Source organism: Pullulanibacillus camelliae (assembly GCF_014642655.1).
Lineage (GTDB): Bacteria > Bacillota > Bacilli > Bacillales > Sporolactobacillaceae > Pullulanibacillus > Pullulanibacillus camelliae.
In genome coordinates, this window is the sequence record NZ_BMIR01000015.1 from 1 (window position 1) to 57342 (window position 57342).

General features: G+C 41.1%; 59 protein-coding genes, 1 tRNA gene, 2 CRISPR repeat arrays and 2 riboswitches. Of the genes, 47 read left to right on the plus strand and 13 right to left on the minus strand.

The annotated features are described in order from the left end of the window. Positions 1–374: 374 nt before the first annotated feature. The 3 genes from IEW82_RS14130 (at position 375) to IEW82_RS14140 (ending at position 5031) form a co-directional block, all read left to right on the plus strand. Positions 375–1688, plus strand: a complete 1314-nt coding sequence (locus IEW82_RS14130) for a LysM peptidoglycan-binding domain-containing protein (RefSeq protein WP_188695614.1) — start codon at positions 375–377, stop codon at positions 1686–1688. A gap of 384 nt (positions 1689–2072) precedes the next feature. Beyond that, on the plus strand, positions 2073–2651 hold the full coding sequence (locus tag IEW82_RS14135) for a TetR/AcrR family transcriptional regulator (RefSeq protein ID WP_188695881.1): 579 nt from the start codon (positions 2073–2075) through the stop codon (positions 2649–2651). Between the two features lie 76 nt (positions 2652–2727). Beyond that, positions 2728–5031: a YhgE/Pip domain-containing protein gene (locus tag IEW82_RS14140; RefSeq protein WP_188695617.1), complete on the plus strand. Its 2304-nt coding sequence runs from the start codon at positions 2728–2730 to the stop codon at positions 5029–5031. A 42-nt stretch (positions 5032–5073) separates the two neighbouring features. Here the strand turns inward: IEW82_RS14140 and IEW82_RS14145 are convergent, their stop codons facing one another. Continuing rightward, positions 5074–5403 (minus strand): spore coat protein, encoded by a 330-nt coding sequence (locus IEW82_RS14145; RefSeq protein ID WP_373285724.1) that lies wholly within the window; start codon positions 5401–5403, stop codon positions 5074–5076. After that, the gene (locus IEW82_RS14150; RefSeq protein ID WP_188695621.1) at positions 5403–5696 is read right to left on the minus strand and encodes a hypothetical protein; all 294 of its coding nucleotides are present in this window, start codon (positions 5694–5696) and stop codon (positions 5403–5405) included. The genes IEW82_RS14145 and IEW82_RS14150 overlap by 1 nt, the downstream gene beginning before the upstream one ends. A 234-nt stretch (positions 5697–5930) precedes the next feature. Here IEW82_RS14150 and IEW82_RS14155 point away from each other — a divergent pair, with 234 nt between their 5' ends. From IEW82_RS14155 to yunB, 23 genes are all read left to right on the plus strand, one after another. Next, on the plus strand, positions 5931–8360 hold the full coding sequence (locus IEW82_RS14155) for a 3-hydroxyacyl-CoA dehydrogenase/enoyl-CoA hydratase family protein (RefSeq protein ID WP_188695624.1): 2430 nt from the start codon (positions 5931–5933) through the stop codon (positions 8358–8360). Between the two features lie 15 nt (positions 8361–8375). Beyond that, a complete protein-coding gene (locus tag IEW82_RS14160; RefSeq protein WP_188695627.1) occupies positions 8376–9548 on the plus strand; it encodes an acetyl-CoA C-acetyltransferase in 1173 nt (390 codons plus the stop codon). A 36-nt stretch (positions 9549–9584) separates the two neighbouring features. Beyond that, positions 9585–11366 carry an acyl-CoA dehydrogenase FadE gene (locus tag IEW82_RS14165; protein WP_188695631.1) on the plus strand — a complete coding sequence of 594 codons (1782 nt, stop codon included), beginning with the start codon at positions 9585–9587 and terminating at the stop codon, positions 11364–11366. A gap of 817 nt (positions 11367–12183) precedes the next feature. After that, a CRISPR array of direct repeats spans positions 12184–12615; the repeat unit is 32 nt; unit sequence GTCGCACTCTTCATGAGTGCGTGGATTGAAAT. 846 nt (positions 12616–13461) lie between these two features. Further along, entirely contained in the window at positions 13462–13737 is a 276-nt protein-coding gene (locus tag IEW82_RS14170; protein ID WP_188695634.1) for a hypothetical protein, read from the plus strand. 28 nt (positions 13738–13765) lie between these two features. Then, entirely contained in the window at positions 13766–14125 is a 360-nt protein-coding gene (locus IEW82_RS14175) for an arsenate reductase family protein (RefSeq protein WP_188695637.1), read from the plus strand. 68 nt (positions 14126–14193) lie between these two features. Then, complete coding sequence (gene gcvH, locus IEW82_RS14180) at positions 14194–14580, plus strand: glycine cleavage system protein GcvH (RefSeq protein WP_188695641.1); 387 nt, start codon at positions 14194–14196, stop codon at positions 14578–14580. Between the two features lie 479 nt (positions 14581–15059). Further along, a complete protein-coding gene (locus IEW82_RS14185) occupies positions 15060–15371 on the plus strand; it encodes a thioredoxin family protein (RefSeq protein WP_188695643.1) in 312 nt (103 codons plus the stop codon). A 192-nt stretch (positions 15372–15563) separates the two neighbouring features. Next, positions 15564–16298, plus strand: coding sequence for an RNA polymerase sigma-I factor (sigI, locus tag IEW82_RS14190; RefSeq protein WP_188695888.1), 735 nt, complete (start codon positions 15564–15566; stop codon positions 16296–16298). A 105-nt stretch (positions 16299–16403) separates the two neighbouring features. Further along, on the plus strand, positions 16404–17240 hold the full coding sequence (locus IEW82_RS14195; protein WP_188695646.1) for an anti-sigma factor domain-containing protein: 837 nt from the start codon (positions 16404–16406) through the stop codon (positions 17238–17240). A gap of 263 nt (positions 17241–17503) precedes the next feature. Then, positions 17504–17854: an SCP2 sterol-binding domain-containing protein gene (locus tag IEW82_RS14200; protein WP_188695650.1), complete on the plus strand. Its 351-nt coding sequence runs from the start codon at positions 17504–17506 to the stop codon at positions 17852–17854. Positions 17855–17939: 85 nt separating this feature from the next. Further along, positions 17940–18045: riboswitch (SAM riboswitch) on the plus strand. Between the two features lie 70 nt (positions 18046–18115). Beyond that, positions 18116–18228: riboswitch (SAM riboswitch) on the plus strand. A gap of 272 nt (positions 18229–18500) precedes the next feature. After that, positions 18501–19799, plus strand: a complete 1299-nt coding sequence (locus IEW82_RS14205) for an O-acetylhomoserine aminocarboxypropyltransferase/cysteine synthase family protein (protein ID WP_188695653.1) — start codon at positions 18501–18503, stop codon at positions 19797–19799. Between the two features lie 35 nt (positions 19800–19834). Then, positions 19835–20851 carry a homoserine dehydrogenase gene (locus IEW82_RS14210; RefSeq protein WP_188695655.1) on the plus strand — a complete coding sequence of 339 codons (1017 nt, stop codon included), beginning with the start codon at positions 19835–19837 and terminating at the stop codon, positions 20849–20851. A 276-nt stretch (positions 20852–21127) separates the two neighbouring features. After that, the gene (locus IEW82_RS14215; RefSeq protein WP_188695660.1) at positions 21128–21502 is read left to right on the plus strand and encodes a carboxymuconolactone decarboxylase family protein; all 375 of its coding nucleotides are present in this window, start codon (positions 21128–21130) and stop codon (positions 21500–21502) included. 235 nt (positions 21503–21737) lie between these two features. Then, positions 21738–21878: a YuzK family famiily protein gene (locus IEW82_RS20565; protein WP_505891273.1), complete on the plus strand. Its 141-nt coding sequence runs from the start codon at positions 21738–21740 to the stop codon at positions 21876–21878. A 1090-nt stretch (positions 21879–22968) separates the two neighbouring features. Continuing rightward, on the plus strand, positions 22969–23754 hold the full coding sequence (gene sufC, locus IEW82_RS14220; protein WP_188695663.1) for a Fe-S cluster assembly ATPase SufC: 786 nt from the start codon (positions 22969–22971) through the stop codon (positions 23752–23754). Between the two features lie 13 nt (positions 23755–23767). Beyond that, the gene (gene sufD / locus IEW82_RS14225) at positions 23768–25078 is read left to right on the plus strand and encodes a Fe-S cluster assembly protein SufD (protein ID WP_188695666.1); all 1311 of its coding nucleotides are present in this window, start codon (positions 23768–23770) and stop codon (positions 25076–25078) included. Beyond that, entirely contained in the window at positions 25078–26298 is a 1221-nt protein-coding gene (locus IEW82_RS14230) for a cysteine desulfurase (protein WP_188695669.1), read from the plus strand. Before sufD ends, IEW82_RS14230 begins: the two co-directional genes overlap by 1 nt. Further along, complete coding sequence (gene sufU, locus IEW82_RS14235; protein WP_188695672.1) at positions 26288–26737, plus strand: Fe-S cluster assembly sulfur transfer protein SufU; 450 nt, start codon at positions 26288–26290, stop codon at positions 26735–26737. The genes IEW82_RS14230 and sufU overlap by 11 nt, the downstream gene beginning before the upstream one ends. An 82-nt stretch (positions 26738–26819) precedes the next feature. Beyond that, positions 26820–28217 carry a Fe-S cluster assembly protein SufB gene (gene sufB, locus IEW82_RS14240; protein WP_188695674.1) on the plus strand — a complete coding sequence of 466 codons (1398 nt, stop codon included), beginning with the start codon at positions 26820–26822 and terminating at the stop codon, positions 28215–28217. Between the two features lie 358 nt (positions 28218–28575). After that, the gene (locus tag IEW82_RS14245) at positions 28576–28830 is read left to right on the plus strand and encodes a transcriptional regulator SplA domain-containing protein (protein ID WP_188695677.1); all 255 of its coding nucleotides are present in this window, start codon (positions 28576–28578) and stop codon (positions 28828–28830) included. Further along, entirely contained in the window at positions 28823–29851 is a 1029-nt protein-coding gene (gene splB, locus IEW82_RS14250) for a spore photoproduct lyase (protein ID WP_188695680.1), read from the plus strand. Before IEW82_RS14245 ends, splB begins: the two co-directional genes overlap by 8 nt. A gap of 54 nt (positions 29852–29905) precedes the next feature. Then, entirely contained in the window at positions 29906–30211 is a 306-nt protein-coding gene (locus tag IEW82_RS14255) for a YunC family protein (protein WP_188695683.1), read from the plus strand. Positions 30212–30448: 237 nt separating this feature from the next. After that, the gene (gene yunB, locus IEW82_RS14260) at positions 30449–31264 is read left to right on the plus strand and encodes a sporulation protein YunB (RefSeq protein WP_188695688.1); all 816 of its coding nucleotides are present in this window, start codon (positions 30449–30451) and stop codon (positions 31262–31264) included. A 37-nt stretch (positions 31265–31301) separates the two neighbouring features. Here the strand turns inward: yunB and IEW82_RS14265 are convergent, their stop codons facing one another. Both IEW82_RS14265 and IEW82_RS14270 read right to left on the minus strand, forming a co-directional pair. Beyond that, the gene (locus IEW82_RS14265) at positions 31302–32234 is read right to left on the minus strand and encodes a M23 family metallopeptidase (RefSeq protein WP_188695891.1); all 933 of its coding nucleotides are present in this window, start codon (positions 32232–32234) and stop codon (positions 31302–31304) included. An 80-nt stretch (positions 32235–32314) separates the two neighbouring features. Next, on the minus strand, positions 32315–32980 hold the full coding sequence (locus IEW82_RS14270; protein ID WP_188695692.1) for a YhcN/YlaJ family sporulation lipoprotein: 666 nt from the start codon (positions 32978–32980) through the stop codon (positions 32315–32317). A gap of 144 nt (positions 32981–33124) precedes the next feature. Here IEW82_RS14270 and IEW82_RS14275 point away from each other — a divergent pair, with 144 nt between their 5' ends. Next, entirely contained in the window at positions 33125–33436 is a 312-nt protein-coding gene (locus IEW82_RS14275) for a YutD family protein (protein ID WP_188695696.1), read from the plus strand. A gap of 18 nt (positions 33437–33454) precedes the next feature. On the opposite strand, the gene IEW82_RS14280 is transcribed toward IEW82_RS14275, so the two are convergent. Further along, positions 33455–33772, minus strand: coding sequence for a cytosolic protein (locus IEW82_RS14280; RefSeq protein WP_373285727.1), 318 nt, complete (start codon positions 33770–33772; stop codon positions 33455–33457). 189 nt (positions 33773–33961) lie between these two features. Here IEW82_RS14280 and IEW82_RS14285 point away from each other — a divergent pair, with 189 nt between their 5' ends. Then, the gene (locus tag IEW82_RS14285) at positions 33962–34411 is read left to right on the plus strand and encodes a DUF86 domain-containing protein (RefSeq protein ID WP_188695703.1); all 450 of its coding nucleotides are present in this window, start codon (positions 33962–33964) and stop codon (positions 34409–34411) included. 129 nt (positions 34412–34540) lie between these two features. Continuing rightward, positions 34541–35308 (plus strand): 5' nucleotidase NucF, encoded by a 768-nt coding sequence (gene nucF / locus IEW82_RS14290; protein ID WP_188695706.1) that lies wholly within the window; start codon positions 34541–34543, stop codon positions 35306–35308. A 7-nt stretch (positions 35309–35315) separates the two neighbouring features. Here the strand turns inward: nucF and IEW82_RS14295 are convergent, their stop codons facing one another. Then, the gene (locus IEW82_RS14295; RefSeq protein WP_373285725.1) at positions 35316–35795 is read right to left on the minus strand and encodes a phosphatidylglycerophosphatase A family protein; all 480 of its coding nucleotides are present in this window, start codon (positions 35793–35795) and stop codon (positions 35316–35318) included. 108 nt (positions 35796–35903) lie between these two features. Here IEW82_RS14295 and IEW82_RS14300 point away from each other — a divergent pair, with 108 nt between their 5' ends. After that, positions 35904–36875 (plus strand): YutH/CotS family kinase-like spore coat protein, encoded by a 972-nt coding sequence (locus IEW82_RS14300; RefSeq protein ID WP_188695709.1) that lies wholly within the window; start codon positions 35904–35906, stop codon positions 36873–36875. A gap of 435 nt (positions 36876–37310) precedes the next feature. On the opposite strand, the gene IEW82_RS14305 is transcribed toward IEW82_RS14300, so the two are convergent. Next, positions 37311–37535 carry a NifU family protein gene (locus IEW82_RS14305; protein WP_188695713.1) on the minus strand — a complete coding sequence of 75 codons (225 nt, stop codon included), beginning with the start codon at positions 37533–37535 and terminating at the stop codon, positions 37311–37313. Between the two features lie 230 nt (positions 37536–37765). Between IEW82_RS14305 and IEW82_RS14310 the strand changes: the two genes are divergently transcribed. The 5 genes from IEW82_RS14310 (at position 37766) to IEW82_RS14330 (ending at position 40246) form a co-directional block, all read left to right on the plus strand. Continuing rightward, positions 37766–38077, plus strand: a complete 312-nt coding sequence (locus tag IEW82_RS14310) for a YuzD family protein (protein ID WP_188695716.1) — start codon at positions 37766–37768, stop codon at positions 38075–38077. Positions 38078–38166: 89 nt separating this feature from the next. After that, on the plus strand, positions 38167–38403 hold the full coding sequence (locus IEW82_RS14315; protein ID WP_188695719.1) for a YuzB family protein: 237 nt from the start codon (positions 38167–38169) through the stop codon (positions 38401–38403). Between the two features lie 189 nt (positions 38404–38592). Next, on the plus strand, positions 38593–38823 hold the full coding sequence (locus IEW82_RS14320; protein ID WP_188695722.1) for a hypothetical protein: 231 nt from the start codon (positions 38593–38595) through the stop codon (positions 38821–38823). Positions 38824–38876: 53 nt separating this feature from the next. Further along, positions 38877–39713, plus strand: a complete 837-nt coding sequence (gene dapF / locus IEW82_RS14325; protein WP_188695896.1) for a diaminopimelate epimerase — start codon at positions 38877–38879, stop codon at positions 39711–39713. Positions 39714–39889: 176 nt separating this feature from the next. Continuing rightward, complete coding sequence (locus IEW82_RS14330; protein WP_188695726.1) at positions 39890–40246, plus strand: HesB/IscA family protein; 357 nt, start codon at positions 39890–39892, stop codon at positions 40244–40246. A 614-nt stretch (positions 40247–40860) separates the two neighbouring features. Here IEW82_RS14330 and IEW82_RS14335 read toward each other — a convergent pair. Then, complete coding sequence (locus tag IEW82_RS14335) at positions 40861–41247, minus strand: hypothetical protein (protein ID WP_188695731.1); 387 nt, start codon at positions 41245–41247, stop codon at positions 40861–40863. 239 nt (positions 41248–41486) lie between these two features. Here IEW82_RS14335 and IEW82_RS14340 point away from each other — a divergent pair, with 239 nt between their 5' ends. From IEW82_RS14340 to IEW82_RS14350, 3 genes are all read left to right on the plus strand, one after another. Further along, a complete protein-coding gene (locus IEW82_RS14340) occupies positions 41487–42716 on the plus strand; it encodes an NAD(P)/FAD-dependent oxidoreductase (protein WP_188695734.1) in 1230 nt (409 codons plus the stop codon). A 227-nt stretch (positions 42717–42943) separates the two neighbouring features. Beyond that, a complete protein-coding gene (locus IEW82_RS14345) occupies positions 42944–43075 on the plus strand; it encodes a YuiA family protein (protein ID WP_188695737.1) in 132 nt (43 codons plus the stop codon). 117 nt (positions 43076–43192) lie between these two features. After that, a complete protein-coding gene (locus IEW82_RS14350) occupies positions 43193–43516 on the plus strand; it encodes a YuiB family protein (RefSeq protein WP_229672625.1) in 324 nt (107 codons plus the stop codon). 392 nt (positions 43517–43908) lie between these two features. On the opposite strand, the gene IEW82_RS14355 is transcribed toward IEW82_RS14350, so the two are convergent. Then, on the minus strand, positions 43909–44274 hold the full coding sequence (locus IEW82_RS14355) for a helix-turn-helix domain-containing protein (protein WP_188695740.1): 366 nt from the start codon (positions 44272–44274) through the stop codon (positions 43909–43911). Between the two features lie 160 nt (positions 44275–44434). On the opposite strand from IEW82_RS14355, the gene IEW82_RS14360 reads away from it, so the two are divergent. The 3 genes from IEW82_RS14360 to yugI all read left to right on the plus strand — a co-directional run bounded on the left by IEW82_RS14360 (position 44435) and on the right by yugI (position 47399). After that, on the plus strand, positions 44435–44644 hold the full coding sequence (locus IEW82_RS14360; RefSeq protein WP_373285726.1) for a helix-turn-helix domain-containing protein: 210 nt from the start codon (positions 44435–44437) through the stop codon (positions 44642–44644). A gap of 382 nt (positions 44645–45026) precedes the next feature. Next, entirely contained in the window at positions 45027–46910 is a 1884-nt protein-coding gene (gene asnB / locus IEW82_RS14365; protein ID WP_188695743.1) for an asparagine synthase (glutamine-hydrolyzing), read from the plus strand. Positions 46911–46994: 84 nt separating this feature from the next. Next, complete coding sequence (gene yugI / locus IEW82_RS14370) at positions 46995–47399, plus strand: S1 domain-containing post-transcriptional regulator GSP13 (RefSeq protein WP_188695746.1); 405 nt, start codon at positions 46995–46997, stop codon at positions 47397–47399. Positions 47400–47459: 60 nt separating this feature from the next. On the opposite strand, the gene IEW82_RS14375 is transcribed toward yugI, so the two are convergent. After that, positions 47460–47690 carry a DUF378 domain-containing protein gene (locus IEW82_RS14375; protein ID WP_188695750.1) on the minus strand — a complete coding sequence of 77 codons (231 nt, stop codon included), beginning with the start codon at positions 47688–47690 and terminating at the stop codon, positions 47460–47462. A 205-nt stretch (positions 47691–47895) separates the two neighbouring features. Between IEW82_RS14375 and IEW82_RS14380 the strand changes: the two genes are divergently transcribed. The 4 genes from IEW82_RS14380 to fumC all read left to right on the plus strand — a co-directional run bounded on the left by IEW82_RS14380 (position 47896) and on the right by fumC (position 53974). After that, a complete protein-coding gene (locus IEW82_RS14380; protein WP_188695753.1) occupies positions 47896–49059 on the plus strand; it encodes an iron-containing alcohol dehydrogenase in 1164 nt (387 codons plus the stop codon). 197 nt (positions 49060–49256) lie between these two features. Continuing rightward, entirely contained in the window at positions 49257–50609 is a 1353-nt protein-coding gene (locus IEW82_RS14385) for a glucose-6-phosphate isomerase (protein ID WP_188695755.1), read from the plus strand. 947 nt (positions 50610–51556) lie between these two features. Then, a CRISPR array of direct repeats spans positions 51557–51920; the repeat unit is 32 nt; unit sequence GTCGCACTCTTCGTGAGTGCGTGGATTGAAAT. A 173-nt stretch (positions 51921–52093) separates the two neighbouring features. Continuing rightward, complete coding sequence (locus tag IEW82_RS14390) at positions 52094–52486, plus strand: YggT family protein (protein ID WP_188695757.1); 393 nt, start codon at positions 52094–52096, stop codon at positions 52484–52486. Positions 52487–52585: 99 nt separating this feature from the next. Continuing rightward, positions 52586–53974 (plus strand): class II fumarate hydratase, encoded by a 1389-nt coding sequence (gene fumC / locus IEW82_RS14395; protein ID WP_188695760.1) that lies wholly within the window; start codon positions 52586–52588, stop codon positions 53972–53974. A gap of 120 nt (positions 53975–54094) precedes the next feature. Here fumC and IEW82_RS14400 read toward each other — a convergent pair whose 3' ends face one another. Further along, positions 54095–54424, minus strand: a complete 330-nt coding sequence (locus IEW82_RS14400) for an antibiotic biosynthesis monooxygenase family protein (RefSeq protein ID WP_188695764.1) — start codon at positions 54422–54424, stop codon at positions 54095–54097. Positions 54425–54572: 148 nt separating this feature from the next. Between IEW82_RS14400 and IEW82_RS14405 the strand changes: the two genes are divergently transcribed. Beyond that, positions 54573–54824: a hypothetical protein gene (locus IEW82_RS14405; protein WP_188695767.1), complete on the plus strand. Its 252-nt coding sequence runs from the start codon at positions 54573–54575 to the stop codon at positions 54822–54824. Positions 54825–55050: 226 nt separating this feature from the next. Next, positions 55051–55123, plus strand: a tRNA-Ala gene (locus IEW82_RS14410). A 284-nt stretch (positions 55124–55407) separates the two neighbouring features. Here IEW82_RS14410 and IEW82_RS14415 read toward each other — a convergent pair. Then, positions 55408–56673 carry a neutral/alkaline non-lysosomal ceramidase N-terminal domain-containing protein gene (locus tag IEW82_RS14415; protein WP_188695908.1) on the minus strand — a complete coding sequence of 422 codons (1266 nt, stop codon included), beginning with the start codon at positions 56671–56673 and terminating at the stop codon, positions 55408–55410. A 444-nt stretch (positions 56674–57117) separates the two neighbouring features. Further along, positions 57118–57237 carry a ChaB family protein gene (locus IEW82_RS14420; protein WP_188695770.1) on the minus strand — a complete coding sequence of 40 codons (120 nt, stop codon included), beginning with the start codon at positions 57235–57237 and terminating at the stop codon, positions 57118–57120. Positions 57238–57342: the final 105 nt, after the last annotated feature.

Consider the following 57342-nt stretch of genomic DNA (forward strand, 5'->3'; position numbering starts at 1 on the left):
CATCGTTTCAACTCCTTGTTGGGTTTTGTTTGGTCACTTACCTATTCGGAGTTGCCGATGGCTTTTCCTCTTTTCTATTTTTGCGAACTTAATTATACGTGATCTAAAATTTGTATAAAAGTGTTAACTTCGACGAAATCGTGTCGATAAATTAGAAAATGGCGTTAAAGGTTATGCGGCATAGCCTTTATCTTTGGTGAATGTCAGGCGAATGCTGTTGAGAGATGGAATATTGACAATGCTGTTCTCGAATTTAGTATTCTATGGTAAACTAATTGTAGTTACTAAAAGTGAGTTCCTGACAAAGTGTTCGCTTTTTCTACTAAATAGGTACTATATTTAAAAATTTAATAGATGATGGGGAGGTCTATTAAGTGAAAAAATTAATTCCTTTTGCTGTTGCAGGAGGTATTGTTTTAAGTGCAAATGGAGTGGCGTTGGCAAGTACCGGTGACGATGTAATACAACACGGCAATCAATATCTTGGGACACATTATACATATGGCGCAGCGATTGGTGATACTTCGCAATTTGATTGCTCTTCTTTTACTGCTACTGTCTACAAAGAGCTTGGTATTAATTTACCACGGACGTCGATAGAGCAATCGACTGTTGGAACGCCAGTAAGTCGCAGCAATTTACAAAAGGGAGATCTGGTTTTCTTTGATACCGATTTAAATGGTGTCATTGATCACGTTGGTATTTATGCCGGCAATAATCAAATGATCAGCGCTCTTGTAGATGATGGCATTACATACTCTAATATTAACTCATGGTATTGGGATCCGACTTATGTTACTGCGCGGAGAGTGTTGTCGGGGAATAATGGCTCAAGTGCAGTAGAGGTTTCGACAGGGAAAGCGAGCCAAAACCAATCGTCATCCTCTTCTTCGACATCATACACTGTTAAATCTGGAGATTCATTATGGTTAATTAGCCAAAAAGTGAATCTATCAGTTGCTAAGCTCAAAAGCTTAAATCATCTTAATTCTGATGTTATTTATCCAGGTCAAAAGCTTGTGCTTTCAGGATCATCTACTTCTTCATCAACGGCTAGTTCGAGTAAGACGACAACTGTATCATCTTCCAAATCAAATCAGTCTTCTTCTACATATACTGTGAAATCGGGAGATAGCCTGTGGGCCATTGCAGTGAAGTATGATGTGAGTGTTTCAGAAATTAAGGATTGGAACAATTTGTCTTCTGATCTTATTCATCCTGGCCAGAAATTGAATGTGAAGCCTGTACAGCTTTCTGAAAAGGTAAGCACGAGTAAGTCAAGTACAAAAACAAGTAAATCTAGTACGACAACGAGTAAGTCGAGTGCATCTGCTAAAACAAGCAATGGTACTTATGTCGTGAAGAAGAATGATACACTTTGGGATATTGCAACGCATTATAAAGTCACTGTAGATGATATTAAAACGTATAATAAGCTATCATCTTATATCATTTTCCCAGGACAAAAATTGAAAATACCAACAGTTGGTTCTTCAAAAGTGAGTGGACAATCCATGCCTAAAGCGACAGCTGTAAAGCAGCCAACTGGAAAGTATACGGTCAAAAGCGGCGATACCCTTTCGGAAATTGCCTTACTAAATGATACAAATGTAAAGAAGATCATGAAAACAAACGATCTATCTTCCACATTGATTTTTCCTGGACAAGTCTTAGTTATTCCTAAATAATTTATCAATTGAAGCTAGTTTTTATGAGAATGCCATCAAAGGGGCGCCCTTTGATGGCATTCTTTTTTTTAAGCTGACGCTGCCTTTTGGGATAAAATCTTATTCCGTGTTTTAATAAGGACCGGGCATGCTCTTCGCCCGGTTTTTCTGAAGTGGAATCCTTTATAAGAAAGAGATTTTTGAATGTTCAATTCTTCTTAAAAGGCATTTGCTGTGTTTTAATGGAGAGACTGATAATGTATTGGAGAAGGCTAGCTAGGGCTGTCAGAAGGAGCGGAGGATCTCATACCCTATTTTCTTGCCTTTATTTATGGATTGTGTTAAATTGAATTCATATAAAATGACCGTTTTGTTCATTTGGTCAAAAAAGAGGAGGAAACTTGTATCGACAAACGTCAACGTATATTAGAAGCTGCTGAACGCTCCTTTGGTTTATTTGGCTATAAGGCGACGACGATGGATCAAGTTGCCAAACTCGCGGGTGTTGCCAAAGGAACGATCTATACTTTTTTTAAAAATAAAGAAGAGTTATTTAACGAAATCATTGATGGACTGATTACTTCTATGAGAAAGCGGGCGGAAATGGCAATTCATGAGGAGGATTCCTTTTTTGATAATCTTCATCGAGCTCTTTATGATATTTTAGATTTCCGCAGGGAGCATCAATTGACTTTGAAGCTGTCTCAGGAGTTCAGAGAGATTGGTACCAATAATGCTAAGGCAGCACTTGAGCGCTTAGAAAATATGATTGTTAAGTTCATCGAAAGGCACTTACAGATAGCCGTGGATAAGGGAGAGATTGTTCAGGTCGATCCGCACTTGACCGCCTTTATTATGTTGCAACTCTACATTGCCTTGATTTATAAATGGGAAGAGCGAGAACAGCCATTGAGTAGAGAAGAGATTGCTCAATTGTTTCAACGTTATTTAGTTCTTGGATTAGAACCACGTGCTGCTGGTTAAACAGCAGCTTTTTCTAAGCACAAAAATGACTATATGACTAATTCGGTCATAAAATGTTAAAGATAGGGTGACATCTATGTTTCAAACCTTTTTTTCAGAGTGGGCGAGTTTTCTAAGAGATAAGAAGCACATTATTTTTATTGTTGCTATAGCGTGTGTTCCAATTATATACAGTGGTATGTTCATTTGGTCCTTTTGGTCACCATATGACCATACTGAGCATTTACCCGTGGCGGTAGTTAATGAGGATACAGGAGCTAATCTAGCAGGAAAGCAAGTTAATATTGGTGGAGATCTCGTTAAGGCATTACATCATAATAAAAGCTTTGATTGGCATTTTGTTTCTAAGAAAAAGGCAAGTCAAGCCATGAAGCAAAATCAATACTATATGACAATTACGATTCCAAAGGATTTCTCACATCAAGCGACGACGGTTCTTGATAAGAATCCACAACGCCCAGTGTTTGAATACCAATTGAATAGTGGTTATAACTATATTGGCTCACAGATTTCGAATTCTGGCGCGCAGACATTGGAAGAAAAATTAAAAAAGCAGTTAACCAAAACGTATACAGAGAATATGTTTTCACAAATCAATAAGCTGGCCGATGGCTTAAAGCAAGCGAGTCATGGTGCCGGTGCTTTAGATGCCGGTGCTTCAAAGGAATTAAAAGGTCTGCAGACATTAAAAGCCAACTTAAAAACAATCAACACGGCTGGTGTGGCGTTGCAACAGGGAGCTGCGCAGCTTACTTCTGGCTCCAATGACCTAGAATCGGGATTATCCTCTGTGAAAGCAGGGACTGATCAGCTTTATCAAACGACCAAAAGCAGCACATCCCAGGTCAATGCCCTGGCCAATGGCGCAAAGACATTGGCAGCAAAAACGACGGAGTTAAATCAGGGAGTAAGTGCACTTTCAAGTGGCAATCAATCGATGATCGATCAATTAAGCGGTCAAAACTTAGCACAAGGCTTACAAGATTTCTCTGCAAGCATGGCTAAAGAATACCAGGGGCTTGCTTCTTTAAATGAGCAGGTTAAGCCCTTGACCAACGCACAAACAGAGGTGGAGCAATTAGAAGCTTATATCTCTCAGTCAGAAAGTATTCTTAGTGATCTTCAAAAATTTAATCCAAATGAAGGGCAGCTTACCGAGAATCAAAAAGCCATCATGGCTTCCATAGATAAAAAATTAAGTGCGCTGTCCATCCCACAGGGGCAATCCATGGCGTGGCTCTCACAGCTCGAGTCGTTGCCTAAGGCTGTACAACAATTGACAGATGGACAAAAACAATTAAATGATGGATTCGGACAATTAACTCAGAATTTGCAAGCTTTAACCAGTGGATTAACTACATTGCAAAAACATCTGCAACAATTACCAAGTGCTACAGGCGCATTAGCTGATGGAGCTGATCAACTGTCCGAGCATACACAGCAGTTGGATGAACAATGGGGAACACTTGTACAAAATATTGGTAAGATTAATGCAGCGCAAACCGATCTTCTTAAAGGCAGTCGGGATTTGCACAGTCATCTTGTTGAATTGCAGAATGGCTTAGCAAAGGTAAGTCATGGTCAAGGGCAATTGGCGAATGGGACCTCTGCATTGGCGGATGGGATGCAAAGCCTACAAAACGGATCACAGACGCTGTCCAATCGGTTGAATGATGCTTATCATCAAACAGACAATGCTAATTTAAATGGTAAACATGCGGATGTTCTATCTAATCCGATAAAAACAAAAAAATCAGATGGTGGCATTGAAAAATACGGTGAAGGCTTCACACCCTACTTTCTGTCGCTCGGCTTGTTTGTAGGTGCTCTGTTGTTAACCGTGATTTATGATGTGAAGACCCCCGCCATACGTCCTAAGAATGGGTTTGCTTGGGGAATGGGTAAATATTTATTTATGGCAGCAGTTGGCGTCATTCAGGCCATCATTGCTGATCTGATTATTTTGTTTGCCATTGGACTTACGGTGCCGAATATTTGGACATTTATTGGGTTTAGTATATTAACGAGCCTGTGCTTCATGGCTTGTATTCAATTTTTCACAACCGCTTTTGGCGACCCAGGACGCTTTATGGTCATCATTATGTTGGTTTTACAGTTGACGACAACCGGTGGAACCTACCCTATCGAACTCTTGCCACCAGTCTTGTACCAATTTCACCACGTGTTGCCGATGAATTACAGCTTGTATGGGTTCAGAAATATCATTAAGGGAGGTCAATCTGATCTGCTCATGCACAATAGTCTAGCCCTTGTGATCTTTGGCGTTCTGTTTCTGGCAGCAACAGTCATTTACCTTATGATTCATCATAATCGCCAAGTGAAACGAACGTCTGCAACGGAAAATAGTGTGTCAGCATAGTGTAACAACCGAGCGGTTTGCTTCCGCTCGGTTGTTTTGATGTTACTGGATGTGATTGGTAGGAAATTGATTGGTTGCATATTGAGAAAATTGTTGATAGGTTTGCTGGATGGTTTGTGGTGATTCAGCATCAACACTATACCAACCTTTTCTGAACATGAGATCGTATATATCACGTTGGCATTTTTCAGTTTCATTAAAGATTGTCATGAGATCTTGATAAAGGGCCTGATGACTCATTTCGTGCAATGCAACAGAATAGGAAGAGGTGAGATACTTTTCTGTTGTTAAGCAGTCATTAATAAAATCGCGATCATTCATCTCAGGGGTTTTCGGCACATTGGTTGAAGGGTTTTGAATCTTATTCGCCATTATTGCATGCCTCCTGTGGTTGAAGGGTTTTGTGTGGTTTGTAAATGCTGTTGCATATGGTTAAGAAGCATTTGATAGTGGCGTTGATGCATCGTTTCCATTTGATGGATCGCGTTTTTGATTTCTGGGTCTTGGACTTGTTGCTCAAAGAAATGCGCTTTTTTTACAGCCAGTAAGTTCCATGACAGCATGTCTTGAAGGTATAAATGGTCTTTTGTTGAAATGACAAAAGGCGGTTGCTGCATGTATTGCTGTTGATTTTGGGCTTGTTGTCCAGCCTGCTGTTGGGTCATTGGTGTGCCTCCCAGTGATTTATTTTTTCTCGTATGAGTAGATCTCATGACTCATATAATTAAGAGGGGTGAGATGTTTTAATCCGCCAACGCAAATGAGCCAAAAAATTTAGGGTTCGGGCTCATCTCTTAATGTGTTCGCTTTTGCTTTCTCCTATGCAAGAGGAAGGAAAAAGAAACAGGGAAGATGATTGCGAATAGTAACAACATATAGTATACTGTGATCAGATAGAAATGAATGAATATTCATTCAAATTTATTTTGAGGAGGCTACGGCAGGTGAAGCGTATTCGTAAAGCCGCGGTTATCGGCTCGGGTGTTATGGGGTCCTCGATTGCGGCGCATCTCGCAAATGTAGGGATACCTACACTGTTATTGGATGTTGTACCAAAGGAATTAACACCTGAGGAACAGGCAAATGGCTTGACGCTAGAAGATGCCGCGGTTCGTAATCGTATAGTTCATAAAGCCTTAAAACAGCTTCTGAAGCAAAAACCAGCACCACTTACTTTAAAGGAGAATATTGATCGCATCCAAGTTGGCAATTTGGAGGATCATTTGGCAGAATTATCATCAGTGGATTGGATTATTGAAGTGGTTGTGGAAAATTTAGCAATTAAACAGCAGGTTCTCGAAACTGTTGATCACTATCGTAGCTCTGGAACCATTGTCAGTTCAAATACATCGGGTATCTCCATTCATGCAATGGCAGAGGGACGAAGTGCAGATTTCTGTACACATTTTTTAGGCACTCATTTTTTTAACCCGCCTCGCTATCTTAAGCTGTTGGAAATCATTCCAACAACAGAAACGAACCCTGAGGTTGTGGACTACATGAAGCAATTTGGGGAAGATGTTTTAGGTAAGGGTGTGGTGATTTGTAAGGATACACCTAATTTTATTGCTAATCGCATCGGTGTTTATGGCTTGCAAGTCTCTTTAGCAGAAATGCACAAACAAGGCTGGACCATTGGGGAAATGGATTCATTAACAGGACCTTTGATAGGGAGACCAAAAAGCGCTACATTTAGAACGCTGGATGTTGTCGGGATTGATACATTTGTTCATGTAGCTGATAATGTCCGTAATCAAGTCGATTCTGAGGAAGAAAAGGCGGTATTTAAGGTTCCAGAATTTGTGCGCACCATGGTTGCCAAAGGATGGTTAGGAAGTAAAGGGGGGCAAGGTTTTTATTGGAAGCAAGGCAAGTCCATTTTGCAGTTAAATACAGAAACCATGGATTATGAGCCAAGAAATAAATTACAAACGCCTTCGATGCTACAGGCCAAACAACTAAAATCCACGCGAGCAAAAATTAAAGCGCTTGCATATGCGGAGGATCAGGCAGGGGATGTTCTGTGGCCAATTCTAAAACGCGTACTTTTGTATTCTGCTGAAAAGGTTGGCGATATTGCTGATGATCTTTATGCGATTGATCAAGCGATGAAATGGGGATTTGGCTGGGAGCTTGGTCCTTTTGAAACATGGGATGCACTTGATGTTTCGACAGCCGTTCAGCGCATGAAGTTGGAAGGGGAGACTATTCCAGAATGGGTGGAGAATTTGCTTGCTGCTGGATATTCCTCATTTTATAAGGAAGAACAAGGACAGCGCTTCTATTTTCATGACGGAGACTATCTCGCAATTCCACAGCAGGAAAAGAGGATAGTTCTTCACCAGCTTAAAAAGCAAGAGTGTATCATCATGAAAAATGCCGGGGCTTGTTTGATTGATATCGGTGATGATGTTGCTTGTTTAGAATTTACATCTCCAAATAATGCGCTAGGATTAGATGTCCTGCAAATGATTCAAAAAGCGCTTGTCGAGGTAGAGAAAAATTTTAAAGGCCTTGTGATAGGCAATCAAGGAAAGAATTTTTGTGTTGGCGCTAATATCGCTCTAATGCTCATGGAAGCTCAAGATGACAATTTTTATGAATTAGATCAAGTCGTCCGCTTGTTCCATCAAACCATGATGCAATTGAAATATTCTGAACGTCCTGTGGTTGTAGCCCCCTTTGCAGCTTCAGTCGGCGGAGGAGTTGAGGTAAGTATTCCAGCAAGCGGCATTCAAGCGGCGATGGAAACCTACATGGGCTTTGTAGAGTTCGGTGTGGGATTGATACCGGGGGGTGGTGGCAACAAGGAATTATATTTCAGATACTTGGACCGTATTCCAGAAGGGGTTGAGATTGATCTAACCAAGGTGACCAATCAAGTGTTTAAGCTTATCGCCACAGCTAAAGTATCAACCTCGGCTGAGGAAGCCAAGCAGTATGGGTTTTTACGGCCTCATGATGGGATTTCAGTAAATGGAGACCACTTGATTTATGATGCAAAAAAACGAGTTCTATCAATGTATGATGCAGGCTATCGTCCACCAATTCCTCGCAAATTCCCGGTCTCGGGAGAACCTGGCTATGCCGCAATGATTATGGGAGCGGAAGCCATGAGACTTTCAGGCTATGCCTCAGATCATGACGTCAAAATTGCCAAAAAGCTGGCTCATGTTCTTTCGGGAGGCGCTGTTCCGCAGGGCACACTGATTACTGAACAATACATGTTGGATCTTGAGCGGGAAGCCTTTCTTAGTTTATTAGGCGAGCCCAAGACGCAACAGCGCATGCAGCACATGCTACTTAAAGGCAAACCATTACGGAATTAAAGGGGTGAGAAAAATATGAAAGAGGCTGTTATCGTTGCTGGAGCGCGTACGCCTGTCGGAAAGGCCAATAAAGGGAGCTTGGCAACCGTTCGTCCAGATGATCTTGGTGCACTTGTCGTCAAAGAAACATTGAAGCGTTCAGGCTATGAAGGTGAAATTGATGATCTGATCATTGGTTGTGCAATGCCAGAGGCAGAGCAAGGCTTAAATGTTGCGCGGCAAATTGGTGCCTTAGCAGGACTTCCAGAAAGTACACCAGCGGTGACCGTTAATCGCTACTGTTCCTCAGGGTTACAAACCATTGCCTATGCTGCTGAGCGCATCATGCTTGGGCAAGCAGAGGCGATCCTTGCCGGTGGTGTGGAGAGCATGAGTATGGTGCCAATGGGTGGGCATGTGGTCAAACCGAATAAACGCTTGGCAGAAACAGCACCTGAATATTATATGGGGATGGGGCATACCGCTGAGGCCGTTGCCCAACAATTTGGCATCTCGCGTGATGAGCAGGATGAATTCGCGCTTAGAAGTCATGAAAAGGCGGCTGCCGCATTAGATACTGGCAAATTTAATGAAGAGATTGTCCCTGTCAAGGTAACAGCGAGCTGGGTGGCTTCCGATCATAAGAAGCATGAGAGGACGACTATATTCAAGGAAGATGAAGGCGTGAGGCGCGACACGTCCTTAGAAGCTTTAAGTCAATTAAAGCCTGTCTTCCATGTCAAAGGAACGGTGACAGCGGGTAATGCCTCACAAACATCAGATGGAGCAGCTGCTGTTCTCGTTATGGATAAAGAAAAGGCAGAAAGTGAAGGATTTAAGCCGTTAGCAAAGTTCCGTTCCTTCGCTGTGGCCGGTGTACCGCCTGAAATCATGGGTATTGGACCAGTGAAAGCAGTCCCGAAAGCACTCAAGCTTGCTGGAATCGCTCTAAAGGATATTGGCATTGTTGAATTAAATGAAGCTTTTGCCTCACAAGCCATCCAAGTGATTCGCAGTCTTGAGATCGATGAGGCCATTGTTAATGTCAATGGAGGTGCCATTGCCTTGGGGCATCCATTAGGGTGTACTGGAACAAAGCTCACTTTAAGCTGCGTTCACGAAGCAAGACGGCGTGGGGTGCAGTTTGGTCTTGTGACAATGTGTATCGGCGGCGGCATGGGCGCTGCAGGCGTGTTTGAAATATTGTAAATGTAAATGAAAGTGAAGGAGAGGGGAGATCAGACCATGAGTGAAACAACAAAAGCAGTAAAAGGTGGTTCCTTTTTAATTGATGATGTTCAACCAGAGCAGGTTTACTTCCCAGAGGACTTTAATGATGAACAAAAGATGATCGGTAAGACAACGGAGGATTTTATACAGCATGAAGTCTTGCCTCATCTCGAAACCCTAGAAAAGCAAGATTTTAAGCTGACAAAAAAACTTTTAAAACAAGCTGGTGATCTCGGATTATTGGGTGCTGATGTTCCAGAAGCCTATGGAGGTGTGGGGCTAGACAAGTTAAGCTCGGGATTGATCACAGAGAAATTTGCTCCTGCTCGCTCGTTTTCGTTAAGCTTTGGCGCCCATGTTGGCATTGGTTCCTTACCTATTGTTCTATTTGGGACTGAGGAGCAGAAACAAAAGTATTTACCTGCGCTTGCAGCAGGGGATAAATTTGCCGCCTATGCCCTAACTGAACCAGGATCTGGTTCAGATGCTTTGGGGGCAAAAACCACCGCTAGGCTCAATGCCGAAGGCTCACATTACATTTTAAACGGTGAAAAACAATGGATCACAAATTCTGGATTTGCCGATGTCTTCATTGTCTACGCTAAGGTGAATGGAGAACAATTCACCGCCTTTATTGTTGAGAGTGGTTATGATGGTGTGTCAACAGGTCCGGAGGAGAAGAAAATGGGAATTAAAGCCTCATCGACTCGGACGCTGATCTTAGAGGATGTAGCGGTTCCTAAGGAAAATGTATTGGGTGAAGTTGGTAAGGGGCATAAAATTGCCTTTAACATCCTCAATATTGGTCGGTATAAGCTTGCAGCTGGTTGTGTTGGAGCATGTAAAGAGGGTGTGACTCTCGCTGTTCGCTATGCTAACGAGCGCCAACAATTTCAACAGCCTATTGCGCAATTTTCGCTCATTCAAAATAAGCTAGCAACAATGGCTGTGCGTGCATATGCGACAGAAAGCTCTGTCTATAGAACCGTCGGTATGTTTGCTGAGCGGATGGATCATTTTACCACAGAAGATCAAAAGGATGGCGCTAAGGTCGCTCAAAGCATTGCTGAATATGCGATTGAATGCTCATTAAATAAGGTGTTTGCTTCTGAAGCATTAGATTACATTGTGGATGAAGCGGTCCAAATTCATGGTGGATATGGCTATATGGCAGAATATGCGGTGGAAACCATGTACCGCGATTCACGTATTAATCGCATTTTTGAAGGCACGAATGAGATCAATCGCTTGCTTGTTCCCTCACAATTACTCAGAAAAGCCATGAAAGGTGAGCTGCCGTTGCTTGAAAAGGGCCAACAGCTTCAAGAGGAGTTGATGATGCTGATGCCCGAGGAGCCAGGAGATGCTCCACTTGAACAAGAAAAGTATTTAGTCAAACATGCCAAAAAAATCTTCTTGATGGTAGCGGGTCTCGGTGTACAAAAATTTGGAAAGGCCCTTGAACAAGAACAAGAATTACTTGCCAATGTAGCGGAAATAGTCAGCCAGATTTATGCGATGGAATCCGTTGTGTTGCGCACCGAAAAAGCCCTCACAAAAACGAGTCTTGAAAAACAGCAGCAAAAGCTGCTGATGACGCAAATCTTTTGCCAAGAAGCGTTTGAAACCATTGAACGCCTGGCTAAAGAATCTCTCTTGATTTTGGAAGAAGGTGATCAACTGCGCATGATGCTGGCAGCACTGAGAAAGCTCACGCGTTTCTCGCCTGTTAATACCGTTGCTAAAAAGCGGCAGGTAGCGAGCAGGCTTATCGAAGAAAATGTTTATGTTGTGTGATCATTAACCATCCGGCACTTTTCTTCAACACATTCCTTTCTTAGCCCACTTTTTAAAAGTGGGTTTTTTTAAAAGATCAGAAAGTATAAAATTTCTGGTCATGAGGACGGTGCGGATTTCCGCTCCAGGCCGCTCGCTTTCCGCGTGGTCGGTCTCCGACGCACAATTAGGGTGGCGTGTTGTCACATGGATGTGAATGGTTTAGCAAAGTGCTTTGCAGCTTCCTCAGGAGTCCTTCTGACGCGCGCTGTATCACTGGAGTCCCCCGCTGCACTTGCTTACTACATAGTCGTGTGTCTGCACGGTTCTTTTTATTTCTAGGAGCAAATGGATAACATGTGGGCGGAGTTTCCGAATCCAGGTGTGAACGTAACAAAAGGCAGGGGTAAGAGAACAAAAGGCACTTGCAAAGGAACAAAAGCCTCACGCAAATAACAAATAAAACTCGCAGTTTCCAAAAAGAGAACAAAACCAAGGGGGAAGTTTCCGAATCCGAGGGTGAACGCAACAAAAGGCGGAGGTAAGAGAACAAAAGCCTAGACCAAAATAATAAAACGTCCTTCTAAAAAATTATCTGAAAGGAAGCCAACCTTTTTCCGATATGGTCGTAAATGAAGATCAGCATGTTATACTTATTCAATAAGAAATAGAAATCTAGGTGCGAATGTGAAGCGAACATAAAATACTAGAGAGGTTCGCACCACATATACGTCTATTTTTATTATTTTTATTTCCTTTAATGTATTTTTATGGTAAAATACAAGTGATTTTTTAGTAAAAATGTAATTTTATTAGGATATTTTTACTAGATTTCGCTGTCGCACTCTTCATGAGTGCGTGGATTGAAATGCTTACCCGCAACGCTGAACGCCTGGCAGTTGTGTCGCACTCTTCATGAGTGCGTGGATTGAAATAAAAATTTTTACGATGCTGGAGTGATGATTGACAAGTCGCACTCTTCATGAGTGCGTGGATTGAAATTGGGTCATTAATATTTTTAAGATCGCTCGAAGCCTGTCGCACTCTTCATGAGTGCGTGGATTGAAATGTAAAATTTGCGAGCGCCTTTTCCGATTGCGGCGTCGTCGCACTCTTCATGAGTGCGTGGATTGAAATTCGCCATGCTTGATCGCGTCATCCTGCGCAATAAAGTCGCACTCTTCATGAGTGCGTGGATTGAAATCAGTTCTTAGTGCAGTTTATAACTAAAGTACGAGTCGCACTCTTCATGAGTGCGTGGATTGAAATCTCTAAGCTCTCCGCTATCTCCAATTTGTTGTCTAGTCGCACTCTTCACATGAGTGCGTGGATTGAAATTTGTTCGATGGTGTCATTACCATCACCAAAATATTCGTCGCACTCTTCATGAGTGCGTGGATTGAAATAGGACTATCGAAATCTTCAACCCCTACTTCAATGGTCGCACTCTTCATGAGTGCGTGGATTGAAATTATTAAAGTCAGGGTTATTACCAAGTAATCCTTTGTCGCACTCTTCATGAGTGCGTGGATTAAAAGGTTTGCCTTTCTTCGAATAGAACACCAGTAATTAGCCAGTTTAATATTTAGAAACACCCCCCATTCACAAACCGCGGTTTTTTATTTACCAGAAATGTAAAAAGGACTTAATAGGTCTTGTTATGCAGTTGTTGAAGGATGAGGCTTATCAATGAACAGACTCTAACGAGTTGTTTTTGAATAGCCTGTAACACATCAGCCAATCAATTTAACGAATTCTTAACTAAAGCAACCTCCATTTTATTGCTTTGTTGGTGCTCTTGATGTAATGCTTCCAATCACAGAATAAGATCGACTGCATGCCTTGGCTGGCAAAAGTCAACTCTGTACATATACTCTCTTCCTTAGGTTGTAAAGTTTTGCTAGTATAAAAAAACATTATTTCAATCGAACCTGACCAGCGTCTTTGAACAGCCTTAATCTTTAAGAGGCTAACAAGGCATCAGTTGGGTTTAACTTGTTATGTTTTTGGTAATTTCTAATATAATAACAAGGCCAGTGCGCCACTGGAAGGTCAAAAAAATGAATGCTTGAAATGACGCTATAGTTAAAAAATTCCTTATGGGGGGTTGAAGGATTTGGCAAAATTGATACGTGATATTCAATTGGGAGATTATGCAATGACCTTAAAAGAACATGATGAAGGACATTATATGGTAAAATTAACTTCAGGTAGTTTAGGTGGTCTCTTAGAAATGGAAAGGCTTGATGATGACATCTTACGTATCCGTGATCTCGATATTGGTAGTGCAAGTGTACCTATTGAATACTTTGCATTAATGTTGAAACTGATAGGGGCAGATGAAGCCGTTGTCGAGCATATTGAACAGCTCAGGCAAAATCAACAGGATTAAAATACTTTGATATAAAGGAGAAATCGGTATGAGTGTAATGTTTTATGGGTATTCAGGCTGTGGGACATGTCGAAAGGCTAAAAAGTGGTTGGATGAAAACGGAGTAAGTTTTCAAGAGATTCCGATTGTAGAATCTCCGCCAAGTAAGGTAGAGCTGGAGAAACTTTACAAAATGAGTGGCTTGCCGATTAAGAAATTTTTTAATACGAGTGGTCGTCGCTATAGGGATCTCGGAATGAAGGATAAAATTAATACAGAAAGTGATGACGAATTGCTCAATTGGCTGGCTTCAGATGGCATGTTGATTAAGCGTCCAATCGTTACAGATAATGATAAAAAGGTGACAGTCGGCTTTAGTGAAGAACTTTTTGAAAAAAACTGGCGTTAAAGTCTTGCTAGAATATCCATTACTAGATATGATTAACTGTGTAATCGAAGTCACGGAGGGATAACTTAATGAACGTACCTAAGGATCTACGTTATTCAGAAGAACATGAATGGGTAAAGGTTGAAAATGACACGGTAAGAATCGGGATTACTGACTTTGCACAAGATGAACTAGGAGATATCGTTTTCGTTGAGCTTCCAGAAGTAGGAGATGAAATTGAAGCGGACGAGCCTTTTGGAAGTGTTGAATCTGTCAAAACGGTCTCTGAGCTTTATGCACCTATCAGTGGAAAAGTTGTCTCGGTTAATGAGGACCTAGAAGACTCACCCGAATTTGTCAATGAGTCCCCTTATGAAAAGGCCTGGATGATTGTTGTAGAACCAAGTAATGCTTCTGACGTGGACAAGCTTTTATCGCCAGAAGATTATGAAAAAGTCATTAATGAAGAAGACTAATTTAAAATTCAAAGGGACCTTCCACTAGGATGGTCCTTTTATCAAAAGAAAAGAAAGTATAAAATTTCTGGTCATGAGGACGGTGCGGCTTTTTGCTCCAGACCGCTCGCTTCCCGCAGGAGTCTAATCTCCGCATCATGAGTCAGCGGCGCTCGAGGAACACACGATTTTAGAGTGTTCCGAATCGCGCGCCTTGCGCTCCCATCCACTTGATCAGGCAATGAAGCCTCTTTCATATTGGATGATGCTCTATACTAAGGACAAGGACCGGGCAAGCTTTTCGCCCGGTTTTTCTCATACATAAAGATTGAATCGAAGCTGAAAGGTTGAAGGTTAGGCCAAGCTATTTTAAACTATTCGTAAGCTTCTGGAGCTGAAATAGGGTAACAGACCTGATTGGTGTGTTTTACCAAGACAAACCTGCAACAAATGTTACAATAAAATAACTAGATATTAACATGAAATAAGGAGAGATTAAGGTGAAGGATCTGTCCGTTGAAGCCTATGAGACAATGTCAGAGGATGGAGTGGTTGGCTTATTTTTCAAAACCCCTTTTTGCGGGACCTGTCAGCTGGCTGAACAATTATTAAATCTTACCTTTCAAGCCTTGGACGGAAAAGGCACTCCAACGTACATGTGCCGGGCTGGAGAATGGGAAGAGTATTTGAGCGAGTGGCGCATCGAGAGTGTCCCTTGTCTGATCTTTGTGAAGGATGGTCAGGTGTTGGAGAAGCTTTATGCCTTTGAATCCGTCACAAAACTCTATCAATTGTATCAACACTATCAGTAACAAATGTTACAATCAGATAAATAGCAGCTTGTTTTTGTCATTAAATTGTAGCTTTATTAATGGCTTAACAGTGGTATAAAAAGAGAAAGAGAGAAAAGTAGGTCCAGGGGAAGAAACATTTTTGGATCAAATAAAACACTTGATATCCTTTCAAGCTTTTAGAATGTGAGAGGTGAAACCACTGTGCAAACAATGACGAAGGCAAACATGCCGACATTAACATTAGAAGATAGAATTATGCTTATACAAAATGGTGATGAAACACTAAGAAATAAAATTATTCATATTTACCAACCCTTTATTAAGAAAGTTATTTCTAAGGTGTGCAATCGTTTTATAGACCATTCGATGGATGAATTCAGTATAGGTCTGTTCGCATTTAATGAGGCGATCAATCAATATAAAACAGGGCAAGGAAGCAAGTTCTTAACCTTTGCTGATATGGTGATCCGTCGCCGCATTATTGACTTTATCCGTAAAGAAGCAAGGCAGAGTAAAAATATTTATTTAGATCAAGCGGAAATAGAAGATGATTCACAACAAGATGAAAGCTATTTAGAGCAAAAGGCCGCATTGGAGTATTTTGAGGAAAAACAGCAAATTGAAGAACGCATTGAACAAATTGAGGCCTACAAGGTCCTGTTAAAGCAATATGGCATTTCCTTTAAAAGCTTGAGTAAGCATTGTCCTAAACATATTGATGCGCGTGAGAATGCGAAAGTCATTGCTAACATCCTTGTTTCCAATGAACAGTTAAGTCAGTATCTACAAGAGAAAAAGCAGTTACCAATCAAGGAATTATTACAATTTGTATCCTGTAGCCGAAAAACCATAGAGCGCAATCGAAAATATATTATAGCACTATCACTGATATATCTAGGACAGTTTCATGCATTGCAGCCTTACGTAGAGCCTGAATCCTTGTGAGTTATAAGGGATCTCTATGGGGCATAGATGCGTGAGGTGTATGATGCCGCTATAGATCCTTTGCAGCTTTAGAGTTTCCTATGGTTGCATCAGGGAGGGAAGCCATTGGCTCGTGGAATTATCCTGTCAAAGAAGAGGCGAAAAGCTGTCATCTTAATGGATGATGGCCGCTTTCGTTCTGTTCGACTGAGAAAAAGCATGTCTAGTTTGGTTGTTGGACAAAGTGTTAATGATGTCCATCTTGTTTCTAGAAAGTTTTTAAAAATGCCGTTATTCATCGCAAGTGGCATGATTTTTGTCGTGCTACTTTTCATCGGTCATCATGTTCACCAAAACCGTTTGGTAGCAGCTTATGTCAGCTTTGATTTAAATCCGAGCATTGAAGCAGCTGTTAACCGTCATTTGGATGTATTATCTGTTGATGCCATGAATGATGAAGCACAAGATCTTCTTCATGACACTAATTACACCCACATGTCCTTACAACAATTTACTAATAAAATGGCTGAGGCTTTAATAAAAGCCAATGATGTCAAAAAAAATGCAAACATTGTCATCAGTACAACTCTGGCTATGCCTTTGGATAAAGTAAAACGCGAGCAATTGAATCGAAAGATTACCTTTGCCGTCGCTTCACTCAATCAGCAGCTTTTCTCGGATCAGAATCAAGGCCATTTTAAGCTGGTCCATGCCACTTTAGCCAAACGCAATGCCGCGAATAAAATCGGCTTAACCGCTGGGAAATATCTAATGTATAAAGCATTAATGGACAAAGGACATCATATCACTATAACTGAAGCGAAAGAGATGCCCATTCAAGATATGCGCACTGAATTACTTGACAGTGAAGCGGCTCAAAACCCATCGGATTCGGGATGGAAAGAGGAGCAGAAGGGGGCTATCGGTGGCCCTAAGCAATTGTCAGACACGCTTTCGCAGTAGGGATTGTGCAGTTTTCATGGCTCAGTGATTATTTTATGAATAACCTTGCTTTCTTAAATTAAAAATAAGAATAGCCTGAGCAGTTTTTTGCCATCGGTGAGTACAAACCTCACTGACTTAAGGATGACAATAGAGTGAAATTTTGATTGTCATCACCTGAGTCTTGCGGGCAGCCTGAGTGTGTGATTAAGACACTCACATCAGGACAGGCGTACGAAGAGGGGCAAGTCAAGTTTTTCTAATATCAAAAATGGGGTGTCAGGATGCTGATTGAAGCGTCAAAGGAATTTGTTGATGTCTTAGCAAAGAAAACTGTGTTTGAACCACTGTATAAAAAAAGAAATATTGTCGTTGCCTTAAAATGTGAAAATGAAGAGACGTGGATCGCGTTTCACGAAGGTCAGTGCAGTATATTAACAGAAAAGCCTGATACCGTTGATGTGCAAGTCGCGGGCAAAGCCACTTCACTCAGGGCACTGATGGATGGGAGCGAACGCTTGATGCTTTTAGAGGCAGAAGGACGCTTAGAGCTCAACGGCCACCTGCAAGATTTATTAGCGTTGGAATCATTATTTTTATTGACCGGAAAGCATTCGACATTATTTAAGCATTGATTGCTGTAGACTTATTGACACATATCTAATGTCCTGCTATAATTTTTTATTAATAACAATTGTTTAAATACTTGAATAAAGTATTCACTTATCATGAGAGGTGGAGGGACTGGCCCAATGAAGCCCGGCAACCCCGAAGAGTTCATTCGGAAGGTGCCAATTCCTTTCAAGCTTTGCTTGGTAGATAAGCGAGGGTCATCGATTCCATTCCTCTGTCTACCAGAGGTTTTTTATTTTTCATTAAAGCAATTACATAGGACACTCTTATCGAGAGAGGTGGAGGGACTGGCCCGATGAAGCCCGGCAACCTCTGAATGGACTACCATTCGGAAAGGTGCCAAATCCTGCAGGTAATCATGCCTGACAGATAAGAGCGGTGTGACAGCCACTCTTATCTCAAACGGGATAAGGGTTTTTTATTGTCCGCATCGCTGAAGAGTAAATTTAGACGGGGACTTTCGTCATTAAGGCTTAATGACCTGCATCAAGAGTGCTAAGCGAAGCAAGTCAAGCCTTCTTTATTGGGCTTTAGTTCCTATAGAGTGTTAGAAATTTTATAAGAGCAAAATTTGACTTTCGCTCATTTGCGATAGCCAGGTTTTTCTAAATATTTAATAAGCCAATATTAGTAGGGAGAGTGTGAAAAATGGGGCAATTAGATCATTTAGGTTTGGAGACGTTAGCCGTTCATGGTGGCCAGGAGCCTGATCCGGTCACGGGGGCACGGGCTGTGCCTATTTATCAGACAACATCTTATAATTTTCGTGATACAGATCATGCACAAAAATTGTTTGCATTAGAAGAACCAGGAAATATTTATACACGAATTATGAATCCGACCACGGATGTGCTGGAAAAACGAATTGCGTTGTTGGAAAGAGGAGTTGGCGCTTTAGCAACGTCCTCAGGAATGGCCGCTATTACTCTTGCTATTTTAAACATTGCCCATGCGGGTGATCATATTGTGGCAGCAACTGACTTATATGGTGGAACCTATAATTTATTCGCAACCACCTTACCTAACTATGGCATAGACGTTACCTTTGTAGACTCTACCAACCCTGATCATTTTAAAGCAGCGATTCAACCCAATACAAAAGCGCTTTATGGAGAAATCATTGGGAACCCAAGTCTTAATGTCCTTGATATCGAAAACGTTGCGGACATTGCACATGAAGCAGGCATTCCACTTATTGTGGATAGCACGTTTGCGACTCCATACGTATGTCGCCCGATCGAATGGGGAGCAGATATTGTAATTCATTCGGCAACGAAATGGATAGGCGGACATGGCACTTCCATTGGAGGACTGGTTATTGATGGCGGGAAGTTTGATTGGAATAACCCAAAATTCCCTGGATTTATTGAGCCTGATGAGAGTTACCACGGCATTCGCTACGCTCAAGATATTGGAGAGGCTGCTTTTATAACGAAGCTTCGTGTCCAGTTATTAAGAGATGTTGGGGCGAGCTTAAGTCCATTAAACGCCTTTTTGATTTTACAAGGATTAGAGACGCTGCATCTTAGAATAACAGCCCACAACCGCAATGCCGAAAAGGTGGTTGAATTCTTACAAGCGCATCCACAAGTCGAATGGGTGTCCCATCCAAGTCTTAAAGCGCATCCTTCCCATGCTTTAGCAGAAAAGTATTTTGATAAGGCTTATGGCTCTATTGTCATTTTTGGGATTAAAGGAGGAAGAGAGGCTGGAAGAAAAGTGATTGATTCAGTTTCTTTATGGTCTCATTTAGCGAATGTAGGTGATGCTAAGTCACTGATCATTCATCCTGCATCCACAACGCATCAACAGTTGAATGCTGAAGATTTATTGAAAACAGGGGTTACTGAGGACTTGATCCGTTTATCAGTAGGCATTGAATCTGTTGAGGATCTCATTCGTGATTTAAAGCAAGCCTTTGAACAGAATGCTGTTGTGAATGGATAGGTAAAGAAGGCGGGATGAAGGTTAGGAGGATGAGGATGGCCATCAATGTAGCCTTAATTGGGTTCGGAACAGTGGGCTCGAGTGTTTATCAATTGATCCAATCGCGTCAAGAGAAACTTCGGGTACTGTTAGGTCAAGAGATAAAAGTGACAGACATCGTGATTAAAAACTTGAATAAAACCAGAAGGGTTGCACATGATGTTCGACTGACTAATAGCTTTGAAAAGGTTTTAGCTACAGAGCGTATCGATGTGGTGATTGAAGCTATTGTAGGGGTTGAACCTGCTTGTACTTATATTGAGCAAGCGTTAAAACAAGGCATCCCTGTGATTACGGCAAATAAGGCCCTTTTTGCACACAAGGGAAGTGTTCTGAAGCACCTCGCTGAAAAACATCAAACGGGGATTGGTTACGAGGCGACAGTGGCAGGAGGCATTCCAATAATCAGAACCTTACTCGAACTGATGAGTATTAATCATATTTCTAAAGTTGAAGGGATTTTTAATGGAACAGCCAATTATATACTTACAGATATGCGCGTCAACAATCGACAATTTGCTGAGTCGTTAAAGCTTGCCCAATCATTAGGATATGCTGAGCTGGATCCTGATAATGATATAAAAGGCATAGATGCCTTTTATAAGCTTATGATTTTATGCGAGACTATTTTTAAACAAAGCCCTGAGTGGAACGACGTCTCTGTGACGGGGATAGATCAGATTACCCCACTAGATATTGAGGTAGAAGCCCTTAGAGATAAACGATACAAATTGATTGCTGAGGCTCAGTATAACTCAGATGGTTCATTGCATGCTGAGGTCGGACCTAAACTTATTGATAATGAACACCCATTATATGGGGTGGAAGGTGTAGAAAATGCGGTAACCATTCATTCTGATTTATTGGGTGCGTTGACTTTAAAGGGTCCAGGGGCAGGTGGTGAGGCGACAGCAAGCGCGATTTTTAGTGATTTGCTAGCTCTGTTTACTCAAAACTCAAAGAGCAAAGCTTCGGACGCTTTTAAACCTGTGACATCCGCATCAAATGTATGAAAAGGAACATCCATTATCAATTATAACAAAGATTTTCTCAATTATGAGGAAGTCTTTGTTTTTCTTTTTTTAACAAGCCCGTCATTAAGGCAATGAATAGAAGTGTCCTCGGTGCAATTGGCAACTAAATTGTACTGGTTATTAGAAAAAAGACGGTGTTCAAAGGATAATTCTTCCTATGTAGGTGTTAAATGTGCTTTCTCCTTAAAAGCACGAATATAGGGGAAAGGGTGAAGGGGAATATAAGAGCACTTACATTGAAATGGAGGGTTTGGAATGACAGAAAAAAGTGATGAGCCGATTTCTTTGTCAGAAGCCATTTTGTATGATTATAAAGAGGGCATAGAAGACATGAATAAAAAAATGCCGGTGCTCGGTGATGCTTATCAAGCATTTCAGGCGGCATGTTTTGAAGAGGGACAATTATCAAAGAAGGTAAAGCAGCTTATTGCTTTGGGCATTAGCATTGGCTCTCAAGATGAATATGCTATGGTTTATCATACTAAGGGCTGTATGGATCAGGGATGTACAGCGGAAGAAATTTTTGAAACCATAGGTGTCGCTGCTGCTTTTGGTGGCGGGGGAGCGATGAGTCAAGGGGTGACCATTGTTCAACAAGCGATGGAAGAAATGGGTTCCATCAATCATTAAGCGATGTTTTTTCCTTTGTATAATGAGATAACAGGCTCTAAATAAGAGGAAATGGCAGGAATTCTATATCTCAGCATTGAGTTGAAGTGCCAGAGAATAATCTGACGATTTCTTAGAAGGTTTTGCGGAATATGCGAATTGCTGATCACTATGGAAAGTGCTATCCTATCCAGTGTAAATAAAAGAAAGGGATGGTATTATCCATAGTTCGATTAGCGTTCGCCATACCAGTGAAATGGAAAAGGCACTGCAACAAAGTCATGGGATGAGTTATGCAGAGTATCAGCGCAATCTTGACAAAAGAATTGAAGTAGAAAAGGCACGTGAGAAGAGTTACATGGAAAGTGCTCGAATCGTATTAGAAGCCAATAAATAAATGGAAAAAGAAAGTTCGTGGAAATCAGCTCTTTTTATTCGAGCTGATTTCTTTTTTATACTATCAGCATTTATAACTTCGCTGACGCTCATAAAGGAAGAGCGTATAAGTGTCACTTTGACTTTCGCCACCTGAGGCTTGCGGGCACCCTAAGCGTGTGATTTGCAAAAATCACATCAAGAGTACCAGTGAAGTGGTGTAAGCCGAGTTTTCTAAAAAGAAAGTATAAAATTTCTGACCATGAGGACGGTGCGCGATTCCGCTCTCAGGCCGCTCGCTTTCCACGGGGGAGTGGTAAGCCTCCTCGCGCCTTCGCACTGCTAAGGTCTTATCGATCTCCCACTTCCCGCAGGACTCTAGTCTCCGCATCATGAGTCAGCGGCGCCCGCGGAACATACGATTTTAGAGTGTTCCGAATCTCGCGCCTTGCGCTCCCATCCACTTGACCAGGCAACGAAGCCTCTTTCATATTGGCTGATGCTCACTACTAAGGACAAGGACCGGGCATGCTCTTCGCCCGGTTTTTCTTATAAAAGGAAGAGTGAATATGTTCAGGCTTTGCCTATGTTCTAACGTCAAAATGTATAACTTTGTGGAAGACCTTATAAGTTCGGCTTTTGGCTTTCGTCACCTAAGGCTTGGCGACATCCTTAGTGTGTAATTTGAAAAGTCACATCGGAGGCCCAAAAGATACCCCCACCTAATGTGTGAGTGCAAATAGGCACAGCAGGCTGGGCTTAGTGAAGCGATGAAGTATCAGCAGAGTTTTTAACCTGAGGTTTGCTGAAAATTTTCTTTACTTCAGAAAGGATAAGCAGGCCTACAGATTAAGGAGAGCTTTTAGAAAAATAATTCTTGCAGAAAAGCACGCGGCAGGGTGTAGCAAGGCACAAAAATGCACGAGCTTTTGTACCATCCTATTGTATAATCGTGCTTGAGACGCTTAATTATTTTTATCCTTTAAAAAGGAGAGGCTATATATGCGTTATAACTTGATTTGAAGTAAGTATTAGATTAGAATGATACTAGATTGAGAATTGTATCCACTTGGGGACACAATAGAATTTATTAGAAAACTGGAGGTTATAGCATGTCTACACCGACTCTTAAGATTGAGAATCTTCATGTTGCAATTGAAGGTAAGGAAATCGTCAAAGGTTTCAACCTTGAAATAAATGGTGGTGAAATCCACGCGGTTATGGGACCAAATGGTACGGGTAAGTCCACGCTCGCTTCTGCATTAATGGGGCATCCTAAATATGAAATTACAGAAGGTACTGTTACATTTGAAGGACAAGACTTGCTTGAAATGGAAGTCGATGAAAGAGCACGTGCGGGTTTATTCCTTGCCATGCAATATCCAAGCGAAATTAGTGGTGTAACTAACGCGGATTTCTTGCGAACAGCGATCAATGCTCGCCGTGAGGAAGGCGACGAAATCCCATTGATGAAATTTATCAAAACACTGGATAAGAAAATGGATACTCTTGATATGGGGGAAGAATTTGCGCAACGCTATCTTAATGAAGGCTTTTCCGGTGGGGAGAAAAAGCGCAATGAAATTCTTCAATTAATGATGCTTGAACCAAAGCTTGCTATTCTTGACGAAATTGACTCAGGGCTAGATATCGATGCGCTGAAAGTCGTTGCAAAAGGTGTCAATGAAATGCGCTCACCCAACTTTGGCTGCTTGATTATCACTCACTATCAAAGAATGCTTAACTATATTAAGCCAGATAAAGTTCATGTGATGATGCAGGGACGTATTGTTAAATCCGGTGGTCCTGAACTTGCAGAAAGACTTGAAGCTGAAGGATACGATGGACTCAAAAAAGAGTTAGGCATCGAAGACGAAACCGTAAATCAAGAAGCGTAAGGAGGGATAACCTATGGCAACGGAAATTCAAGGGACAAAGTATGATGTGAATTACATCACTGATTTTTCCAAAAAAAGAAATGAGCCTGAATGGTTTACAGATATAAGAAAAAAAGCGTTACAGCTTTCAGAAACATTACCATTGCCACAGCCTGAAAAAACAAGAATCGTGGATTGGAACTTCACTGAATTTGAGCATGACGTTGCAGGAAGGACGTTAACTTCCGCGTCGGAATTACCTGAACACGTCAGTCGTCTCGTTGGACAAGATGAAGAATCAGGGAATTTATTGGTTTTACAAAATGGTCAAGCGGCTTATGCAGCCCTATCAGAGGAATTGAAAAGCAAGGGTGTTATCTTCACAGATATTGCCACAGCGCTTAGAGAGCATGGAGATCTAGTAAAAAAATATTATTTTACTGAAGCGGCTGATTATGATACAGATCGTCTCACAGCGCTTCATGCTGCCCTTGTGAATAGTGGGATCTTCTTATATGTCCCCAAAAATGTAGAGGTTTCAGTTCCCCTTCAGACGCTGTTTTGGCAAGAAAATCCGAATGCAGGGCTTATCAGCCATTCCATCATTGTTGCTGATAACGGCAGCTCCGTTACTTATGTTGAAAACTATCTTTCGGAGAAAGCAGAAGGACGTGCGGTCGCCAATGTGATTGCGGAAATCTATGTTGGTGATAATGCGCGTGTTCAATTTGGCGCAGTAGATAACTTGTCCAAAGACGTGACAGCCTACGTCAATCGTCGGGGCTATGTTGGTCGCAATGGCCAGCTTGAATGGGCGATCGGACAAATGAATGATGGCAATACGCTATCAGAAAACTACACAGCACTTGTTGGCGAGGCTTCTGTAACAGATACGAAAGCAGTAAGTATTGGGAATGGCTCACAAAAGCAAAACTTTACTAACCGTATTCATCACTTTGGCAAGCATTCAGAGAGCGATATGCTTATCCACGGTGTTCAGCGTCAGCAGGCCAATGCTATTTTTAATGGTATTACTAAAATAGAGCATGGCGCATCAAAGTCAGATGGTGAGCAAACACAACGTGTGCTTATGCTTAGCTCTGATGCACGTGGGGATGCTAACCCCATTCTTCTCATTGATGAGGACGATGTTGTGGCGGGACACGCGGCTTCTGTTGGCCGTATCGATCCTGTACAGCTGTATTATCTTATGAGTCGTGGGATTAGCAAGAAAGAAGCAGAACGTCTCGTTATTCATGGGTTCTTAGCTCCTGTTGTATCGCAGCTTCCTATTGAAGGGGTTAAAGAGCAGCTCGTCGAGGTCATCGAAGGGAAAGTTAAGTAATGGATAGCCAAGCGATTCGCAACCAGTTTCCTATACTTGATCAACAAGTGAATGATCATCAATTGGTTTATTTAGATAGCGCGGCAACCTCACAAAAACCACTGCCTGTTATCGAAGCGATGAATCGCTACTATCGGGAATATAACTCCAATATTCATCGTGGCGTTCACACTTTAGGAACAAGAGCAACAGATGCGTATGAAGGAGCCAGAGATAAAGTCCGTCAATTTATTGGTGCAGCGAGCGCTAAGGAAATAATTTATACCCGTGGAACGACTGCTGGGCTGAATTTAATTTCCTATAGCTATGCACGCGCTAATCTTTCTGAAGGTGACGAGATTGTTCTGACACCGATGGAGCATCACGCAAACTTAATTCCATGGCAGCAGGCGGCTAAGGCAACCGGGGCAACTTTAAAATATATCCCCATGCAAAAGGACGGCACCATTCGCTTGGAGGATGTGCGGGAAACTGTTACAGAGCATACAAAAATTGTGGCAATGGCCCATGTATCAAATGTGCTAGGAACAATCAATCCTATTAAAGAGGTTGCGGCCATTGCTCATGAAAAAGGGGCCGTCATGGTTGTGGATGGTGCACAAAGCACCCCACATATGAAAATTGATGTGGTCGATCTTGATGTCGATTTTTATGCCTTTTCAAGTCATAAGATGGCTGGACCAACAGGGATCGGTATCCTATATGGCAAAGAGCGGCTTTTAGAAAACATGGAGCCCTTTGAAACAGGTGGCGAGATGATTGATTTTGTTGATTATTACGATGCCACTTGGAAAGAACTTCCTTGGAAATTTGAAGCCGGTACGATGCCGATTGCTGAAGCAGTTGGACTATCGGCAGCCATCGATTTTTTACAGGATGTCGGTCTAGAAAAGATTCATGAGCATGAGACAAAGCTTGCACGCTATGCTTTGGAACAACTTAAAGCGATTGAGGGTATTCAGATCTACGGCCCTGCGGAACGCGTTGGATTAGTGACCTTTAATTTAGGGGATGTGCATCCACACGATGTTGCAACAGTCCTTGATGCTGAAGGCATAGCTATCCGTGCGGGGCACCATTGTGCTCAACCGTTGATGAAATGGTTAGGCGTGTCTTCCACCGCACGAGCAAGCTTTTATTTATACAATACGACATCAGAGATTGATGCACTTGTTGAGGGACTAAAGAAAACAAAGGAGTATTTTAGCGATGTCCTTTAAAAATTTAGATCAGCTTTATCGGCAGGTGATCATGGATCATTATAAAAATCCTCGCAATAAAGGTCAGATTGATTCCAACGATAAGCTAACGATTGATATGAATAATCCGACGTGTGGCGACCGCATTCAATTGCATCTCGAGGTCAAGGATAATGTGATTAAGGATGCTAAGTTTACTGGAGAAGGTTGCTCCATCAGCCTTTCTTCTGCTTCAATGATGACAGAGGCAGTGAAGGGATTATCCGTTGACAAGGCGATGCACATGTCAGAAATTTTTTCAGACATGATTCAAGGGAAGGAGTTTGATGAAGAGGACCTTGATTTAGGAGATATTCAGGCGCTCCAAGGTGTTTCCAAATTTCCTGCCCGCATCAAATGCGCTACTTTGGCTTGGAAGGCAATGGAGAAAGGGATTCGTGAAGATCAATCACATTCCTAAAATTTTGCCTTCACCTATGTTAAAATAGATTTATGAACAAAATAGAAGTGTCATCACCAATACCCAAAGGAGGGGATTCCTCATGGCAAAGAAAATGCCGGAAATCGGTGATTATAAATATGGATTTAGAGATAAAGACGTTTCTGTCTATCGTGCTGAACGTGGACTCACTAAAGAAGTGGTTGAAGATATCTCGCGCCGAAAAAATGAACCGAAATGGATGCTGGACTATCGTTTGAAAGCACTTGAGCACTTTTACAAGCGCCCAATGCCACAATGGGGCGGTAATTTAGACGATCTTAATTTCGATGATATTACGTATTATGTCAAGCCGTCCGAAAAATCTGGTCGTACATGGGATGAAGTACCAGAAGAGATCAAAAGAACCTTTGATAAGCTTGGTATTCCTGAAGCAGAACAAAAATATTTAGCAGGGGTTTCTGCTCAATACGAATCTGAAGTCGTTTATCACAGCATGAAAAAGGACCTTGAAGAAATGGGAATTGTCTTTAAAGACACAGACTCTGCTCTTCAAGAAAACGAGGAGCTTTTCAAGGAATACTTTGGTAAGGTCATTCCTTATGCGGATAATAAATTTGCTGCGTTAAACTCAGCAGTATGGTCTGGCGGCTCATTCATTTATGTTCCTAAAGGCGTGAAGTGTGAAACACCACTACAAGCTTATTTCCGGATTAATTCAGAGAATATGGGACAATTTGAAAGAACCTTGATCATCGTTGATGAGGGCGCGTCTGTTCACTATGTTGAAGGCTGTACAGCTCCTGTCTATACAACGAACTCACTGCATAGTGCGGTTGTTGAAATCATCGTTAAAAAGGATGGCTATTGCCGTTATACCACCATTCAAAACTGGGCGAATAACGTCTATAACCTTGTAACAAAGCGTGCTGTAGCTGAAGAAAATGCTACAATGGAATGGATTGATGGCAACATTGGTTCGAAATTAACGATGAAATATCCATCGATCCTGCTGAAGGGTGAAGGCGCACGTGGGAATACACTTTCCATTGCCATTGCCGGTAAAGGACAGCACCAACATGCTGGTGCGAAGATGGAACACCTGGCACCCAATACCTCATCAACGATTGTATCTAAATCCATCTCTCGTGGTGGCGGTAAGGTCACTTATCTTGGTAAAGTACATTTTGGACGTAAAGCGTCTAACTCACGCTCGAACGTTGAATGTGATACGTTGATTATGGATAATGAATCCACTTCGGATACGATTCCATACAATGAAATCAACAACGAGAATATTTCTCTTGAACACGAAGCCAAGGTTTCTAAGGTTTCTGAAGAGCAATTGTTTTACCTAATGAGCCGCGGTGTTACCGAACAAGAAGCAACAGAGATGATCGTCATGGGCTTTATCGAACCATTTACAAAAGAATTACCAATGGAATATGCCGTTGAGATGAACCGTTTAATCAAGTTTGAAATGGAAGGGTCAATCGGCTAATATGTTAAAACCCCCAATTGTACTGGGGGTTTTTGTGAGTATTATCGATTTTGTGCCGATTCGGTTTTATTCCTTTTTGTTAGGAGGCAAACTTTTGAAGCTCGCCTTCTTTGGTTTAATGCTCCGATAAATTAATCAATGTTTTTATGTTACAGAAATAGCCAATAAGAGACCGCTTGGGGGAAAGGATCCCTGGGCGGTCTTTTTATGGATCATTCCTACCACTCCTGAAGCTTAAAATCAATATGAGAGAAGGGGGGCAATTTTTTTTCAACCACTCGACTACAGTATCATAAATATTTCCTAGAGCGATGAGAGATAATGGGGGTAAGACATATTATAGAAATTAGGTGAATGTATGAGCAATCAGTCTTACAGAGCTGGAGAAGTCGTTTATGTGATGTACCGCAATCCGCATGCGCAAAGTGTCGCAAACGTGCAAGAGGCAGCAGTCGTTGAAGACCCAGACCACCCAGGAGAGCTTTGCCTGTTTATTTATGATACCTATTACCCTTTGTCTGAAGAGATCGCTATTTATCAAACAAAAGAAGAAGCTGAGGCGGTGTATCAGGAATACTTTGGAGATGATCAAGAGGAAGATGTCCATGGGTAAGCCGTTTCTTCCTCAGCTTGTCTATATTGAACCCCGTGCTTTAGATTATCCTTTGGGTAGACAACTTAAGGAAAAATTTCAGCAAATGGGTGTAGAGTTACGGGAAACAACCTCGCATAATCAAGTGCGCAATCTACCTGGAGAGAATCACTTTCAAAAATATAGGATGGCAAAGTCGACATTGGTCGTCGGTGTTCGTCAAACCTTGAAGTTCGATACATCAAAACCTTCGGCGGAATATGCCATTCCATTGGCAACGGGCTGCATGGGGCACTGCCATTATTGCTACCTGCAAACAACGATGGGAAGTAAGCCTTATATTCGTACGTACGTTAATACAGAGGAAATCTTCGCAGCGGCCGCTGCCTATATGAGTGAGCGCGCTCCTGAATTCACCCGCTTTGAGGCTTCTTGTACATCGGATATTGTTGGGGTGGATCATTTAACACATGCTTTAAAACAGGCTATCGAATATTTTGGACGGTCAGAGTTTGGACAGCTGCGCTTTGTTACGAAATTTGCCCATGTTGATCATCTGTTAGATGCTGAGCATAAAGGAAGGACACGCTTTCGTTTTAGCATTAATGATGACTACATTATTAAGTACTTTGAACCTGGGACGTCGCGGTTGGCCGAGCGGCTTGAAGCAGCAGTTAAGGTAGCAGAAGCGGATTATCCTCTTGGTTTTATAGTCGCTCCTATCTATTTACATGAAGGCTGGAAAGAGGGGTATAGGGAGCTTTTTGAGCGATTGGAAGCAACGCTCCCTGCTCATGCAAAAAGGAATGTAACCATTGAGATGATTCAACATCGTTTTACTCTGCCGGCGAAGCGGGTGATTGAAAAAAATTATCCAATGACAAAGCTGGAGCTGGACGAGACGAAAAGAAAGTGGAAATGGGGCCGCTATGGTATAGGTAAATATATTTATCAAGATGAAGAACAAGAAGAGATGAAAACAACGTTAGGCGGTTATATCAAGCGCTATCTCCCTGAGGCGCATATCGAATATTTTACTTAAAGCACAAAACGGAGCCCTAGACCATAAACTAATGAGCAAAGGAGTGGTTTGTTTATGGTCGAATTGCAGCCCATGTATATTGACGGGAAGCCCTTTACAGCCGTCACTGTCCAATTGCCAAAAACGAATCTTATGGCAGTTTATAGTGATAAAGGGTATATTATGTGTGGTGCCTTAGATATTGCCTTTTTTAATGAAAAACTTGCGGATCGTGGGATTATAGCCGGCAAGGCTGTTGGTGTTCGGATCATTGATCAGCTCTTATCTGCCCCATTAGACTCCGTGACATTAGCAGCCGAGAAATGTGGCATCAAAGCAGGCATGATTGGCCGCGACGCCTTACTTAAAATGAGTGATTAATAAATGTTAAACTCCCACATCCCTGGGAGTTTTATTAACGTTATCATCTATCACGTTGCGGAAAACCTTATAAGTTCGGGCTTTGGCATGCTGGATTCTGAGCGCCTTGTGGATCTTTTGCTTCTCAGATGATTGGGTCTTTTAGAGGAAGCCTGCTTGGATTTTCTCATTCATATCGGGCCTCCCCCTAAGCATATACATGCCTTATAAAGGTCATTTTAAAAATTGAGGGATAGTATGAAAAGGCGGATACGCAGACAGCGGATGATTCCTTTGCGACATGTGTTCGTCGCTTCGATCATCTCTTTCCTTGCTTTTACTTTACTTGGGCTATGGCTAGTCAATGAAAAAGTCTCACCTGTCCTCATGGAAATCGCTAAGGCAAAGACAAAGCAAATTGCTACATATGCCATTAACTCTGGGTTAGGCAAACAAGAGATTCATGAAATGGAGCAATATCAATCGGATGATGGCAAAAGTGATCTTTACACCATTACTTATGACAAAGATGATCAAATTACAAGTGTTAACTATAATATGGTTGCAGTGACGCGGATTTTTTCTGAAGTGACACAAAAAATTCAACAGTATTTAAGAGCTGTGGAAGAAGGCACGATTAATCCAGTTAATACGGATTTTAATGATACACAAATTGAGGGAGGAGAAAAAGGAGTCATTGCAAAAATTCCGCTTGGGCAGGCAACAGAAAATGTGTTATTTTCCAATCTTGGTCCAACCATTCCCGTTCGGATGGTAGTGACAAGTAATGTCATTCCCAATATTAAAAATGAAGTCAAAGAAGTCAACATCAATGGCGCGTACATTCAAATTTATTTAGCTGTTAAAGTGCAAGTTAAGGTGGTCTTACCCTTTGAAACCAAAAATGTTTCTATTCTGACAACGATTCCGATAACGTCCCAATACTTGCCTGGAAAAGTCCCCAATTATTATAGCAGTGGCAAAGATAATACTTCTATAGCTATTCCACAAAAAATGCTGGATAAAGATGATTACAGCTCGAAAAAAACAAAAGATAAAAAAGGTAATGAATAAAAGCGACGATGCTACCTCGTCGCTTTTATTTCTGGATCTATTGCTGTCTGCGCCAAGCTCTTAAGTAGGGATAAGGGTCAAAGGAAAATTCAGTTTTCCCATTATATTTATACATGCCGTAATGCAGATGGGGAGGAAACTTACCTTGTGTGCCTTTTGGACCATAACCTGAACTCCCAACATAGCCAATCACTTGACCAGGCTTAACGATGCTTCCTTTTTTTATTCCTTTATTATAGCCATTTAAATGTGCATAATAGTGATAAATATTCTTTGGATCGCGAATGCCGATGCGCCAGCCTCCATATTTATTCCAACCAATGAGTTCAACGACCCCGTAAGAAGTGGCCAGCACAGGTGTTCCATAAAAGGCAAATATGTCTGTTCCTTCATGGATTCTCAAACCTCCCCAGCCTCGACGGTCACCCCAAGTCGAGCGGAAGTCGGCACGGTTTCTTCTTGGGATAGGGAAGGAATGGTCGGTTAATTCAACTTTTCCAAAATGCTGATACAGTTTCGCATTTTCCATGATGATGGCAATCACTTTATCCTTATGATAATAATTCCATAAAGCGATTTTAATGAATGGTTTTGTCGTTCCAAACTTATGGATATATTTCCCCATAGTATAAAGGGCGTCTTCTGGATTCTCTTGATCAGCTTTGCCATCACCATTGCCATCCTTGCCAATCCCACTAAAGAAAGCAATACGCATTGGATCAGTTTCATGCGGATTTGGATTTAATGGACCAGACCATTCAAGGGGATGAATGTAGAGTCCTTGAAGGTTTTTAGGATCAGGCAGGTCCTGACGTGAGAATCTAATATTCCGTTCATACTGATCAATAGCAGCTAAATAATACCATGGAATATCAGTCAAGGCAGCTGTCTTTAGATATAAGGCTTTCCTTGACTGATACGTGTTTTCCTCGGCTTTAACAAAGGTAGAAGAAAAGATAGTGTTCATCATTAGAAGGAAACACAGACAAGAAAAAATTTTTTGTAAGCTCAAGGTTTTACTCACCTCCCGAGGTCAAATCAGTTATTTTTTTAGTGTTGTTTTTTTATCGATGTATTTTTCAACGTCCGAGTTTCTTTTTTCTGGTCATCAACATTTTTTTCTATATTTTTTTGCTTAGCATATCCTTGAGGAGCCTTTTTCATCTGATTAATCTGTGCTTGTAACCAATGATGGACGTTAGAGGTACGCGCATTAAAATCCTTGAACCGTGCAATATCTGATGTTGCATTCGCTTCATCAGACACAACCACCTTATAATAATTCGGTACAACAGCAAGTGCGGCTTGTCTAACTTGTGAAGCCGATTGTTCACGATCCTTATTCGATGTTTTATAACCAATTAATACGTACTCATCCGTTACTAATGTGCCGGCATCATAAATATCTGGTAGTGTTAAGGCTTGACGTGTGATGATATCCGACAAGGCTTGATAGTCAGTTTTCGGTATATGCTGTGCGGTTAAAGCATGTTCATCACCCTTTTTCCTTGAATAATGGACATAGCCAAATTGTCCTTCAGCAGCATTGGTTGCAGAATGATTTTGGATAGTGTGTGAAGGGCCTTTGTAGGTGACGTCTTCTGTAGGGTCCTGCATGCGATTAAGTCCGGAAGAAGAATGATTATTCTTAGTATCAAGGTGACAGCCTGTGGCAAGTGTACCTGTAAAAAGAATGATGGCAAGCAATTTTTTCATGGTGATCCCTCCTTTTTAGACACGTAGCCTTATTGATATCTTTTAGGATGTCACATTCGGAGTAAAAATTTGCTTGGTAAGTGATGGATGGAACATTGTGAGTGAGCGGTTTCTTGTGGTATGATGGCAATGGAGGGAAGACTGATGCTTGAGTATAAAAAGCCTATTAGTATCCATGATACACACTATGACCTGATAAAAGATCATCATAATGGCTGGAATGAAGAGGCCTTTCAAAAACGATACAGTGAAATCCTGGCAAAGTATGATTATATCGTTGGCGATTGGGGTTATGAACAATTGCGGCTCCGTGGCTTTTATGATGATCATAATCCTAAGGCCACATTTGATACAAAAATCAGCACGTTAGTTGACTATGTGGTGGAGTATTGTAACTTTGGTTGTGCTTACTTTGTTTTAAAAAAGCTTACAAGTAAAGAAAATAAAAAGGCGTAATATAAAACCCCCTGTACATCAGGGGGTAGAGTCATCATAAGGCGGTTCAGTCTCATTAGCGGGATCATCATGGGTTGGATGAGCGCCTGAATATTGGCGTGGAAGTTCTTGGTGGAGTGTCCGGTCTTCGTATACAAATCCACTGGTATACTGTTGACCCTTATGCCAAGGGGTTTCTTTATTTTGTACAGGCTTTTCTCTATCGCGCGTTTGCCCAAATGATCCTTCGGGAAACTCTTCGGATGCTAAAAAATTGCGTTGATCTTCTACATTAGAAAAATCACTGTAGCGCTTTTCTTCTGTGTTGTTTTTGCGGTTATCCTTCAAGTTTTCCACCACCTTCATGATTAGCGTGTCCAAATGAGTGGAGATTATAAATTTCACTCATTATCTTGCTGAATGGTAAGGGGACATGCCTTTAGATATTAGCTTTTGTTTCTTCTCCTTCAGCTTAGCTTTTGAGGTGGAGGGCGCTGAATATGAGACGGTTGCAGGCGATAAATTTTGTACGAAGGTGGAGATGACATGTATTTTGTAGATCGGCAAAGAATTGAGCAAATTCTTCAGTTTATGTCAGAACAAATGGAGCTTATGGCCAGCCACCAAAGTTGGGAAAGTTCATTTGAAAAAAGAGCATTAGAACGGCTCGTTCACGTTGTTGTTGAATCGATTCTTGATGTGGGAAACCAGATGATTGATGGGTTTATCATGAGGGATCCAGGCAGTTATGAGGATATTGTCGATATTCTTGTTGATGAACAAGTGCTTCCTAAAGAAAAGGAAGATGCTTTTAAAGCGATTGTGAAGTGGAGAAAGGCATTAGTTCAACATTATGATACGATGGATCATCAGGGACTTCTTGAGTTGATAGCGGCCTATTTGGCAGAGTGGCAGGCCTTTCCAATATGCATTCGTGATTACTTAGAGCGAGAACTTGGCCCTGTTTCAGCTTTTAAACCGACAGCAAATAATTAACCGTCCTAAGGGCGGTTTTTTCCAACTTTTAGAAATGTTAGAGCGGTAAGCTTTGGGGCCTTGTGTAAAAAGCGATTAGATCCCCTGTTTTGAATTAAATATTGAATGGTAAAAAGGTAGGAGAGCCTCATGTCTAGAGACTATAAAGCGTATTTAATTGACTTGGATGGTACGATGTATCGTGGAAATATTGTAATAGAAGAAGCTGTTGATTTTATTCAACGATTACAGCAGGAAAACCTCCGTTATTTGTTTGTGACAAACAATTCGATGCGAACAAAGGAGCAGGTTGCAGAAAAATTGTCCAGTTTTGGTATTCCCGCTGAGCCTGATGATGTGTTGACCTCAAGTATGGCAACAGTAAATTATATCAAGGCCCACTTTAAGCAGCCTTCGGTTTTTTACATAGGTGAACAAGGTTTACAGGAAGCGATGGAGGCGGCAGGGTTTCGTTATGATGAGGACCATCCGGATGTGGTTGTGATGGGATTGGATCAGCAGGTTACTTATGAAAAAATAGCAAAGGCCACCTTAGCTGTACGTGCAGGCGCGGTGTTTTTATCGACGAATCCGGATGTCGCTTTACCTTCAGAAAGGGGATTGCTGCCTGGCAATGGCGCCTTTACTTCCATTATTACCGCATCGACTGGAAAAGCACCGATAGTTATTGGAAAACCAGGCGCGGAAATTGTGGAGCAAGCGCTCGCGTTTCTTCAGCTAGATCGTAAGGATGTCCTCATGGTCGGTGATAACTATCATACAGACATTCTCGCAGGCATTCATGCTAAGGTTGACACCTTGCTTGTGCATACGGGAGTGACAGCTCCAAGTGATCTAGAGAAGCTGTCAATACAGCCGACATATACGGTCGCCACCTTGGAAGATTGGAAATGGTGAGAGAAGGTTAGCTTCCCTCACTATGAGCGAGTCGGCTTGAAGCTGCTGCCGCAATGGCTCCAACAATATCATCAAGGAAAGTGTGACACTCCCCTGTGCTTTTGTCGTTTAATTTTTCTAGGATGCCAGGCTTTATTTTGTCGATATACCCATAATTCGTAAAACCGATGGAGCCATAGACATTGACAACGGCGAAAGCGATGATTTCATCAATCCCATATAATCCTTCATCTCGCTTTAATATATCTAATAAGGGCTCATCGATGAGTCCTTTTTCTGTAAGCCGATCAAGCTGAATACCCGTAATAATGGCATTTTGGACCTCGCGTTTTGAGAGAACAGCTTCGATGTTTTCTTCGCACATTTCTTTTGTTAAGTGGCGGATATAGTCCTTTTGTAGAAAAAGTACAAGCTCGGCAATATCTTCAATGGTAACGCCTCTTTCTTTTAGCCATTGGCGTGCTGCAAGTTCAACACGTTCCATCATGTCATCAGCCTCCTCTACATATCATGTGTGTTTGTGGGAGATTTCATGCAGGGGGAGCATCTCCTTCCAGCTTTCACATAGATATAGGATAAGGAGAAAAGAAAGCGGGTGACGGGATTGCAATCGCTCTTATCATACTATTCTTTAAGTGGACAATTCATAAGGCAGGAAGCGGAGCGCTCGTGGTTTCAAACCGCTTATGGAACGGTGCTAATCATCCCCCATCAACAGGTGATGCTTTCAGATATGGATGAGCTTGCCGGGTTATCCGATCATCTTATTCAGAATGGTGAACAAGGTGTGGCCTTGCCTTTAAAGAATAAGGAGGGGCAATGGTTAACTGAAGTGGAAGAACAAAGGGTTGTGGCATTTTTACTATCTACACAAGCACCAGAACAAAAAATAGATAGGGGCCGCGCTCTGGCTGCTTTCCATAATAAGAGTAATGCCTATTCATTTACAAATCTGCGAATGCCCTATGTGCAATGGCCAAATTTATGGATACAAAGAACGGATCAATTAAATGAGTGGTATGTTGAAGTCTTGCAGAAAGAGGAGGACTTTACAGCATATGAAGAATTGTTCTTACTCAGCTATCCTTACTTTATTGGTCGGGCTGAAAATGCTATCCAATATGTAACAGACGTACTACGTGATAGACAGTTTTCAGATTTGCTGACAGTTTGTCACCATCGTTTAGATGTTGAGCTAACACAGCTTGGTTTTAGTCCCTATTGGTTGATCGATCATCCAGCCCGCGACATTGCCGAATGGATTAGAGCGGATATTTTAAAAAATGGGGAGAATAAAGCAGTTCAAGAGACCGATCAGTTTATCGAAGACTACCAGCAATTGCGGCCATTGAGTCAAGAGGTCTATACGTTAATTTACGGCAGACTTTTATTTCCCACTGACTATTTCGACCATATCGATCAATGGAAAATGCAAGAGAGAACTAACTCCCCCACATTATCAGAGCTCAAACGCCTTTTAGACAGCAGTCTTGCACAAGAGCGTTATCTTAGAGGATTTGCTCATCGTTACATGGCTGACTTGCCTGTGGTGGATTGGCTAAAGTAGGGTGGCTCAATTTCGTATAGCATTTTTATATACCGCTTTTATAAAGTTTGACAGTATAAGAAAAACCGGGCGAAAAGCATGCCCGGTCCTTGTCCTTAGTAGAGAGCATCATCCAATATGAAAGAGGCTTCATTGCCTGGTCAAATGGATGGGAGCGCAAGGCGCGAGACTCGGAACACTCTAAAATCGTGTGTTCCTCGGCGCCGCTGACTCATGATGCGGAGACTAGACTCCTGCGGGACGTGGGAGATCGGTAAGCCCTTAGCAGTGCGAAGGCGCGAGGAGGCTTACCACTCCCCCGCGGGAAGCGAGCGGCCTGGAGCGGAAAGCCGCACCGTCCTCAGGATCAGAAATTTTATGCTTTCTTTTCTTTTAAAAAAACCCACATTGCCGAGGGCAATGTGGGTTTTAAATATGAAAGCCTGTTGATCGCTCTTAAAAAACCTGTTCAAGCTCTGTAAATCCAGGTACTTCTTCAAGAAGAGCGCGTTCAATCCCTGCTTTTAAAGTAATCGTTGAGCTTGGGCAACTTCCACATGCCCCCATTAAGCGTACGCGGACAACACCCTCTTCATCGACATTAACAAGCTCCACGTCTCCGCCATCACGCAATAAAAATGGACGAAGCTTACCGAGGACTTCTTGTACTTGTTCTTCCATTACAGACGACCCCTTTCCGTGATCCTATTCTCATTATAAAAGGTTCTTGAGAAAAAATCTATATTCTTGGCTCATGATCATTTATTAAATGCCATATCTATTGTAAAATGGAATTGAAAATTGAGCAACTATTGTGGGCTAGAAAGAATATGAACAATTTTTGACGTAGCTGTTACTTTGATCATAAATATTGATTTGAGTCTAAACTGTTTTGAAGGGAAGAGATCGTGATGCAAATTACCGTTTATGGGGCTGATACCCCTTGTCCAAGCTGTATTCATTCACCGTCTTCGATTGAGACGATGGAATGGCTGGATGCGGCCGTGAATCGAAAATTTCCGCATGCGTCCATTCAATTCCGTTATGTGGATATTCATCATCCAGAAAATGATGAGGACCGTTATTTTACAGAAAAAATAATAGCGGATGAATATTTTTATCCTTTGGTTGTTGCAGAGGGAGAGGTTATTGCTGAAGGGGATCCGTGTCTCAAAATGATTTTTCAATTCCTTGACCGCCGTGGCTTGACCCTTGCAGAGTAGTCCTTGAAGAGCGGTGGAGGCTTAAAAGCCTTAAAGTTGACGAAGTGGCTGGATGTGAGTAGTATAGACTTGATAAGAGGTGAGTCTATATGAATCCAATTATTGAGTTTTGTATGAGTAATCTTGCCGCTGACTCACAAAAAGCATTTGCGATACTGGAAGAGGATACAAATCTTGATGTGATTGAATATACATGCTTAGACTACTGTGATTTGTGTTATGAAGGACCTTACGCACTTGTGAATGGTGAGTTTGTATCTGGTGCAACGGCTGAGGAGCTCGTCCAAAATGTCTATCAGTATTTAGAAGAAAATCCAATGTTTTAATAAATAGAACTGATGGAGCGAGTTTAGGGAACTGCTCCTTCATTTGTGACAAGCACCGCTCATTTTGCGGTGTTTTATCTATAGGCATACAGTTGCAATTTTTGCAAAGAACACTTAATATATAGAAAACTTCCTCATAGTATGTTATCAAATGTTTAAGGAAAAATAAAAAAACTTTGGAGGATGGGTATGTACGAGTTTTCTCACTCTTGGCCGTATGAATGGGTCATGGATGATCTATATGTTGAAGAATGTCCTTTTTGTGGAGAGCGTTCAGTACTCATTTCATTAAAAAAGGAAAGTATTCAACTTGCTCAAGAGGGATTTAAAACGCACGCGGTGATGCCGTGTTGTCATGAAAAGTTAGTAATCGTAAATATGGACGATGATTATCTATGGTCTGATCGGGCGCTTAGGTAAGCATCTTTGTCATTGAGGTGAGCAGCTTGAACCATTGTATTCCTTTTACAAAAATGCACGGCTTAGGCAATAATTATATATATCTTGATATGATCACGAATACGTATACTCTGCCTCCCTATCCCCAATTCGCTCAACGGTTGGCGGATCAAAGCAGAGGAATCGGTTCTGATGGGATGATACTCCTTTTACCTTCTGAAACAGCTGACATCCAAATGCGGATATTTAACAAGGATGGTTCAGAGGCAAAGAATTGTGGAAATGGTTTGCGATGTGTAGCCAAGTATGCTTTTGACAATCAGCTTGTCTCAGCTGCTCGTTTTACCATTGAAACGCTTGGCGGGTTAGTTGAGGCAGAAGTCATAGTTGATGAGAATGAAGTGTCAGAGGTGACCGTGGATATGGGAGAACCCCGTCTTCTAAGAGGGCAAATTCCTATGCAAGGTAACCCGACGGAACAGGCGATACAGGCGCCCATTCAATTAAAGGGCACAGACTATCAGGTAACAGCAGTGTCAATGGGAAACCCTCATGCGATCTTCTTTGTTGAGGATATTCAAGAGACACCCATTCATACGCTCGGCCCGTTGCTTGCTGATGGACATGAGCTTTTTCCAGAGGGCGCGAATGTCGGCTTTGTTGAATCCATTAATGAACAAAGCTTTGCTTATCGCGTTTGGGAAAGAGGCTCAGGGATTACGCAAGCCTGTGGAACAGGGGCCTGTGCGGCGGCAGTAGCCGCAATTGTTACAGAACGTGGTTCTAAGGATGTTCCGATCACTATCCATTTAGCTGGTGGTGACCTCACTATCGTTTGGGAAAGCAAAACAAATCATATTTTAATGACAGGTCCAGCGGTTACAATCTGTACAGGAACATTTTATTTGTAAAAATCCTTATGGAAATGTACAAGGCTTTACCTATATTAATATCACTTTCTTGAGATATGTGTGGCAGGTATCATATAATAGTTATAAGTTAGTTATAAATTATCAGTAACTAAGACACATGACGATTTGGCTGTTAAGCAGCCTCATATTTTTTGATATAAAGGAGGAAGGCTGTCATGATTACTATTACAGAATCTGCTAACCATCGCATTAAAGAGATGATGGCAAATGAATCTGGAAATCAGCTTTTTCTTAGACTTGGTGTTCAAGGCGGAGGGTGCACAGGGCTATCTTACGGAATGGGCTTTGACAGTGAAAGAAAAGAAGATGACGAAGCCTTTGAAACCGATGGTCTTCAAGTGGTCGTCGATGCCGATAGCGCACCCTTGCTGCAGGGCGTGACCATTGATTATAAACAAAACATGATGGGCGGCGGCTTTACGATCGATAATCCGAATGCCATTGCGACATGTGGCTGTGGACAATCCTTTAGAACCGCAACAAATGCCGGAGCGCCAAGCAAGGATTGTTAATAAGATGCCGTGGTTTAAACATGGGCTCTTATATGACTAATGTGCGGCAAAAAGAGGCTTTTAAATGAAAGCCCTGCACAATGTATATTATGAATGAGCCATTGCGGCCTTCTTGACGGGTGAAAAAATCCGTTAGGAAGGTCGTTTTATTTTACTATCAGAATGTATAATTTCGCTGACGCTCTGAAAGGAAGAGAGTATAAGTGTCACTTTGGCTTTCGCCGTTAAAGCTTGGCGACAACCTAAGTGTGTGATTGGCAAAAATCACATCAGGAGTACCAGCGAAGTGGTGCAAGCCAAGTTTTCTAATGTATTCAGCAAAAGAAACTGGCAGAGTTTATCAAGTATCCAAAATCCTCGATGATGCAATTTAACGAGAATTGCCTTAAAAAGAAGTGAGGATGATATGGCTAAGGGAGAGGATTAGATTAAGGAGGGCTTATAAATAGCTTCAACCTCATCCTGTCCGCTCCAATCCACATGACTTTACGATAGGCATCTACTTATAGGATGCATCTGCACCACGCTGAAACTAAAAGCCGAGCCAATTTTTCTTAATCTCATATGAAGCCTCTTAAGGGGAATCAGTATAGGGGTATTAGAAATAACAAAAGTTAATATAAGGTGTTAAAGCGTAACTTTGTAAGGATTTCAATCAAGTCCTTATAAAAATGAGAAGTATGAACAACATAAAAACGATAGCCATTTTTATAAGAAATTTTTCTCAGCTTCTTTTGATAAATGATATCAAGAATATCTGTTTTATCTTGAGTACTGCAATAAATCATGCAGCGATGAGTGGGAATCCTAATATCAAAAGGCATATTGTCAAGGCTGATATGAGATTCAACCTCGTAGCCTTTATCGCGAAGCAGATCTGCAACATACCGAATGGTTGCGTCGGTGTTGGATTTGGCTGCTCTTGACTGTCTAGATCTTGGAAATAAAATCACTTGCGCTTTTTTATGGGAGGGCTTGAGGTATTTGAATAAATTAATCATGATCCACCGACCTTGTAAGAAGAAGTTTTATCCTTACTATATCCATTATTAGGAAAAGGCAAACATCGCGAGAGTTTAATGGATATTTGGATAATCTTCACCAATTTTTACAATTAAAAAAAGGTTGAAATATAAAGGGAAAAGACATATGATTGTTTTTGGGATTAAAGTAACTAAGTACGTGAAAAATATCACAAAGTCTTATTATGCATAATTCTAAAAAAGTGGAAGTGATGACAGTGAATAAGCCAAAAATATTAATCCTTGGTGCAGGGTACGGGGGCATGATTTCGGCGACTAAAATCCCAAAGCATTTAGGCGCAAATGATGCGAGTATTACTTTGGTTAATAAGCACAATTATCATTATCAAGCGACATGGTTACATGAGCCAGCAGCTGGGACATTGCCAGCTGATCGTGCGCGGATGTTGATCAAGGATGTCATTGATACGAATCGTGTCAATTTTATTGAGGACACAGTGACATTGATTAAAAAAGATGAGAATAAAGTTGTTTTAGAAAAGACCGGTGAAGTGGATTACGATTATTTGATTGTCGCATTAGGCTTTGAATCGGCAACCTTTGGGATTAAAGGGTTAAAAGAGAGAGCGCTGACAATAGAGGATCTTAATTCTGTAAGACAAATACGCGAGCATATTGAATACCAGTTTTCACGCTATCACAATATGGAAACTAAAGAAGATCATATTCTTAACATTGTTGTTGGCGGGGGCGGCTTTACTGGTGTGGAATTTTTAGGGGAATTGGCAAATCGCATTCCTGAGCTTTGTCGAGAATATGATATTGATCGTCAACAAGTGAGAGTGGTCAATGTCGAAGGGTCACCGACGATCTTACCTATGTTTGATAAGGATCTGGTAGCTTATGCGATTCAGCGCCTTGAAGAAAAGGGTGTTGAATTCAAATGTGGTCATGTTATCAAGGAATGCCAAGAGGATGGCGTCATTATTGGTAGGCGAGATAGTGAAGAAACGGAAAAAATTAAAGCCGGCACGATTGTTTGGACTGGTGGTGTTCGAGGCAATCATATTGTAGAAGATTCAGGCTTTGAAGTGGTGCGTGGACGGGTCACCGTCACAGAAGACTTACGAGTGCCTGGCTATGATAATATCTTCATAATTGGGGATTGCGCGAACGTGCCTAATCCAGAAACCGAGCGCCCTTATCCAACCACCGCGCAAATTACAATTCAAGAAGCGACCTACCTTTCTAAGAATATTAAAAAAGCCTTGAATGGTGAGCCGGTGGAGCCTTTCATTTTTAATGATATGGGCACAGTCGCCTCTTTAGGACATGGCGATGCGATTGGTATCATTTTTGGTAAAACAAAGCTAAAAGGAACGTCCGCTGCTGCGATGAAAAAGATTATCGATGATCGGTATTTATTGAAGCTTGGCGGTGTTGGACTCATGTTGAAAAAGGGTAAGCTGAACTTATTAAGTAAATAATGATTATTTTTCAAGGCTAGAGCTATCAGGCTCCAGCCTTTTGTTTTCCTATTAAAAGTATAAGGAGTCTGTGCACATATTTTAATGAAAACAGCCAAAAAGGAACAGAAAATGGAGAATGCATAAGATGTTTCCGGTTACATTGAGATGAATGGATTGTAAGGTATCTTTACAAAGGTAGGAATGAGGTGATATATTATCAGAAAAGTCGAAAGGGTGTGTTTTATTTGAAAAACGATCAATTGAAAGTGAAACAACCGTGCCCTTACTGTGATGGGAGAGGCTATTTTCAGCTCCTATTAGGTGGTTCTGAAACCTGTGAGCATTGTTTAGGAACGGGAAAATCAGAAGTTCAATAAAGAGTTAACATACATTTGGCTTGCTCATGTGAGCAGGTCATTTCTTTGTTTTGGCAGTGGTCAATTGACGATTTTGCTTTTTTTCAGTAAACTAACGATAATGCGGAGGTGAAAACGTTGCCTTTTTCGTTGCCACAGTTGATCATATCCATCCTTTTATTTGCCGTTGTGTTTTTTGGCATCGGTTTTATTGTGAATATGCTTTTAAAAACGACTTGGCTTATTGCTATTTTATATCCCATATTTATTATCTTAATCGTTGATCACGTTTCCGTCTTGGATTATTTTACACATACCTCTAAAGCTTTGGCGGATTTGGGAACAAGCTTTGTTCACTTAAAAACGGCTGATATAGTCGTATTATCAATGGGATTTGTCGGCACGATTATTGCGGGAATTACAATTAAAACATTAAGAAAACGTGGCTATACAATGTTTTAAGCGATCACCTTACCTCTCCTCCAATCAGGCCGTTTAGAAAGGGGAATTTCTGGACACGCTTTTTGTGTGAGGAGTGGTGCTTGATGAAGCGATATGGCAAGAGTGTGGCACGATATTTGCTCAGTGCTTGTCTGTTTATGATAGCGGTTATAGTGACGTTTCAATTTATTACGGGCTTTAGCGGCAAAGACCTTTTGTCATGGTTCGTGCTTAGGATAAAATAGAAGAGTGATAAATCATGAGCGCTGGGAATCCAACGCTTTTTTTACATGATATAAAAAATTGTCCCTTTGACCAGCTGTTAAAGAACTCTATCTGCATTCATTGAATAGACGCTTCAAATGGAGTAAGGAAAAAAGGAACGAATGTGGAGAAAGGAGAGCGACTTGTGATCAGGTCTCATCCTTTATTATGGCCCAAATTTGTTCGATTTTCTTAAATTGATGGGGGTGTTCGATAATGGAATGGATAAATGGCTCTAGGCCGTCTATTTTTTTAATCGCCTGAATCAATTGCTGTTCTTTAACTTTGTTACTCGATGCGTTATGTAATTGGTCTTGAAGCCCTAATAAATAATCTGTTGACACATCAAAAAAACGGGCGATGCGCGCGATAACTTCGGGATCAGGTGTCCGGTCACCGGATTCATAACGTGAAAGCTGTACATTGCTAATATTCAGTTGAGAGGCTAATTGTTTTTGTGATAGGTTCTGTCTGCCACGTAAATGCCGAATGCGCTCCCCTAACGACTCTCCCATTCCATATATCTCCCTTTACAAATTTGCCTAACATTTTATCACGGGTTAAAGTTTACCACATGGGTAATTGCCGAATAGGTAAAAACCGAAAAACTTTAAATAGATATGTTAATAAAAGTAAAAATATGTTACCATATTGGCAACGAGAGGAGGGGGAATAGTGAAAAAGCGTATCGTTGATTTAGAAAAAATGAAACGATTAAGAAAAGAGCGTATGTCATTAGAAGACATGTCAAAACAATTGGGGTATTCCAGTCCCAATGGTTATTATTATCTAGAAGTGGGAAGATCTAAAATTTCTGCAGAGATGCTAGCAGAGGTGGCCCAGATATTAGATGTTGAAATCGAAGACTTATACAAAGAGATATAGAAGGCAGACTTTTGAATGGGATATCAATTGAATTGGGAGAGAAAATAAGATTTGATTTGAATCACCAGTCGGATCTTTTGATAGAATAGAGCGCTATGCTCTCTTTTTTTTGGCATAATATATTAGAAGAGACAGGATGTGGCGAAGATTTACCAATAGCTTCTCTATATAAATGGTAGTGTTTTTCAGTATCGAATGCCACTTGCGGTTTATGAAATTATTGTGGCAATACTAGGCATTTACTATTCAGAGTGGTAAACTATTTTAGTATATGAAAAAATGGATGCTTCATGGTTATTTTTTGATTACGCATTGATACAGACAAAAATTGAAAGAATAGGAACTGTTAGCAAGCTGCTTTACAAGAAAGGAGTTTCAACATATGTGTGGATTTGTTGGCTTTGTGTCAAATAAGCTACTTGAACCTAATCAACATGAACAAAATAAAATGATTAAACGTACTGACATCATTACGCATAGAGGCCCGGATGATAATGGTTTTTATACAGATGACACGGTCCAATTTGGCTTTCGCCGCTTAAGCATCATTGATCTAGAGGGTGGTCATCAGCCGTTAAGCTATGAAAACGACCGTTACCATATTATTTTCAATGGCGAAATTTATAATTATCTAGAGCTCAGAGATGAGCTAATAAAAGAAGGGGCGACGTTTGCAACGACTTCTGATACAGAGGTTATTATAGCTTTATATGCTACGCGCGGTGAAGAGGCTGTCAAAGCGCTTCGCGGTATGTTTGGCTTTGTCATTTGGGATAAGGAAGATAAGAAAATTTTTGCGGCACGCGATCCCTTTGGCATTAAACCCTTTTATTATATGGAAACAGAAGATGGGACATTTTTTGCTTCAGAGAAGAAAAGCTTGTTAGTCGGGCGTCATCCAAGCCCGGTTGCGAAGGAAGCGTTGCAGCATTATTTAACATTTCAATTTGTTCCTGAACCGGAAACGATGGATGCCTCTATCAGACGTTTACCGCCAGGGCATTATATCACGAAAAAAGTCGGAGAAGGCTTGAACATCCATGCGTATTGGAAGCCAGAATTCCGCCCTGTTAATCAGCCGATTGACAAGGCAAAAGCAGCGATTCGTGATACCTTACGCGAATCGGTAAAAATGCATATGCGCAGTGATGTGCCTGTAGGAGCCTTTTTATCCAGCGGCATTGATTCAACAAGTATTGTCGCTCTTGCAAAAGAATTTCATCCTAATATTCAAACCTTTACAGTTGGTTTTGAACGCGAAGGCTATAGCGAAATTGATATTGCAAAGGATTCCGCTGAAAAGCTGGGAGTAGAGAACATTCATACTGTCATTACCCCTGAGGCTTTCTTAAAAGAGCTACCAAAGATTATTTGGCATATGGATGATCCTGTGGCCGACCCTGCAGCTATTCCTTTGTATTTTGTTGCGAAGGAAGCCAGCAAGCATGTTAAAGTCGTTCTCAGTGGAGAAGGTGCTGATGAGCTCTTTGGAGGCTATAACATTTATCGTGAACCTCTTGATTTAAAATGGATTAAAAACATGCCTGAGGGGACGAAGCGTTTCTTGAAAAAAATCGCGACCAAATTGCCTGCGGATATGAAAGGGCGAAGCTTTTTGCTGCGGGGATGCACACCGATGGAAGAGCGCTATGTTGGAAATGCCTTTATGTTTGATGAAAATGAGAAACGCTTTGTCATGAAGGCACATAAGGAAACCACTCACTTTACACAGGTTACGGCTGATCTTTACGCCAATGCTAACGCTTATTCTGATGTAGAGACCATGCAGTACATTGATATGCATACATGGCTAAGGGGCGATATTTTAGTGAAGGCGGATCGCATGACAATGGCGCATTCCCTTGAGCTTCGTGTTCCTTTTTTGGATAAAGAAGTATTCAAAGTGGCTTCTACAATCCCTGCTGAATTAAAAACAGCAAATAAAACGACGAAATACGCTCTTCGCGAAGCAATGCGCGGGATTGTTCCGGATTCTATCTTATATCGCAAAAAACTTGGATTCCCAGTACCCATTCGTATTTGGCTAAAAAATGAGCTTTATGACTGGGCCAAAAATCTCATCCGTGAAAGTCAGGCGGACCAATGGATCAATAAGTCATATGTCTACAAGTTGCTTGATGATCATCGCAATGACAAGCGGGATAACAGTCGTAAAATTTGGACAACACTGATCTTTATGCTATGGCACCAAATCTACATTGAAAAGGCCTTGCAATTTGATCACGAAAGAGTGAGACAGCTTTAAGCATGGGATGAATGGTCATGGCTTTAAAAGAACGGATAGCCTATGTTATACTTTAAAGGTTAATAAAACATAGGAGTTGTTTGCATGCTGGATCAGTTCAACGTCGGAGATATCATCGAAGGAAAGGTAACCGGAATCAAGCCTTTTGGTGCATTTGTCGCCATAGATAATGAACATCAAGGTCTTGTCCATATATCAGAGGTTTCACACGGATTTGTTAAGGACATTAATGAAGTGCTTAACGTCGGAGACATGGTTAAGGTGAAAATTCTCAAGATTGATCAGGAAAACGGAAAAATTTCATTGTCTATTCGACAAGCGGAGCCAAAGCCTGAACGCCCAAGACCTGCACGTGCGCAAGAAGAGCAGGGTAACCGACGTGGATCCAATGATAACGGTGGATTTAACACATTAGAACAAAAGCTTAAGCAATGGATGAAGGATTCGAACGAAAAACAAGCCCAATTAAATAAGCGGCTCAAAAAATAAAAGGTATCCTAATGGATACCTTTTATTTTATATTAAACGAAATCGAGAGTCGTCTTATTCTTAGTGATATTGTTTATTCGGTTCGGTACTGAGTTCTTCTGAAGGCTTGAATAGAAGGGTAAGGCAATAAAGTGCTGAAAGACCAACAATGCCATAAATGATGCGTGAGATAACGGCGTCCTGTCCACCAAATATAGCTGCGATGAGATCGAACTGAAAGAAACCGATAAGTCCCCAGTTAATCCCACCGATAATAATGAGTGCTAAGGCAGTACGTTGTAACCCATTCATCCTTTTAACCTCCTTCGTAACCAGAATAAGGTGAGCAACTTACTTACGAAAAGGAATCCATATCGTAAGAAGTCTTCTTTATAGGTTGCCAACCCAAAAAGAAAAATATGCGCCTTTCGTGAGTATCTTGCTTTACTTTTTATGAGAATAACCATGATAATAGGAGTGTAAACTGATTAAGGGAATAAGAAAGGGGTCTGTTTAAGTGGATAACTTTACATTTCATAATCCGACCAAATTGATTTTTGGTAAGGACCAGACGGAAGCTCTTCGTAAAGAAATTCCAAGTTATGGCGATAAAGTCCTCATTGTTTATGGTGGTGGCAGTATTAAGCGCAATGGACTTTTAGATAAAGTAAAGTCAGAATTAGCTGCGGCTAATGCTTCAGCATTTGAGCTCGCAGGTGTTGAACCGAACCCTCGCGTGACAACAGTCAATAAAGGGGCAGACCTTTGTAAAAGGGAAAATATAGACCTTATTTTAGCCGTTGGCGGCGGCAGTGTCATCGATTGTGCGAAGACAATCGCTGCAGCAGCCAAATATGATGGTGACGCTTGGGATCTTGTCACGAAAAAGGCCGTGCCGACAGATGCACTCCCGCTTGGTGTTGTGTTGACTTTAGCAGCAACTGGATCAGAAATGAATTCGGGGGCTGTCATTACAAATTGGGAGACCAATGAAAAATACGGATGGGGATCACCGCTTCTTTTCCCAAAGTTCTCGATTCTTGATCCACAAAATACATACACGGTGCCACAGGATCAAACCGTCTATGGTATCGTTGATATGATGAGTCACGTTCTCGAACAATATTATTTTCATTCCAAAAATGCGCCTTTACAAGAGCGTTTGTGTGAATCAGTATTGCAAACTGTTATTGAAACCGCGCCAAAGCTCTTAGAGGATCTGACCAATTATGACTATCGCGAAACCATTATGTATTGTGGAACGATGGCCTTAAACAATATGATCCGCATGGGGACTTTGGGGGATTGGGGCACACATAATCTTGAACATGCTGTGTCAGCTGTTTACGATATCCCACACGGTGGTGGGCTTGCCATCCTGTTCCCAAATTGGCTCAAATATACCTTGAATGAAGGTCTAAAACAAAGCAAGCAACTGGCAATCCGTGTTTTCGAAGTAGATCCTGAAGGCAAGTCTGATGAGGAAATCGCGCTTGAAGGCATTGAAAGGCTGCGCGCTTTTTGGAATAGCATTGGTGCTCCATCTACATTAAAGGCTTATGATATCGGCGATGAAAAGCTGGATGTCATGGTCGACCGCGCCATGGCCAACGGTCCTTTTGGTGGATTTGCTCGACTTGAAGCTAAGGATGTCACAGAGATTTATAAAATGGCTTTATAACCAGGTGTCGCCTTCCTCCTTATAGGGGGAGGCTTCGTTTTTTTACGTAAGGCCAAGAGTGGATGAGTGTAATTCAGAATATAAATGGTCAAGCTATGGTGGGACTAGCTTCGCCATACTTCTTGCAAAACCATTTGCCTATTTTCTTAATTTTATGTACAGTTAGAATTGGATATTAATAATGGAGGTTGAACAGGATGAGTAAAGTAACGTTTGATTACCATAACGCCCTTCCTTTTTTCTCAGAAAAAGAAATTGATCACTTGGAAAGTGCTGTTAAAGGTGCTCATGAAGCAATACATAATAAAACGGGGGCTGGTCATGATTTTCTTGGTTGGGTTGAACTCCCAACGAATTATGATAAAGAGGAATTCTCTAGGATTCAAAAGGCAGCTGCCAAAATTCAATCCGATTCAGATGTCCTGCTTGTCATCGGCATCGGTGGTTCTTATTTAGGCGCCCGTGCGGCAATTGAAATGCTTAATCATAGCTTCAATAATTTGTTGAGCAAAGAAGAGAGACAAGCCCCACAAGTGTTCTTTGTTGGCAATTCCATCAGTTCGACTTATATAAAGGATCTCCTTGATGTAATAAAAGACAAAGACTTCTCTGTGAATGTTATCTCTAAATCAGGGACAACAACTGAGCCAGCGATCGCCTTTCGGATTTTCCGGGCGCTTTTAGAAGAAAAATATGGTAAAGAAGAAGCGCAACAACGCATCTATGCGACCACGGATCGTGAAAAGGGTGCATTAAAAACATTGGCTAATAATGAGGGCTATGAAACCTTTGTGATTCCTGATGATGTTGGTGGTCGTTATTCTGTTTTAACAGCTGTTGGATTGCTTCCAATTGCCGTCAGTGGCATTGACATTGAAGCAATCATGGAAGGGGCACGCGATGCTCAGAATGATTTTGCAGCGCCAAACCTAAAGGAAAATGCCGCTTATCAATATGCAGCAGTCCGCAATATTTTCTATAATAAGGGCAAGGCCATTGAACTGCTTGTCAATTATGAGCCAGGCCTCCATTATTTTTCAGAATGGTGGAAGCAGTTATTCGGCGAAAGTGAAGGAAAGGATCAAAAAGCTTTATTCCCAGCTTCGGTTGACTTTTCAACAGATCTTCATTCAATGGGGCAATACGTTCAAGAAGGACGTCGCCATTTAATTGAAACGGTATTAAATGTGGAAAAAGCACGCCAGGAAATCGTCATTGAAGAGGACGAGGCTAACCTTGATAAATTGAATTACTTGGCTGGTAAAACCATGGACTTTGTCAATAAGAAAGCGTTCCAAGGGACCCTGCTTGCGCATACAGATGGTGAAGTGCCTAACTTAGTTGTTAACATTCCGGAGTTAACGCCTTATTATTTCGGCTATTTGGTCTATTTCTTTGAAAAGGCCTGTGCTGTCAGTGGCTATCTCCTTGGCGTTAATCCCTTTGACCAGCCTGGAGTCGAAGCTTATAAAAAGAACATGTTTGCTCTTCTTGGCAAGCCCGGCTTCGAAAAAGAAAAAGCAGAGCTCGAGCAACGTTTAAATAAGTAAACTCATGAAAGGGGAGTGTCCTTAGATGGACACCCCCTTTTTGAATGATAGGAATCTATAAAATCATGTGCTAGGAAAGATCCCCATCAAGAATGTCAAAATGATAAAAGTCCAAATATTTTTAAAAAATAAGTAGTAAAAATTTATGGAAGTGCTCTGATGTTAATTTCGAGGATTAAGTTTTCAAATCTAGGTGTGAGCGCAACAAAAGTCCTAGGCAAAATAACAAAAGCTTCACGCAAAGTAACAAATGTCTCCAAATGAAGAACAAATCCGAGGTTCAAGCTTCCGAATCCAGAGGTGAGCGCAACAAAAGCCCTGATCAAGAGAACGAAAGCCTGCTTCAAAGTAACAAAAGGCGTGGACAATTTAACAAAAGCTCTACGCAAAATAACCAATCAAACCCGAAGTTTCCGAATAGAGAACAAATCCGAGGTTCAAGCTTCCGAGTCCAGGGGTGAGCGCAACAAAAGCCCTGGCCAAGAGAACGAAAGCCTGCTTCAAAGTAACAAAAGGCGTGGACAATTTAACAAAAGCTCTACGCAAAGTAACCAATCAAACCCGAAGTTTCCGAATAGAGAACAAATCCGAGGTTCAAGCTTCCGAATCCAGGGGTGAGCGCAACAAAAGCCCTGGTCAAGAAAACAAAAGCCTGCTTCAAAGTAACAAAAGGCGTGGACAATTTAACAAAAATCTCACGCAAAAAAACAAAAAAGGAAGCCGAGTTTTTATTAGATGGTCGTAAATAAAGCAGCATGTTATGCTTGCTTTATAAGAGAGGGGAATCAGGTGCGAATGTGAAGTGAACATAAAATACTAGGGAGATTCGCACCATATATAAGTCCATTTTTATTATTTTTATTTCCTTTAATGTATTTAAATGGTAAAATAAAAGTAATTTATTAGTAAAAATTCAATTTTATAGGACGTTTTTACTGGATTCCGCTGTCGCACTCTTCGTGAGTGCGTGGATTGAAATTTTTTCGTAATCGATGTATATTTTTCGGCATTCGGTCGCACTCTTCGTGAGTGCGTGGATTGAAATCTACAATTCTTTTATTGATGCAAGCCAAGTTCCTGGTCGCACTCTTCGTGAGTGCGTGGATTGAAATCCAATGTTAGGAGAGATTACCTTGTTAAAAGCGCGGTCGCACTCTTCGTGAGTGCGTGGATTGAAATGGTTTGCTTTCAACCAATCCTTGGTTTTCTTTAGTCGCACTCTTCGTGAGTGCGTGGATTGAAATTGAAAAATATTATACAATTGGTTATGGCCATTATGGTCGCACTCTTCGTGAGTGCGTGGATTGAAAAGATTTGCGTTTGAGTCACCCTATACTTTTCTTTAGTCGCACTCTTCGTGAGTGCAAAACCACGAACATCAGGCTGTGCTTAGCGAAGCGGTGAAGTGCGAGCCACGTTTTCTAAAAGTCTTAGTTGAGCACTGGTCTTCGATATGAATGATTTTTTTAATCGGGTGAACACTAATGGCAGATCAACTGTTAAAGAAAAAGGGACAAACTATTTATCAAAAAGGGCATGCGCTTGTATTTAAGGAAACGAAAAGGTGTTGGAGGACGGACATGAAAAAGAAGAGCTTTATCCTTTCAAGAATCATCAATATTTTGGTGTCCGCTGTTCAAATTATTATGGGCCTTTATATTGTATTGAAATTATTTGGGGCAGCCGAGGTTCCTTTTGTCCATTGGATATATACATTGAGTGCCCCATTACTTGCTCCTTTTAAAGGCATTTTTCATTCTATACTTTTTCAAGAATCCTACTATTTGGATCTCTCTGCTGTTTTTGCACTTATTGTTTATAGTATTGCTGGCTACGTTCTTGTCCGACTGGCCTTGGTGATCGAATCGAGAGGGTAGTCTCTCTCGAAAAATTGCAGGGCATTTATCGCCATTTTTCCTGGTGATTTGTTATACTAGGAGTGTAAAAGCTTTATCGAAAAATCAGGAGGTTCCCAAATGGAGTATAGAATCGAGAAAGATACGATTGGAGAAATCAAGGTCCCTGCAGATAAGCTTTGGGCGGCGCAAACCCAAAGGAGTAAGGAAAACTTCAAAATCGGTTGGGAGAAAATGCCTTTGGCTATTGTGAAAGCCTTTGCTACCTTAAAAAAAGGGGCTGCATTAGCTAATAATAAGCTTGGCAAACTTGAGCAGGACAAAACAGATGCAATTGTGCAAGCAGCCGATGAAGTGATTGCGGGCAAATGGGACGAGCACTTTCCACTTGTAGTTTGGCAAACGGGTAGCGGGACACAATCGAATATGAATGTGAACGAAGTGATCGCCAACCGTGCAAATCAAATATTAAAGGAAAAAGGCAGCGCAAGCCATGTGCATCCGAATGATGATGTCAATAAATCACAAAGCTCAAATGATACCTACCCAACAGCTATGCATGTCGCTGCGGTGCTTGCCGTCGAAGATGAAGTGATTCCTGCCTTACATAAGCTAAAAGCAACTTTGACCGAAAAATCCGAGAAATTTGCTGCTATCATTAAAATTGGTCGGACACACTTGCAGGATGCAACCCCGCTTACTCTTGGACAGGAAATCAGTGGCTGGGTTGCCATGCTTGAAAAGAGCGAGGCAATGCTGACTGAAGCAACCAAGCACATTAAAGAACTTGCCATTGGCGGTACTGCTGTCGGTACAGGATTGAATGCTCATCCAGAGTTTGGGGATAGGACTGCTGAAGAGATCTCTAAAGTTACTGGAAAAACATTTGTCTCCTCTGATAATAAATTCCATGCCTTAACAAGTCATGATCAGATCACTTCTGTACATGGTGTCTTAAAAGCATTGGCTGCTGACTTAATGAAAATTGCTAACGATGTACGCTGGCTAGCAAGCGGTCCACGTTGTGGTATTGGGGAATTAACGATTCCAGCCAATGAACCAGGAAGCTCGATCATGCCTGGTAAAGTCAATCCGACACAATCAGAAGCCGTTACGATGGTTGCTGCTCAAGTTTTTGGTAATGATGCAACGATTGGCTTTGCAGCAAGTCAAGGCAATTTTGAGCTAAATGTATTTAAGCCAGTCATCGCTTATAATTTCTTGCAATCAGCGCGCTTGCTTGCCGATGCTATGGTCTCCTTTAATGACAATTGTGCTGTTGGAATTGAACCAGAGACAGATAAAATTGATCAATATCTCCACAACTCATTGATGCTTGTTACAGCACTCAATCCACATATCGGCTATGAAAAGGCGGCAAGCATTGCCAAAACCGCTCATAAAGAAGGAACGACATTAAAAGAAGCGGCGGTTAGTACAGGAATTTTAACAGCTGAAGAATTTGATAAGCTCGTACGTCCTGAAGAGATGACAGGTCCAAAGGCGTAAAGCCGCCTTCCCTGTATATCAAAAACTAAAGTTGCCATTTTAGCAAATGTACAACAGCTCCCTCCTCAAATAAATGAGAAGGGAGCTGTTTTTTATATCCTTTTGCTGACGCTTTCGTGCTTAAGCCTGTTGGAAGGCTGGATCAAAGACTTCATAGCTATGGAGGGTTTTTGTCATTTTAACGGCATCGGTGGCATGCGATGGATGGGCACGGGCATTTTTATGTTCTTGAACATGTTCCTCACGTGATATCCACGCTTTAAAATCTTCTTGCTTTTCCCATTTTGAAACGAATGCATACTCAACCGTATCCTTCAATTCTCTTCGCCAGCATTCATAGGAAAGTAGTCCTGTAGCTTGTTCAATCTCTTTTTTATTTTTAATCGCCTTTTGTCTCAATTGATCTTCATGGTCTTGATCGATCTCGAATTTCGCTTGCATGACGAACATAAAAGATCCCCCTCCTGTGATGTGTATGCTTTCATTATAACGATAGTGATTCTCATTTTCAATGGAAATAAAAGAGGACAGCGCTTGCTAAAGTGTGCGGAATATTGGCACTATAGCTGCATACACTTCACTTGAGGAGGCGATAACCATGCGTTTAGAGAATCGACAAATTAAGCAGATGTCAGATGAAATTTTTTCTGAAATGACAAGGTTGGGCTCTGAAATTGAGAGGTATGAAAAAGCTGACTTGATTTATGTGATTGATCATTTATGCCGAGTGGTTAAGGCATTGACGGATGACGGGATGAATCGCAAAGGGGATTACCAATATGCTCTAAGTAAAATGGAAATAGCCCGTGATACGATAAAAAATTATAGTGATAAAACAGTGACAACATAAGTAAGACATCATGAAGCTGGTCAATTGACCAGTTTTATTTCACTGCAAAAAATAGGATGAACGATCTGTCACTAATAGATGAATGTAGCTTTGAGGATTGGAAGCATGATTTAATATGAATTTATGACCTAATACTTTTTACTAAGGGAGAGTCTCTTGGTCAATAAGCAAAGCTTGACAGCGTATCTAAGCCTTGGTAAAATAATATTTGTCTTTAAAGAGATATGGGGCATTAGCTCAGCTGGGAGAGTGCTTGCATGGCATGCAAGAGGTCACGGGTTCGAGCCCCGTATGCTCCATCAATAGAAAACGCCTAGTATCAAGAGATACAGGCGTTTTTTGTTTTTACAATCATTATAAGTTAGGGTATTTTCTGTCCGTTTTCTTTTTGTGAATATATTTTATTAACTTTTTAGGCGGAGCAACTTTAAGAAGATCACCCCGCTTGTTTTCGGGTCTTTCAATGGATAACCATTTTCCTTTGTGTAATACAGAGGATATTTAGCATAGATGGTGTTTGTTTTGAAGTCTGCCTTATCCCATTGCATCCCTAAATATTTCACCTTCGCGAAGGTTTTGTGTACTAATTATTAGATTTATAAAGATTTAAAACAGTTTTGACGACTTGTTCTGCCGTATTTTCATGAGGAGACATCCACAGACCAGTTTCTGGACCATAAACAACTGGATTTATTTCCACCTCATATCCTCCATATGGATAGGACTCTCGATTGGGTAAGTATCCCAAATAACCATTTGTATATCCTCCAAAAAAGGCAAAATCATTTTCTAAGCTATCCCTTATTTCCAATGCTGTTTCAGCGAACGGTTCCATCGGTATTCCAGAGAAAAATCCTTCATTCAATTGGATTAGTTGAACTTCTAAATCAACTTCCAATTCTCGTTGGTTCTCTTTGTATTTATTAAGAATTTCTGTTTTCCACTTAGTTGTATTAACTCCCCATTTTTTTTCAGCAGACAATGCTATTTTGTCAATATCCTTTGGATCTGGTATTCTTTTCAATTTCATCGATAGGTTCTTTGAAACAGAAACCATTTTTGAAATCGGTCTATAGTCAATATCAGGTAAAACGGTAAGTACGTAGCCACTTAGGGCCTGAGCCATTTTTTTTAAATCATCTTGTGTACCTCTCCATTTTGCATTTATATTTCCAGCTCCTCCCTGTATAACTACTACTGGGCAACTAAGTGTCTGCTCCAAAATTTGTTTGGTCTTACCAGGATAATCTCCCGACAGCAAAAAACTGTCACCTCTTAACACATTTGGATGTGCTGTACAAAAAATGATAACACCAATCATTTCGTTGGTATCATTATTTTTAATACCTAAGACTCCAATCCTTTTATCTACTATCCCATCCAAATTCGTTCCCATTATTGCTTTGCCATTAACTATTTGCCTTCGGTTAACACCTATTTCACCTTTTGTAACACCCCATCCAATGTTGCAAGGTTGAAGAGCTTCATTCGCACGGAAAACTGCTTGAAATAAATTTTCAAATAATACCGTTTTATATGCTTGATGTAGAGGGACCTTTCCTTCTGTTTCTGGTCCTGAATGAGTGTGAGTACATATAACTGTTACGTTGTCTATCTCAATTTGCAACTTTTCAGAAATCCTAACTCGTAATTGTGTGGTATCTCCAACTGACAAACCGATATTATCAACGCTAATTAGAACAATCTTCTCTCCCTGATTTTCAAAAACAAATGCAGTAGCATAAATACGATCAAGAATGCCTTTTATTCCTCCATCTCGGTGATAACCTATAAAATCAATCCCTAAAGGAGGTGTAATATCAATAGTATAAAGTCCTATCTTGCTCAATTTATCAAACTCCTTCAATATAAAGTTGGCGGCTTCATTTTCAGCCATCGTTCGTCTAAATACATTTTTTCTCGATACTAATACTATACTCATATTAACAGAAACTTTAATTAAACTAAGAGCAAAAAGTGTAATATAAATTGGAGATACAAATATTCCAATCATAATATAGTAAAATACACTTTTACTATTATTCTGTTGACCATTTATTGCCCGAATATTGACCAAAGAATACAAGTTCAACTAATTTATCGTATTTAACCGTTTTTAAATGCTTATATATTAAGCTCTCTACCTACATTTAGCAATCCTAATTGAAAATAAAGAGTATCTATCCATGGCATGCAAGAGGTCACGGGTTTGAGCCCCGTATGCTCCACGATACAACATTGGGCTACAACAATTTTCGTAGCGTTTTTTATACTATCATTGTTTATAAACATTTTATTGTTGTGCTTTACCTTGCCTTACTGAATTAAAGGCTTCCTTAAAGATCTTTTGAGCATGTGTTGGAAGGTGGCGCTTTATAGCTGTTGGAAGCTCTTTTAAAGAATTAAAAGTCATTGACTTTTCCTCCTTATCTCCTCTGTAAACCTTTTTAACGTCATTCACTGGCATTCATAGCGTATTGAGAAAAGCTGTCATTCAACTTGAATTTATTTACAGTAG

Excerpts from the sequence above, each read along its gene's own strand:
- IEW82_RS14140 (WP_188695617.1), top strand. The coding sequence starts at position 2,728 with ATGTTTCAAACCTTTTTTTCAGAGTGGGCGAGTTTTCTAAGAGATAAG.
- IEW82_RS14145 (WP_373285724.1), bottom strand. The coding sequence starts at position 5,403 with ATGGCGAATAAGATTCAAAACCCTTCAACCAATGTGCCGAAAACCCCT.
- IEW82_RS14150 (WP_188695621.1), bottom strand. The coding sequence starts at position 5,696 with ATGACCCAACAGCAGGCTGGACAACAAGCCCAAAATCAACAGCAATAC.
- IEW82_RS14155 (WP_188695624.1), top strand. The coding sequence starts at position 5,931 with ATGAATGAATATTCATTCAAATTTATTTTGAGGAGGCTACGGCAGGTG.
- IEW82_RS14160 (WP_188695627.1), top strand. The coding sequence starts at position 8,376 with ATGAAAGAGGCTGTTATCGTTGCTGGAGCGCGTACGCCTGTCGGAAAG.
- IEW82_RS14165 (WP_188695631.1), top strand. The coding sequence starts at position 9,585 with ATGAGTGAAACAACAAAAGCAGTAAAAGGTGGTTCCTTTTTAATTGAT.
- IEW82_RS14175 (WP_188695637.1), top strand. The coding sequence starts at position 13,766 with ATGAGTGTAATGTTTTATGGGTATTCAGGCTGTGGGACATGTCGAAAG.
- gcvH (WP_188695641.1), top strand. The coding sequence starts at position 14,194 with ATGAACGTACCTAAGGATCTACGTTATTCAGAAGAACATGAATGGGTA.
- sigI (WP_188695888.1), top strand. The coding sequence starts at position 15,564 with ATGACGAAGGCAAACATGCCGACATTAACATTAGAAGATAGAATTATG.
- IEW82_RS14200 (WP_188695650.1), top strand. The coding sequence starts at position 17,504 with ATGCTGATTGAAGCGTCAAAGGAATTTGTTGATGTCTTAGCAAAGAAA.
- IEW82_RS14205 (WP_188695653.1), top strand. The coding sequence starts at position 18,501 with ATGGGGCAATTAGATCATTTAGGTTTGGAGACGTTAGCCGTTCATGGT.
- IEW82_RS14210 (WP_188695655.1), top strand. The coding sequence starts at position 19,835 with ATGGCCATCAATGTAGCCTTAATTGGGTTCGGAACAGTGGGCTCGAGT.
- IEW82_RS14215 (WP_188695660.1), top strand. The coding sequence starts at position 21,128 with ATGACAGAAAAAAGTGATGAGCCGATTTCTTTGTCAGAAGCCATTTTG.
- IEW82_RS20565 (WP_505891273.1), top strand. The coding sequence starts at position 21,738 with ATGGAAAAGGCACTGCAACAAAGTCATGGGATGAGTTATGCAGAGTAT.
- sufC (WP_188695663.1), top strand. The coding sequence starts at position 22,969 with ATGTCTACACCGACTCTTAAGATTGAGAATCTTCATGTTGCAATTGAA.
- sufD (WP_188695666.1), top strand. The coding sequence starts at position 23,768 with ATGGCAACGGAAATTCAAGGGACAAAGTATGATGTGAATTACATCACT.
- IEW82_RS14230 (WP_188695669.1), top strand. The coding sequence starts at position 25,078 with ATGGATAGCCAAGCGATTCGCAACCAGTTTCCTATACTTGATCAACAA.
- sufU (WP_188695672.1), top strand. The coding sequence starts at position 26,288 with ATGTCCTTTAAAAATTTAGATCAGCTTTATCGGCAGGTGATCATGGAT.
- sufB (WP_188695674.1), top strand. The coding sequence starts at position 26,820 with ATGGCAAAGAAAATGCCGGAAATCGGTGATTATAAATATGGATTTAGA.
- IEW82_RS14245 (WP_188695677.1), top strand. The coding sequence starts at position 28,576 with ATGAGCAATCAGTCTTACAGAGCTGGAGAAGTCGTTTATGTGATGTAC.
- splB (WP_188695680.1), top strand. The coding sequence starts at position 28,823 with ATGGGTAAGCCGTTTCTTCCTCAGCTTGTCTATATTGAACCCCGTGCT.
- IEW82_RS14255 (WP_188695683.1), top strand. The coding sequence starts at position 29,906 with ATGGTCGAATTGCAGCCCATGTATATTGACGGGAAGCCCTTTACAGCC.
- yunB (WP_188695688.1), top strand. The coding sequence starts at position 30,449 with ATGAAAAGGCGGATACGCAGACAGCGGATGATTCCTTTGCGACATGTG.
- IEW82_RS14265 (WP_188695891.1), bottom strand. The coding sequence starts at position 32,234 with ATGATGAACACTATCTTTTCTTCTACCTTTGTTAAAGCCGAGGAAAAC.
- IEW82_RS14270 (WP_188695692.1), bottom strand. The coding sequence starts at position 32,980 with ATGAAAAAATTGCTTGCCATCATTCTTTTTACAGGTACACTTGCCACA.
- IEW82_RS14275 (WP_188695696.1), top strand. The coding sequence starts at position 33,125 with ATGCTTGAGTATAAAAAGCCTATTAGTATCCATGATACACACTATGAC.
- IEW82_RS14285 (WP_188695703.1), top strand. The coding sequence starts at position 33,962 with ATGTATTTTGTAGATCGGCAAAGAATTGAGCAAATTCTTCAGTTTATG.
- nucF (WP_188695706.1), top strand. The coding sequence starts at position 34,541 with ATGTCTAGAGACTATAAAGCGTATTTAATTGACTTGGATGGTACGATG.
- IEW82_RS14295 (WP_373285725.1), bottom strand. The coding sequence starts at position 35,795 with ATGATGGAACGTGTTGAACTTGCAGCACGCCAATGGCTAAAAGAAAGA.
- IEW82_RS14305 (WP_188695713.1), bottom strand. The coding sequence starts at position 37,535 with ATGGAAGAACAAGTACAAGAAGTCCTCGGTAAGCTTCGTCCATTTTTA.
- IEW82_RS14310 (WP_188695716.1), top strand. The coding sequence starts at position 37,766 with ATGCAAATTACCGTTTATGGGGCTGATACCCCTTGTCCAAGCTGTATT.
- IEW82_RS14315 (WP_188695719.1), top strand. The coding sequence starts at position 38,167 with ATGAATCCAATTATTGAGTTTTGTATGAGTAATCTTGCCGCTGACTCA.
- IEW82_RS14320 (WP_188695722.1), top strand. The coding sequence starts at position 38,593 with ATGTACGAGTTTTCTCACTCTTGGCCGTATGAATGGGTCATGGATGAT.
- dapF (WP_188695896.1), top strand. The coding sequence starts at position 38,877 with ATGCACGGCTTAGGCAATAATTATATATATCTTGATATGATCACGAAT.
- IEW82_RS14330 (WP_188695726.1), top strand. The coding sequence starts at position 39,890 with ATGATTACTATTACAGAATCTGCTAACCATCGCATTAAAGAGATGATG.
- IEW82_RS14335 (WP_188695731.1), bottom strand. The coding sequence starts at position 41,247 with ATGATTAATTTATTCAAATACCTCAAGCCCTCCCATAAAAAAGCGCAA.
- IEW82_RS14355 (WP_188695740.1), bottom strand. The coding sequence starts at position 44,274 with ATGGGAGAGTCGTTAGGGGAGCGCATTCGGCATTTACGTGGCAGACAG.
- asnB (WP_188695743.1), top strand. The coding sequence starts at position 45,027 with ATGTGTGGATTTGTTGGCTTTGTGTCAAATAAGCTACTTGAACCTAAT.
- yugI (WP_188695746.1), top strand. The coding sequence starts at position 46,995 with ATGCTGGATCAGTTCAACGTCGGAGATATCATCGAAGGAAAGGTAACC.
- IEW82_RS14375 (WP_188695750.1), bottom strand. The coding sequence starts at position 47,690 with ATGAATGGGTTACAACGTACTGCCTTAGCACTCATTATTATCGGTGGG.
- IEW82_RS14385 (WP_188695755.1), top strand. The coding sequence starts at position 49,257 with ATGAGTAAAGTAACGTTTGATTACCATAACGCCCTTCCTTTTTTCTCA.
- IEW82_RS14390 (WP_188695757.1), top strand. The coding sequence starts at position 52,094 with ATGGCAGATCAACTGTTAAAGAAAAAGGGACAAACTATTTATCAAAAA.
- fumC (WP_188695760.1), top strand. The coding sequence starts at position 52,586 with ATGGAGTATAGAATCGAGAAAGATACGATTGGAGAAATCAAGGTCCCT.
- IEW82_RS14400 (WP_188695764.1), bottom strand. The coding sequence starts at position 54,424 with ATGTTCGTCATGCAAGCGAAATTCGAGATCGATCAAGACCATGAAGAT.
- IEW82_RS14405 (WP_188695767.1), top strand. The coding sequence starts at position 54,573 with ATGCGTTTAGAGAATCGACAAATTAAGCAGATGTCAGATGAAATTTTT.
- IEW82_RS14420 (WP_188695770.1), bottom strand. The coding sequence starts at position 57,237 with ATGACTTTTAATTCTTTAAAAGAGCTTCCAACAGCTATAAAGCGCCAC.